The sequence below is a fragment of the Capilliphycus salinus ALCB114379 genome, assembly GCF_047276495.1.
GTDB classification, from domain to species: Bacteria; Cyanobacteriota; Cyanobacteriia; order Cyanobacteriales; family Microcoleaceae; genus Capilliphycus; species Capilliphycus salinus.
On record NZ_CP178543.1, the window covers coordinates 5866140 to 5923810 of the forward strand.

Genomic DNA, 57671 nt, shown 5'->3' on the forward strand with positions numbered 1-57671 from the left:
AAGGAGAACCCGCCCCTACAAAACTGGTGACTGGTGACTGGTAATGAGTGACTGAAAAAGGGTTACAGCCAATACTGTGAACCCCCAAATCATTAATCTCGGCCTATCTAAAAACGATTAAGCCTCGTCGTAAGTCTCGATATCGAGTAAATACAGATAAGGTTCAACTAGCTCTGGACGCTGAAATGCGATCGCTCGTAGCAAATGCCAATCATTGAGACCTTCAAATGGATTATTATAGTCATCAGTCTCCAAACGTGCGGCTAATTCAGCCACATCATCTACAGTCAATGTAGAAATTTGGGGTGAGGATCGAGTCAACGTTTCCATCTGTAGCCACCTCCGGTAAGTCGCATTTGCTTTGAGCCTTTACTTGGGTAAATCTTACATCAGACTCCCTGCTTATAGTGTAAGCTTTTAAGTTGATTTCGACATCACCTCTACAACAAAACTTCGTATTAAACTTAAGACTTCTGGACGAATTTCGTGCGCCATATCAAATTCGTGATATTGTACATTTGCACCCAATTCTTGAAAGCGATCTCTTGCTTGTATAGCCGCACTCAACGGCACCACCCGATCCATACGACCATGTACAATTAACATCGGAGGTAAACCATCCTCTACCGGTTCAGGAGAAAAGTGCAGATAACCACTCAACACAATTAACCCCGCCAAGCCCAATTTTCGCCCCACATCCATTGTCATCGCCCCCCCTTGAGAAAAACCCCCTAAAATAGTCCGACTCGGAGGAATGCCCGTAGAATCTTCCAAAGAAGCTAACCAGTCTTGTAGACTTTGACGACTTTCATCAAGTCCTTTGTATTCAGAAGTTTCCAGACTGTACCACGCCCGTCCTAAAGGAACTTGGGGATGGGGAAAAGGGCCGTCGGGGAAGATAAACTGATATTGGGGTAGCCTCAGCAACGGCGTTAACGAAGCTAAATCTTCAGCGTTGGCGCCCCAACCGTGCAGAAAAACAATTAACCCTTCGGGACTGTCGGTTTCTGCGGAAATGGTAATTGTATTTAAGTCCATGAACCGTTATTATACTCTAGGCGTTCAGGCTCTATTGTTCACGGTTTTACTGAAATTGGCAAAGTAAGCGATCGCAAACTATATTAACCCATCGCGTTGTAACTCCTCAATAATCTGTAAGCCACGCGGATCGCCAACTCGCAATAACGAAGACTTTGCATCCTCTCGCACGCCCATATCCTTGTCTTCTTCCAAAGCTTCAATTAAGCCATCAATAGCGCCAGCATAGACCGCATTAGAAGGCATTTCGCGACACAACTGACCCAACGCCCAAGCACAATTACTGCGAACCGCTGCCACCTCATCGCGAATCAACCCTTGAATCAGCGGCGGCACCGCCCGAACGATCACATCATACCCCACTTTTGCCATTTGACCGAGCGAACTAGCCGCCCACAACCGCACTGCGGGAATATCGGTTTTTAACGCATCCACCAACGGACCCAAAGCCCGCTGATCGCGACAATTTCCCAACGCCCAAACCACACCTTTGCGAACATAACCATTCCAGTCTTGTTGGAGTTGCTCGATCAACGGTTCCACCGCATCGGGACTAGGGTTGCGCCCCAAAGCATAAGCCGCACTAACCCGAATTAACGGACAAGCTTCCCCCAACAAATTAATCAAAGGAATCACCGCCCGCGAATCTTGAATCTCACAAAATGCCCTCGCTGCAATCATCCGGCGCTGCGGTTCCGGTGAAGTCAGCAACGGCAACATTTCCTCCGGATCGGGTTGAGGACTGTCTGATTCCTCCATATGATCCAGGGGACTTTCAAAGGCTTCCGGGCTATGAATTACACTTAACTCATTATCGTCCATATCATTAATTTACCGCACGACGGTAACATCTCAACGGGCGATCGCAAATTCCTTTCAGACTTCCTCATCAAATAGCGACTTCAACATCGAAAGCGACTGAGTTTGATAACCGAGTTTCCGGTAAAGATTCAGCGCCGGTTGATTGTGGGAGAAAACTTGTAAGCTAATTTGTTGATCTCCCCGTTGTTTGGCCCAATTTTCTGCATGAGCCATCAAAGCCGAACCAATTCCCCGACGACGGTGATCCCGATGAACATACACCAGAAAAATATGAGCAATACGCGCACCTTGCACCTGATCGACTGCGTTTCCCATCCACAAACAAGCAATAGGCGAAAGGGTTCGCAAAGGGGAAAAATAAGCTGAAGCTTGGGAAGCACTTTCTTGGCCTGCAACTTCCACCCACCACAAAGGAGTTTGGTTGCTAAAATACTGCTCAATCGTATCAGCTAAATGGTTAAAGTTGCGGTTTGGATATAATTCTTGATAGGTCCGGTGCATGAACTTTAACAGCAGCGCCCGATCCAAACGAGAACCCGCACGCAATCGATAACCCGGTATTAACCAATCAGACACGAATCGAATTGATAGTCGGCAGGTAGATTTGGGCTTGTTCTCCCGTTGAATTCATTTCTCCCACCGGTGCGGGTTCCGCTAAATCACCCGGTAAAAAGATCCGAGCGCTAACTGCAACTAAAGCCAATAAAAAAATCAAAACCACAATCAAAGGCGCAATATATTGACGAAAAATAGCCATAGGATTTTTAACTTCAGCCCGAGATTTCCATTATAATTGTAATCTATCATCAAGAAAGCATAAATCTCAAAAACCCCACCCAAACCCATCCGTTACCAAAAAGCCCCAACCACCCCACCCAAACCCATCCGTTACCCCATCCGTTTCCAAAACCATCAACCTCAAAAACCCCACCCAAACCCATCCGCTACCATACCCCACCCAAACCCATCCGTTACCAAACCGCCCATACAACCCTACAATAGATCCTCGTCATCCAGTCCCGGTCTGGGCATAGGCAAAACACGGGTTTTACTCAACTGACGCAAAGCCACGCCCCCGCCAACCGCCAAAACCAGACAAACCCAAGCGAGGGTTTCTTGCAACAGTAAAAAGCCGCCCACGCTTAACAGCGTCCCCAACAATAATACAATAGCGGCGATCGCTTTTTGTAAATCCAAGCCCAAATCTTGAGCGGGAGGTAAACCGGTTTTCAGGCGTTGTTTTGTCCATCCCGGGCCGCCCGGTCGAACGTGGCGATAAAAGGCTTCTAAAGTTTCCTCAGATTCCGGTGAAGTCAACACCAAAACAATTACCCATAAAACCGTCACCGAAGCCGTAATAAATAAAATTCGCAAGCCAAAATCTTCAATCTTAAAAAACGGCACCAAACTCGTTACCATTCCCACAAAAAAACTCGCGATAATTGCGGTTAATTCGGCTGCGGCATTAATTCGCCACCAAAACCAGCGCAAAATTAAAATTAATCCCGAACCCGTACCAATAGCAATAACCAACCGAAAAACCGTAGCAACATCCGTCGCCAAAAACGCAGCCGCACCCCCCAAAGCAGTTACTAAAACCGAAGATAATCGCCCGATAAAAACCAATTGAGTTTGAGACGCTTCCGGTTGAACAAACCGCAAATAAAGGTCATTGGTAATAAAAGAAGCCCCCCAGTTAATCGAAGTCGAAACCGTACTCATAAACGCCGCCAACAGCGAAGCCACAACCAAGCCCAAAATTCCGGGGGGAAGAAAATCAAGCATTAACTGCGGATAACCCAACTCTTTATCTTCTAAATTCGGATAAAGAACAATCGAAGCCAACGCCACCAAAATCCAGGGCCAAGTTCTAATAACATAGTGCATAATATTAAACGTCCAGGCGGCTTTTTCCGCTTCGGATTCGTTTTTTGCGGCCGCAAAACGCTGCACAAATTCACCGCCCCCGTCACTTCTTCGCCAAGACCACCACTGAATAAAAATATAAGCAAAAAAGGTACTGGCTGTAATTCCAGCCGTCTCGCTAAACGTAATTAATCCATTGCCGCCAAGAGATACCGGAAGTAAAGATAAAATATCTTTCTCTGGAGAAGCCAACGGAACTTTTGCCACTAATTCCCCGATGCCGCCCACACTCCCCAAAGCAAAATAAGCAACAATAATCGCCCCAAACAAAGCCAGAAAAAACTGAAAAAAGTCCGTAGTAACAACACCCCAAAGTCCGGCCAAACCCGCATAAAATAAAACAAAAATACTCACCCCAATTACACTAAAAAGCTTGAGATTATTTTCGGCGGCTTCAATTCCCAAACCCTGCCAAATCTTTAACGCATCTACCACTTTTACCATCGCTAACATAGCGTAACCAATGGCAATACAATTCATGGGAACGGCAAAAATAAACGCTTTTACCCCCCGCAAAATCGCCCCCATTTTGCCACCATAACGTAATTCCGTTAATTCCGCATCCGTGAGAACTTCCGAACGTCTCCACATTCGCGCAAAAACGTAAACCATGATAATATGAGAAATACCGAACGTCCACCATTCCCAATTTCCGGCAATTCCTCGGTTAGCAACCACCCCGGTAATATACAGGGGAGTATCAATAGAAAACGTCGTCGCCGCCATACTAATTCCCGCCAACCACCAAGGAAGCGATCGCCCGGAAACGAAAAAATCAGCAAGGCTTTTTGAACCTTGACGAGATAAATACAACCCCATCGCCATCGTTACGATCAGATACAGCAAAACAATTAACCAGTCAATCAGTTGCATGAGTTTTGAGAAGAAAACGCCGAAACAGTAGAATGAATCTAAGCTTTCCAGTCTACCTCTGAATGTCTCTTTTGTAAAAGCCTGATTGAGATTAGGGGTTGGAAATTGGGAGTTAGGGGTTGGGGAATATCTGTCATTTATAATCTCTAATCTAGAATACTGAAATGTTTGCTAGGGATGATTGATAGGAAAATACTGTAGCGGCGGGTTCTAGACCCTCTCTGACACCCACAACTGAATTTTTAAAAAACCCGCCCCACCCCCGTTCAACTCCGGTGATTGAAAATTTAAAAGGGTAGAAAGAAACCTCTCTACCCCGTAGAATCTCACCCTAATTTTTAATTTTATTTTCAGGAATTATAGCAACTGCTATTTTCAACAACTACGCTTTATTTTGACGCTTGAATTTGCTTCCGGCTAACGCCAAACCGACTAAGGCTAAACTGGTGACAGTTGCCGGTTCAGGAACACTTTCAGGTGTAGTTTGATTCGGTTCAAAGTTCATCGCCATCACCATACCATCGTTGACACATTCAGCTAAAAGACTAATTAAAGCTTCACCATCGGGAAGTAAATTGCGGTCAAAGCTAAATCCAAACGTATGGGCGAGGCTGTAAACAGAACTGTTACTTGTACCGAAATCTAATCCCGCGAGTTCGTCATTACTCAGCATGGTAATTCCGCCCAATAAATTACCAGAAGCAATCACGTTTTGGATGCTATAATTTTTATCTTGAATCTTGGTTTCAGGAACAGTTTCCCAAACTCTTTTATTCACCATGACTGTGTATTCTTCAGTCACCCGTTGACCATTTCTTCTGACTGTTCTCGTCCGAGTTTCAGGAACACGAATTGTTTTCCGAACTTGCTTCATTGTGGTTTCAGCCGTTAAGTAGTGGCGTGCTTCTCCTGCACTTAAATCACCGAAACCCACTTCTCCGCTTTTGGTTCCTGTTGCACCGGGAGTTTTATCTCGGTTATTTCCTTCTACCCAATTTTGATAGCTATTAAAGCTTGACCATCCACTATTTGAACTAACTACACTTTTAGCTTGTACATCTCCATAAACCCCTACACTTCCAACACCAGAGTCATTAGAACCCGCAAAACGAATCCCAAATAATTGATTGGCTGCACTCGCATCTTTGAAAGCTTTTCCACTAAAGTTAAAGAACAAATCTCCATAACCAACATTATCATCAGCAGCCCCTCCTGCATAATTTCCTAAGAGGGGAATATTGGCATTAATCGCAATAGAAACGGTATCTTGGTCGGCTTTAATCGCCATACCAAACATTTCATATTTACTCGGACTCCCAACACCGTTAAGACTGCCGTCAGTACCATCTTTGAAAGAATCTAAGACAATATGCCAATCCGAACCAACTTTGGTAAAATCTGCGGCTTGTGCGGCTTGTGCGACTAAACTTAAACAAACTGATGTGGCGACTACTCCAATTGTTTTTAAGGTTTTCATGGCGTTTAACTCCGTTTTCATGCTGATAGTTTTTTGCTTGGTTGAACACCATTATATTGACTCAATTATGAAGATTTCAATCGTAATCAAAACAAAAAAAATAAAGATTTTGTATATCTGTAGTTTCTCGGAATTGGTGAATTTATTTGTTTTTAGTTTCTCCGTATATTCTCGGATGCAGTGAGTTAAATTGATTGAAGATAACAGGATGCTATTCCCTAAGTACATCCAAAAAGCCCGGTTTATCAGTTAGAAAAACCGGGTTATTAATTCGTCCTTTGCTTCATCCCATTGAAAACCATATAAATATTAGAGGCGGGTTGATTTTAGTTTTTTTGAGGAAAATCCCAATAATTTTAACCCGCCCCGACCCAATTCATTAATTATTTTAAATTTCCTCAAGGTCAATATAATTAATTTTTCCCCGTTCGATTTTCTCAGGAAAATTCACAACTTTATATCGAGTTCCTTTGGGTACTAACACTTCACATTCAGCATACATCGTCGAAAAATCACAAATCGCCACACCGGAACGATTTCCCGTAACTCTCAAGACCACTGAATAACAAGAACCCGAATAATTTTCAGCAATATTGAGGCTATAAGTAAAGCTAGCCATTGCTTCCAAAGTATACCCCGAGGGGTTTTTCATTTTTTCAATAAAGCCTTTAATCGACTTTTCACCAAAAGACAACCCCCGATAAATCTCGCCCTGATAGCCGGACATTTTATTCATAAAAGTGTTGAGAAGATCAATTCTCGCATCTTTTATTCCTTCTTGTTCTGCCCGTCGAATTTTGCGATAATCTCCCGTTGTAAAATCGGCGATCGCATTAAAAATATTTTCAACTACAGGAGTATCAATTCCAGTTAAGCGAGTGATATCTTCTGCGGTCAAAGGTTCCAAGGTTGATGTCAGTGTATTCATGGTCACGTCAAAAAATTCTAAAACCTTAAAAAAGCGAAGCGGGAACTTTTTATCTTAGAGGTATAGGCTTGGCGGTGCTTATAGACTCAAACTGAAATGAATTCCGGGGGGACAGTCCAACCTCAAATGAGATTACAGACTTGCAACTCGGTTTTTGTAGCCCTTACTACAATTTAACCCCTTTGTTCTGAGATGACTAGAGTAAAGTTACAGAAATTCATTCAAGGGGACAGGGGACAGAGAACACAGAACAGGCAATCATGCAATCATGCAACGCCTCTTGTAGGGGCGCGGCTCCGAGTAAATCTATGTTTTCGGTCGAAATAACTTACATAAACCCGCCCCGGAGTCGAGAGAAGTTGTGATGTAAGCCGGGAAATCGGAGGAACGGAGATTTCCAATGTTGACTTGACAATTTAACACAATTATTAAATAATGATAAGCAACAGGTCTGAGGAAGCCTAATGAGACACCAAGCTGTTAGAGCTAGACTGTACCCAACAACTGAACAACAAGCGGTACTGGCTCAACATTTTGGTTGTTCCCGTTGGTGGTGGAATTATGCACTAAATTTGTGCATTGAAACCTACAAAGCAACGGGGAAAGGGTTGAATCGTGCCGCCTTGAACGCTTACTTGCCACAACTCAAACGTGCCGAAGAAACAGGTTGGCTGTCAGAATGCTATTCACAAGTATTGCAAGCCACAACGGTTAACCTGGTGACAGCTTACAAAAACTTTTTTGATGGTCGGGCCAAATACCCGAAATTCAAAGCCAAGAAAAATAGGCAGTCAATCCAATATCCTCAATCGGTCAAGGTTGTTGATGGTTATCTAAAATTCCCCGGTCGATTGGGAACTGTAAAAGCTCGGTTTCACCAACCGATGCCAGTGGTGGGTAAAATTAAGACCGTAACCGTCAGCATGACTCCTTCCGGGAAATATTATGCTTCTGTGCTGATTGAGTTGGAGGGGGATAATCCTGTTCCTAGCACTGATGGAAAAGTAGCCGGGGTAGACTTGGGATTAAAAGATTTTGCGATTGTTCACGATGGCATCAAAACTTCTAAATATCCCAATCCCAAACATTTGGCAAAGCACGAACGCAACCTCAAGAGAAAACAGCAAAAACAACAGCGAAAACAGAAAGGGAGTAAATCAAGGGAAAAAGCCAGAAAACGGGTGGCTAGGGTTCACGAACGGATTGGAAATGCTAGTCTTGACTACCTGCACAAGCTATCAAGAAAGCTTGTTGACGATAACCAAGTCATCGTAGTCGAATCACTCAATACATTGGGCATGGTTCGTAACCCCAAACTAGCCAAAGCAATTTCTGATGTTGAGTGGGGAACGTTTGTCAATTTATTGTCGTACAAACTTGAAAAAGAGGGCAAGGTACTGGTAGAAATAGATAGGTGGTTTCCCAGTTCAAAACTCTGCTCAAACTGTCATTTTCAAATTGGTGAAATGCCGTTAGAGATTAGGTCTTGGACTTGTCCGAACTGCAAGACTCACCACGACAGGGATGAAAACGCAGCACAAAATATTAGAGCAGAAGGCATCAGAATCTTATCGGTCTCGGGAACCGGGACTGCTGCTGATGGAGGGGAAGTCAGACCAAAATCTGGGCGAAAGTCTAGGTTGAGGCATTCCCCCGCGAAGTCAGAAACCCCGCGGTCTATACCGCGGGCGTAGTTCATAATAAACAGTGAGGGTACATATAAAAGGTGAATACAAGCAATGAGACTGTTACATACAATGTTGCGAGTCGGCAACCTAGAAGAATCTAAAAAATTTTACTGTGATATTCTCGGGATGAAGCTCCTGCGTCAAAAAGACTATCCCGGCGGAGAATTTACACTCGCGTTCGTCGGTTACGGGGATGAAGCCGATCATAGCGTTATTGAGTTAACCTATAACTGGGGAACCGATCATTACGATCTCGGCAATGGATACGGCCACATTGCTCTGGGCGTAGACGATATCTACAGCACTTGCGAGCAAATCAAAGCGGCCGGTGGTAAAATCACCCGAGAACCCGGGCCGATGAAACATGGTTCAACCGTGATCGCCTTTGTAGAAGACCCCGATGGTTATAAGATAGAACTGATTCAACTTGGCACTCAAGGAAGCAGCCAAGAAAAAGAAACCGCAACAGCGGCCAGTTAACCCAAAATAAAGATAGAAGTAGGAAAACCGATAAAATTCGCTCTTGAACAATCGGATCAGCCAGTCAATTGGGAATTTTCCTGCTTCTATTGAAACGATTCCCTTTCACACCCCAAACCCCCAATTAAAAATCGCAAGATGCAACCGACTGATGAGAGCAAATTTACAGAAAAAGCCTGGGAAGCGATCGTTAAATCCCAGGAAGTCGCTCGTCGTTTTTACAATCAAAATCTCGAAGTTGAACACCTAATTATTGCTCTACTCGAACAAAATGGACTCGCTACAACGATCCTCCTGCGAGCGGGAATAGACCCCGACAACATAATCCAACAACTCGAAGCCTACACCAAACGTCAACCGCGAGTCGGAAAAATCGATCATCTCTATCTCGGTCGCGGCTTAGACTTACTACTCGACGTCGCCGAACAAAACCGACAAACCTGGGAAGATGAATTTATCTCCATCGAACACATTTTAATCGCCTTTACAGAAGATGAACGCATCGGCCGGCGTCTACTCGGTGGCGGAGGACAACAACAACAACAACCCCCCGGACGCCCCGGACGCCCCGGAATGGAACAGCGCACATCCCCTCGTTCTTCCGGTGTCCCCCCCGTTCGCAAAAAACTAGAAGACGCCATCAAAGCCACTCGGGGAAGCGCCAAAGTGGAAACCCAAAACCCCGAAACCGGTTATGACGCCCTCAAACGCTACGGTCGCGACCTCACCGAACAAGCCAAAGCCGGAAAACTAGACCCCGTTATCGGTCGGGATGAAGAAATTCGCCGAGTCGTTAGCTGTCTGTCCCGTCGCACCAAAAATAACCCCGTATTAATTGGCGAACCCGGCGTCGGAAAAACTGCGATCGCCGAAGGACTCGCCCAACGCATCGTTAACGGAGACGTTCCCGAATCCCTAAAAAACCGTCAATTAATCTCTCTCGATATGGGAAGTTTAATCGCCGGCGCCAAACTGCGAGGGGAATTTGAAGAACGCTTACGCTCAGTGTTGCGAGAAGTCACCCACTCCGACGGTCAAATCGTCCTATTTATCGACGAACTGCACACCGTTGTCGGCGCCGGAGGCGGAGGCGGTACCGGACGCTCGGGCATGGATGCCGGCAATCTACTCAAACCGATGTTAGCACGGGGCGAATTGCGCTGTATCGGAGCAACCACCCTCGACGAATACCGCCAACATATCGAAAAAGACGCCGCCCTAGAACGACGGTTTCAACAAGTATACGTCGATCAGCCTTCCCCCGAAGATACCATTTCCATTCTGCGAGGACTCAAAGACCGCTACGAACGTCATCACGGCGTTAAAATTACCGACTCGGCTTTAGTCGCCGCCGCCATGCTGTCGAGCCGTTATATCAGCGATCGCTTTTTACCCGATAAAGCGATTGATTTGGTCGATGAAGCCGCAGCCCAATTGAAAATGGAGATTACCTCCAAACCGGTAGAATTAGAACAAATCGATCGCCGGGTTATGCAGTTAGAAATGGAGAAACTCTCCATCGAAGGCGAAAGCGATCTCGCCAACGGAGACGGTCTGCATCAAAAAGATTTGGCGGTTAATGTTCGACTCGAACGCATTAAACAAGAAATCGACAATTTGAAACTCAAGCAAGAGAAATTATCCTCTCAGTGGAAGTCGGAAAAAGAGTTACTCGACGGAATTAATACCCTCAAAGAAGAAGAAGAAAAGCTGCGGGTTCAAATCGAACAAGCCGAACGAGATTATGATCTTAATAAAGCCGCACAGTTAAAATATGGTCGGTTAGAAGCCGTTCACCGCGATCGCGAAGCCAAAGAAGCCGAACTGCTCAAATTACAGTCTCAAGGCTCAACCCTGCTGCGAGAACAAGTCACCGAAGCCGACATCGCCGCGATCGTGGCAAAATGGACCGGCATCCCCCTCAATCGCCTGTTAGAATCCGAACGGCAAAAACTCCTACAACTCGAAAGCCACCTCCACCAACGGGTGATCGGACAAAAAGAAGCCGTAGCCGCCGTTTCTGCCGCCATACGCCGTGCTAGAGCGGGAATGAAAGATCCCAACCGTCCGATTGGTTCGTTCCTGTTCATGGGGCCGACAGGGGTCGGAAAAACCGAATTGGCTAGAGCCTTGGCAGAGTTTTTGTTTGACAGCGAAGATTCTCTGATTCGGATCGATATGTCCGAATACATGGAAAAACACGCCGTTTCCCGTTTAATTGGAGCGCCTCCGGGGTATATTGGCTACGATGAAGGCGGTCAACTCTCCGAAGCCGTTCGCCGCCATCCCTATTCGGTGATTCTGTTTGATGAGGTGGAAAAAGCCCATCCCGACGTGTTTAATATCCTCTTACAGGTGTTAGATGACGGCCGCATTACCGACTCCCAGGGACGGAAAATAGACTTCCGCAACACGGTAATTGTAATGACGAGTAATATCGGCGGCGAATATATTCTCGATGTCGCCGGAGATGACTCCCGTTATGAAGAAATGCACCGTCGGGTGATGGGGGCTTTGCGATCGCATTTTCGCCCGGAATTTCTCAACCGAGTCGATGAAACGATTTTATTCCATGCGTTGAATAAGTCAGAATTGCGTCATATTGTCGCCATCCAAGTTAAGCGGCTGATGCGGTTATTAGTCGATCAAAAAATTAGTTTGGTGTTGTCTCAAGAGGCAATGAATTATATTGCCGAAGTCGGTTACGATCCGGTTTACGGCGCCAGACCCTTGAAACGGGCTATTCAACGGGAGTTAGAAAATCCGATCGCCACTTTCTTGTTAGAACAAAAGTTCGTTGCCGGAGATACGATTTATATCGAACGTTCGGAGGAGGGTTTATCTTTTAACAGCCAACCCCCAGTTTCCGAAACCGAAAAGCGATCGTCTCCAGTAACGGCCATTACCAAAATCGTTCAACCGGAAGCCTAAACCCACCTTCAAACGCGATCGCCAAATCAAGGGGCTATTGTCAATTTACACAGTTGATGTGTGGGGAAATCCGAATTCCTTCTTGGGGGTTCACCCATTTCCCAAAAGGGATCGCGATCGCACACAATAGTCCCAGAATAACGTATTTCTAGAGCATTAACCGTATAACCTATGACCGTACTCGAACAGGGAACGATTACCATCCACACCGAGAATATCTTCCCGATCATCAAAAAATCCCTTTATACCGATCACGAAGTATTCTTTCGGGAACTCGTCTCTAACGGCGTTGACGCCATCTCCAAACTGAAAACCATCGCCCGATCTGGCGAATACTCCGGGGAAATGGGCGAACCCGAAATTACGGTAGAAGTTGACAAAGACAACAAAACCCTCTCGATCACCGATAACGGCATTGGCTTAACCGCAGATGAGGTAAAAAAATACATCAACCAAGTTGCCTTCTCCAGCGCCGAAGAATTCATCCAAAAATATCAATCCAACGCCGATAACGCCATTATCGGACATTTCGGCTTGGGCTTTTATTCCTCCTTCATGGTCGCCCGACAAGTCGAAATCGATACATTATCATACCAAGAGGGAGCCGAAGCGGTACACTGGACCTGTGATGGTTCGCCCCAATTTAAACTCGAAGACTCCAACCGCACCCAACGGGGAACCACCGTCACCCTCACCCTGATGGATGATGAACTCGAATACCTCGAAGACAGTCGCATTCGTCAACTGGTGAAAACCTATTGCGATTTTATGCCGGTTTCCATCAGAATGGGCGGCGAAACCGTCAACCGTCAAAAAGCGCCCTGGAGAGAGTCACCCAGCAACCTCACCGACGAAGATTATTTAGATCTCTACCGCTATCTCTATCCCTTCCAAGAAGATCCCCTGCTGTGGGTTCATCTCAACACCGACTATCCCTTTATTGTCAACGGCATTCTCTACTTTCCCAAACTGAAGCCGGATGTTGATGTTACCCAAGGCAATATTAAACTGTTTTGTAACCAAGTCTTTGTTAGCGATCACTGCGAAGAAATCATTCCCAAATTCTTGTTACCGTTGCGGGGAGTAATTGACAGCACCGACATTCCCTTAAATATTTCTCGGAGTGCTTTACAAACCAACCGCACCGTTCGCAAAATTGCCGATTATGTGGCGAAAAAAGTCGGCGATCGCCTAAAAGAACTTTATCGAGACGATCAAAAAGAATACATCCGTTGTTGGCAAGATATCGGAACATTTGTTAAATTTGGTTCTCTCAACGACGAGAAATTTAAAAAGCAAGTCGAAGATATTCTCGTTTTTAGAACCACGTACAAACCCGAAACCACAGACGCACAAAAACCCGAAGAAGCAGAAGATGCTTGGGAATCTTCCGAGGAAAAAACGGGTAGTTTCGACGCCCAAGGAAACTACTACACAACCTTAAAAGAATATCTCGAACGCAACAAAGAACGCCACGAAAATAGCGTTTTTTACTGCACAGAAGAAGCAGCCCAAGCCACCTATATTGAACTGCACAAGAGTCAGGGTTTGGAAGTTTTATTCCTCGATTCTTTCATCGATACCCACTTTATCAGCTTCCTCGAACGCGAACACAGCGATGTGAAATTCCTGCGGGTAGACTCGGAAATTAACGACGAGTTGATTGACAAAGACAGTAATAAAACTGAAATTGTCGATCCGAAAACCAACAAAACTCGCAGCGAACAAATTAAAGAACTGTTCGAGAAGTCGCTGAATAAACCCAGAGTTAATATTCGCACCGAAGCCTTGAAATCAGAAGATACACCGCCGGCGATGGTATTACTTCCTGAAGCGATGCGACGGTTGCAGGATATGACCGCACTATTGCAGCAACAAAAAGCCGAATTTCCTGAAGATCATGTTTTGTTGGTTAATACTTCTCACCCTTTAATTCAAAATCTCGCGAACTTGAGTCAGGGAAGTATTGAAGGGGCGGAATCTCCTTCTGCGGAATTGGCAAATATGATTTGTCATCACGTTTATGATTTGGCTTTAATGGCACAAAAAGGCTTTGATGCGAACGGTATGAAATCTTTTGTTGAACGTTCAAATCATGTGTTAACTCAGTTAACCCAACGGGCGGTTTAATTAAACTCTCCCCCGCCCCCGTGACCCCCAATAATGGCAGGGCCGTTTCAAAGTCGGTAAACATTTGCTATTAACCTCTCCCCCAACCCCACTAACCCCCACCAACCTCCCCGATCCCCCCTTAATCCCCCCTTAAAAAGGGGGGTTGGAGGAGGCCAATCGTTCCCTCTCGATTAATAAATAGTCCCATTAGGGACACCTTTTCCCACTAACCCCCACCAACCTCCCCGATCCCCCCTTAATCCCCCCTTAAAAAGGGCAGGGCTGTTTCATTCTAAAATTTTGCGATCGCGAGGAGCTAAAATTGGAAGCAGTTTCACCCCTTTTTTCTTCAGAACACCTAAAATCTTAGAAAAACATAGCGATCGCCTGACTCAAACGGCTTGTTCCACTCTGATTCTTAAAGGCGGGAATTGAACAATAAAACTGGCGATCGCGCCGGATGTAAAATGATAGCAATCGCCAGTTTTTTCTTAAATTTTATCTATGGATAGTCTAATTAAAGAACTTAAAAAAGTCAAGGACTTTCGCCGCCGCCAGGGCAGAAGGCATCCATTATGGTTGGTGCTATTGATAGTAATTTTGGCAGCGATGCAGGGATACTTAGGGTATAGAGCGATGGGAGATTTTGCCAAAGCCAATCAACAGCTAATTGTTAAAAAATTTAAGATTTCATCCCCAAAAGTTCCATCTTCATCAACCATAAGACGAGTTCTGATGGGAGTAGACTGGTCAAATCTTCAGGACATTTTTAATCAATGGTCTAGTAGTCTATGTGAATCTGATGATTTGAGGGATTGGGTCTGTATTGATGGCAAAAGCTTAGGCAGCACTGTAGACAATTTTGGCAACTCTCATCAAAACTTTGTTTCATTTGTTTCCTTGTACAGTCAAGAATATCAAGTTGTATTGGGATTAAATTGCTTTGAGAACAAACGCTGTTCAGAAATTAAGCAAGTCCAAGAAATCATCGAAGATTTTCCCCTGAAGAATCAAGTATTTACTCTGGATGCTTTGCACTGCCAAAAGCAAACCGTTAAAAAAATTATTGAATCAAAAAATCACTACTTAATCACCGTCAAAAAGAATCAAAAAAAATTGTATCAAGCTCTAGAGTCTGTCGCCCACAATCAAGAGCCTTTGAGTATCAAGATAGAGCAAGATAAAAGTCATGGTCGCCAAATTCAACGCCAAGTAGCTGTCTTCAAGAGTATAGATTCCCTGAAATCTAGTTGGTATGAAATTAAAAGCTTAATCCGAGTTGAAAGATGGGGTAAAAGAGGTAAAAAGGACTATCATCAAGTCGCTTACTACATCAGTAGCGTTTGGGAAAAAGCCGATTATTTTTCTGAAAAAATAAAAGGTCATTGGCAAATTGAAAATCGCTTGCATTGGGTCAAGGATGTGATCTTCAAAGAAGATGATTCTTCTATAGCTCACTTTCAAGCACGAACGAATTTATCGATTCTTCAAACTATTGCAATTAATCTTTTTAGACTTTTAGGCTTTGTGTCAATTACAGAGGGTCAAAGATGGCTTAATAACAGGTGGTCTAGGCTTTGGATTTTGTTAGAATGAAACGGCCCTGCCTTAAAAAGGGGGGTTGGGGGAGGCCATTCGTTCCCTCTCCTTGTAGGAGAGGGCTGCGGTGAGGTGGAAGGGGGAGAGGTAGGAGAGGGTTAGCCAGAGGTCGTTGGGGAGTCAGAGGTGGCGATCGCAGGCGTTGCAGATTTACATTCATCTCAGGAATTTCTAACACCAGACAGAGGCGGAGATTTCGCGGTTCTACAGGTGAAGCAATATAATAAAGGTTTGGACTGTAAGTAAAATGTTAATTTGGAGGTATTATGTCTCGTAGATGTCAGATTACCGGGAAAAAGGCAAATAACGCAATGGCGGTCTCTCACTCCCACCGTCGGACCCACAAGTTACAGCAACCCAATTTACAATGGAAGCGGGTTTGGTGGCCTCAAGGAAAGCGTTGGGTGAGATTGAAACTTTCCACGAAGGCGATTAAAACCCTCGAAACTAAGGGTATTCACGCAATGGCGAAAGAAGCAGGACTCGATCTTAATAAATTCTAGATCTAAAACCGGGGAATTTATTCCCCGTCTAAAAACCCAAGTCCTCTTCAGAGGACTTTATGTATTAGACAGAGATTTGAATCTCTGGTCTAAAACTTTTGTGTTTATCCCCCCTTGCCCCCTTGATCCCCCCCCCGAACGCCACCCCCCTTTTTAAGGGAATCCCCCCCCGCGAACGCCACCCCCCTTTTTAAGGGAATCCCCGCCGCGAACGCCACCCCCCTTTTTAAGGGAATCCCCCCCGCGAACGCCACCCCCCTTTTTAAGGGAATCCCCCCCGCGAACGCCACCCCCCTTTTTAAGGGAATCCCCCCCGCGAACGCCACCCCCCTTTTTAAGGGAATCCCCGCCGCGAACGCCACCCCCCTTTTTAAGGGAATCCCCCCCGCGAACGCCACCCCCCTTTTTAAGGGGGGCTAGGGGGGATCAAGGGGGGATTCCCGATGATAGGGAGATGGAGATCTAAAGCGAACAAACGATCACAATGCGATCGCAGAAGTTAACACCCCTCGATGAATTTAACCGGTGGCGATCGCTTTTTTGTTTGTTTTGGGAAGAATAACAATAAATTCTGTATGCGTGGCAAATTGAACGGGACTGTGATCCATCACACAGCGTTGATGTGACAGGGGGAACGCCCCAATCTCCAAAAGATTTGCTATTTATCTCAATTTGCCAGAAGACCCTCACTTTCAGTGACGGTCGGGAATGGCGCGATCACCTGATATCATAGCAGAAGTAGTTTGGTAAGAAATGTGCTAAAGGCGTATAAATACCGAATATATCCCACCAACAAGCAGAAAGACCAGTTAATTCGGTCAATGGGTTCTGCTCGTTGGTTCTATAACTACGCCCTTAACTTAACTTCTCAAACCTATAAAGAAACGGGTAAAGGTTTGAGTCGCAATGACATCATCAAGCTTTTACCCGGCTTAAAAAAAGAGCATGAGTGGTTAAGCGAACCGCCCTCTCAGTGCTTGCAGCAAGTTGCCCTAGATTTGTCGAGTGCATTTTTAAATTTCTTTGAGAAACGGGCTAAATATCCCAACTTTAAAAAGAAACACAACAAGCAGTCGATTAGGTTTCCTCAAAGGGTTAAATTGCAAGGTGACTATTTGAAATTACCGAAGTTAGGAAAAGTTTACTGTAAAGTCTCTCGACTACCAGAAGGGACAATTAAATCAGTAACAGTTTCACTAACTCCATCGGGTCAATTTTATGCCTCATGCCTGTATGACAATGGCAAAGAAAAACTCACAATCAACGTTGACGGAAAAGCGATTGGAATTGACTGTGGGTTATCGCATTTTGTAATTACTTCTGATGGAAGTAAGCATGGTAATCCTAAGTATTATCGAAAATATGAGACTAAGTTAGCCAAGAAACAAAAGCAACTGAGCCGTAAGGTGAAAGGTTCCAAGAACCGGAACAAAGCTCGAATTAAAATTGCCAAGGTTCACGCTAAAATAACTCGTTGTCGAGAAGATTTTCTACACAAACTAAGTCGTAAATTAGTTGACGAAAACCAAGTCATTGCGGTAGAAAATCTAGCGGTCAAAAACATGGTCAAAAACCATAAACTCGCCAAGTCAATTAGCGATGCAGGTTGGGGACAATTTTGTACCCTGCTCAAATACAAAGCGGAATGGGAAGGAAAAGTCTACATCGAGGTTGATAGATTCTTTCCCAGTTCAAAAACTTGTCATGTTTGCCTGAATCAAGTAGGTAGTCTACCTCTTGAAATTAGAGAGTGGACTTGCTTGAATTGTCAGACTGAACATGACAGGGATATCAACGCCGCGATAAATATCAGAGAAGAAGGTTTACGACTTTTGAGCCAGTGCGGTCTTGACGGTCTCCGTCGAAGAGCAACTGGCGTGGCGGGAGGGCCGGAGCGCGACCGCTTCTGGAGTTCGAGTAAGACCAAGCAAAGGCACTGCTTTTGCAAGGCGTTAAACTGTGAAGGAAGAATCCCTCGCTAAAAGCGATGGGAGTTGTCAAAAGAGGTGTATCCGACTGGATTTTTTCTGGTCGATTCTGTCCCCGGAACCGAAACTTAATCTAATTTTCCCTCCTGGGAAACGGTAACGGGCAAATGTGTAAACGGATAATCACAAATCTAAATTAAAAATTAAAGCGTTAAGCTAGAAATAAGCTAACCGTGTCTTATCCCCTCGTAGTAAAACCTTAAATTCGGGTTGGGGTTTTGTCCTCATCCCACCACCAGCAAACCCAACGTGACTGAGAGTCAGGACACATCTATGTCTAAGCACAAGAAGTCAAATTTGTCAATATTATCTTTATTACAGAATGTGTATCGGTCAATCCGGAAAACCATTCAAAGACTGATGCGATCGCTGTTGAGAACTTGGATAAGGATGAACCGTCGCGATCGCTATGGTCGGGCGGGGTTTGTGTTGCCAACGGTAGTAATGGTGTTGTTGGTGGTGGTGTTGCTGACCATCGCGATTACTTTGCGATCGTTTGATCGGGCGAAAGTTGCTCAGTATCGACGGGTAGATGAGGCGGTATTGCAAGCGGCAACGCCGGCGTTGGATAGAGCCAGAGCGAAGTTAGAAGACTTGCTCGGTGGTGGAGACGAAAGCCGAAAAGTGGGTCTATCGAGTCGAGGTATTCCTAGCGAGTTATCGTTGTATACAGCTTTGGGTGATGATAGCTTATACAATTTTCCCGATGAGGAACGTTTAACAGTTAAGTTTGAAATCCCCGATCCCGATATTGATGACAAGCAGTGTGACTCAACAAATGTCGATGACTGTAATCAAATGAATACCGCTTGGCGTTTCCCGGTTGATACCGATAACAATGGTCAGTATGACAGTTTAACCTATTACGGGATCTTCTTCCGCACTCCTCCAATCGGACCCGATGGGGAAACAAGAGCGAGAGTTCCTTTAGATGCGAGAACACCCCCTGTAGATACCGGTAATCTCTCCGATGTTTGTGCTGCGGCTGAGGGGACTTCTGCATCGTTGCTTGGGGAGAAAGGTTGGGTAAAAACCAGTGGTTTACTGAAAAAAAGCTTTTTTATCTATACGGTAACAGTACCAATAACTGAAGATGATCCTCGTCCCAATATACCAGGTAATTACGAGAATTTTAAAGGGACTCCTGGATTTTCTGCATTAGAATTACAACAAGACTACGGCCGAGAACCAATTGTTAATAACGCCGTAATTTACGAAGATGACCTGGATCTATCACCGGGTACGGAATTTAACTTAAACGGTCGTATCATTACCAACAGTAACTTTATCGTTACGCCTCTTCGCAATGACAGGGATGTTAAGCTCTATTTAGTCAGTTCACCGGCTTCCTGTTTCTATACAGCCGATAATAGCAAAATTCAAGTGGCCGGAAATGTGGTCGTCGGTGCAATTAACCGTGGTGATGCTAGACCGATTGAGGTTCATCTTTTCGACCCCGGTTTAGAAGCCGGACAAGAACCACAGAAAAAAGACCTAACAAAAGAGAATGACTCTGTAAGTAATGACCCTCAGGATGTGTTGTACAACTCTCTAGCTTATGAGAAACGCATTCAGGCTTTGGTGACGGCTGATCCTAGTAAGTTAGCGGATGACTACAGGGAAATGACGCGCAAAGTTCCTTTTAAAGAAGTAGCAATAGATAAGACGGATACTGCAACTGCAACAGTACAAGATTATAACGGAGAGAAAGGGCCGAACCTGGAGGCAATGCTACCCGTGAACGACCAGGGGCTGAGTGCAAATACAACCTTGGGCTTAGAAAAAGATAATTTACCTGCAAAAGAACCTATTGACGACAACAATCAAAAAGAAGAATACATTGGCGATCGCATTTTAGTTGGAAATAACCTACCCTGGCGATATTTCTTTAATGGAAAATGGCAAGAAAGCCGAAACGACGATCCAATGACCATCGAGGGAGGTAAATGGGCAGGAAATGTGGACGGACGCTATCGGAAAAGTCAGGTGGCAGATATCCCCAATACAGGACAGACCGCCCGTGATGGCGACTGGGAAAAAGACGCGGTTCGAGATCCTGAAAAACCCGAAGACGGGGTAGGGGGTGTATTGATCGTAACTGGGGCGGGAGTCTATAACCGACAGAAGTCCTTCTTACCTCCTCCGGTTCCGGCAACGATGAATGTTGATGAAGTGGATGGAGTTTACAAACCTGTTGCTAGTGGTGGCGAGCCTTTTACCGTTGTCTGGCCGGATACAATGCCGATGTCGCCTCCCTATGACCAAAATGGTGATCCAATTCCGGGGTCTAAAATTTACGACAATAGTGGCTTGTATGATGATGATGGTTGGACTCCCGAGGATGATTTTCTGAATTTAGTCCAAACTCCTACTTGGAGAGATACACCAGATTGGATTCCTCCCCTTGATCCCCTAGCAGCAGACGACCCCAACCCTAAAGGCGACTTGCGGATGCGAACAACAATTGTTTATCACTACGCATCAGCAGCAGAAGAAGGGATTAATGACAATCTGAAGGTAGACATTGCCGGTGAACCGACGAGTTTAGGGAGGGAGGCTCTTGTACCCTACGCCTGTGTCAGCAGCTACTACGACCCCTCAAGCAGCTTCACTGCAAAAAATGAAAGCGGTTTACCCTGGAATGCCTCAGCTATAGCTATAAATACAGGTCGCTCAAACAACGGGATAGTTTACAAGCTTTACGAATCCCCACCCTCCTGGGATGATACCGCTCTCGATAAACAAGCTAAACTCATCTATCCAGATGGACGGTTAGTGAATGAAGCCCTGTATCGAGCATCGGAGAAAGGTTACACCAGCAGCGAACTCACCCTCGAAGAACACGCAGCAGTTTATTCTGCTCAATGTTCGTTGGATATTTTAAACGGTACTGCAACTCCAGTTACAAGCGATGATGTTGGCGATCCTCTAACACGCACAACACAACTCTACACCAGTATTCCTGATGGTGCAATTCGCGAAGCGACTCTGTTAGACGCCAGACAAGCCAAAGCGTTCGATCAGAATCTGACAAGAACAGTGGCCGATGAAACCTTTAGCTTGCGAGTTAACCCAGATGGTACTGTTGCAGATGCAGCAGATCCTCCTCCAGAGTTGGAAGAAAAATACAGACAACCTTTAGAAAATCGCTATCCTCTAGAAGTTCGGGTGACTCAGCTTGATCTCAATGCGTTGAGAAATACAACAGTCACTCAAAATTTACCCGAAGACAAAGGGCCGACAGTTAACGGTACTGAATATCTTCTGCCCTTGAGTGGTATTGTTTACGCAACTCGTGATGATGCCTTACCGGATTTTACGAATGAAACGGTTGAGCAAAGTGCCGCAGACTATAAAATCGATCCGACTCGTCGTCCCAACGGCATCATGCTGATCAATGGCGAACGATTAGCTAGAAATGATGCAGACGACGACGGTCAAAACGACAAAACAGACCCCACCCAAGAAGAAGTGGTCAATGAAAAGGGTTTAATTTTAGCCAGTAATGTACCGGTGTACATCTGGGGTAATTTTAACCTTCATACTCACGAAGAATTTGATGATAAATTATTTCCTCAAGACCAGCAACCAAACTGGGATGACTTTTACGATCGCAAAGAGCTTGATCCTCTGTTTGCTTGTCGCAAAGGAGATCCTAGATTACCTGCCTGTAAAGACGCAAACGATACAGATGACTGGCGACAAGCAACGGTTCTTGCTGATGCGGTAACGTTACTGACTCGAAATGATGGCAACCTGAAAGAAGGCTTTCGATTCGGTTTCCGCAACGAAGGAGATTTTGACCTCAGAAATAATGCAGGTAATGTGGTGATTGGCGGGGGTTATAACTTTAATTCCACAAATAACACTCTGACTGATTCAGTTACCGAAAATGCTGTGGGTCTTGACTTGGATGAAGATGGTGTAATCGAAACAGACCCAATCCCAGAAACGCAAATCACCGCTAAAATGGCTCGACTGTTAGCAGGTTTCAATCCTTATAACGATTATGTTGTTAATGGTTTGAGTAGTGGTTTACCTTTTGATACCAATGAAGACGGTACTTTTAATACAGGTAACGAACCCAACGAATTGTACAATGATGAAGATTACCGGGTTAACGATGAAAATCCGGCTAATAGTTCCTACTTCAACAACTTTGTTACCCCGATTCAACGTCGGCGAAACTTTTCAGAATATGTAATGGAAATCTGTCTCAAGTTGCCTGTTTCAGCTTGTCAGCCGGGAGATTGGGTTGTGATAGATAAAGATGATCCTGATCCTAATAATCGCAAGACTGCATCACAGGCTCTTGCTGATGGTGATGGTATTGATGATATTGATGGTTCTGGTACAACAGCTAGACCACCAGCCCCAGATTATCAACGTTTTCCTCGTCGGGTTGCTTTTAAACGAGACGCCAGTTATAACTTAGATTCTACAACTCCAACTCCATTAGGAATCGCTGGAGGAGATATTGTTGATACTACTCCAGACAAAACAGACAATGCTCTATGGTTCCAAACCCGAAAGGGAACTGGAAATACTACCAAAGACTGGGGGTCTAATCATCCGTTGTGGTATTACAAGCCGGGTCCGACATCGACGGACAGAAATACAGCCCGCACTACTTTTACTCCAAATACACAGCAACCCCTATTAGTTCCGGTGTTACAGATTCAGACAGGTCAGGGCAACGAGAGCGATCATACCAAACCTGACATCCCTAACTTTCCATCAACCAAAGACGTTGATGAAGAGTCATACTGGTTGCAAGGATCATCTAGAGCAGGGGGAACATTCAATCTAATTGTCGGTACTGGTGATACCCCACCCAGACCCGGAGAAATTAACGGAGGTCTGAACAACTTACCCCGCACCCTAGAGAACTTTTTCAGCGGACAAAAATCATCATCACGGGAAAGTCTAAACATCGTTGGTTCGTTTGTTCAAACCGGACGGAGTAGATACGCAACCGCTCCCTACCAAGCGATGACCAGCGATGCAGGCCAGAGACATCCGGCGATGTTTGGTAACACAGACAGTAATCGAGGGCGGGTTTACCGAATTAACACCACAGACGGACGGACTCCTTTCTTGGTACCGCCTAACCGAAATTGGGGTTTTGATGTCGGTTTGCTCTCCCAACCCACCGACCGTTACGCCAGCAAGTTCACTCAAGCGAGTCCCGAAATTGATGACTACTTCCGGGAAGTCAGCCGAGATGATCCTTGGGTAAAAGCTTTGTTGTGTTCAAAAGCTGGCGGAAACCCTGCTCTAGCTCGTAATGGTAACAGAGTTAAATTAACCGGAACAGATTGCAGCGATTACGGTGGCTAATACGGTGACTAACAAGCTGAAAACAAGGAGGAAAAAAACATGATTTTACTCAAACCCAAACCTCGAAAATCGAGCGAATCTGGCTACAGCTTGATCGAAAGTTTGATCGCCATCATTGTAGTTTCTATTTTGATGGTGTCTGTAGCCCCGATGATTGCTCTATCGGTTGGAACTCGCGCCCAAGCCAAACGGTTAGAGTTGGCGGCTCAAGCCGGAAAAGCTTATGTTGATTTTCTCAGAGCCAATTCCACAAATGATGTAGTTCCTGGCACTAAGAACCAAACATACGCAGAAAAAAATGCTCCTAGTAATACAGACCCAGATCAAGCCCCAGATCCAGGTGATTTAGTCGAAGATGTAGAGGGTTATGTAGATGATACAAACACCCTATATTGTATCAACTTCGATGAAGAAGCCGGCTGTCAGTCAGATAGTTTATCCGATATGGTTGTTCAGCCGGTACAGTTGAATAGCACTGACGCAAAGGCAGGTTACAATCTCCTAGTTCGAGTTTATCGGGCTGATGCTTTTTCCAGTGACGAAGCCTTAGAAACAGAGGGTCAAAACAAAGCGATCACAAACGCAATTGGCGATCGCAATGCTCCGATGGTTCAGTTTTCAACCTCAATTGCTTCTACTGGACAAAACAAATATGAAGACCTAAACACCAAAATCTGCAACAAAATTGGGGATTGTTAATGTTAATAAAACTTGAATGCAACGCTTTAACTCTCGGGGTAAAATACCATGAATAATTTATTGCGATCGCTCCTGAAAATTCAAAATAAAACCCGAAAAAAGCCGAATCAATCCGTTAGCGGTTTCACGATGATTGAGTTGATGGTCGGAGCGATTTTAGCGTTCTTGATCATCACTCCCCTGATGGGTTTTGTGGTTAGTATTCTCGAAGATGATACCCGAGAAGGACTCAAAGCGATCACCGACCAAGAAGTGAATAGTGCCGTTGATTATATGGCAGAAGATTTGAATCAAGCTCGATATATTTATGATAGAGAGGGTTTGACGGCGATCGCAGATCAACTTCCTGCTGTTGATGATGGTACTCCGATTTTAGTCTTTTGGAAACGAAAGTTAGTTAAAGATGCTGTTCCAATTCGAGCGAAAAACGTAGAAACTCCAAGTCAGTGTGATATAGATGAAGTGCTTGATTGTAATGATACCTATCTGGATGCTTTAGTTGCTTACTATTTAGTAGAACCGACTAGCAACGATACAGAAGGAGTTTGGTGTAATCCTGATAGCAATTCTGATAAATGTCCGGCTCGAATTGTTCGTGTTGAAATTCAGGATGGTTTAAAAAATTCAGATGGTGAATACTACGAAGAAAACGAATTACATGAGGATCGAAAATCTGAACAAAAGAAAACTCAAGGTTTTAACGCTCTAGAAGGAAGCCCCCTAGAATGGACGAAAGCTGACGAAGATTATGAGATGAGGAACCTTCCTCAAGTTTTAGTTAATTATATTGATCGCAGTCAAGTTGACTTACCCGGTGATGATAATGATGAATACTGTGTCAATGCTTTCGGTGGTGAAGTTACCAGTGTGGCAGATCCCAACGTAACAAAAGAAGATGATGTTTTGAAAATAAAAACAGATACTAATAGTTTTGTAGCTTGCGTTGATTCTGAGCGAAATATAGCTCAGATTCTGCTCAGAGGAAATGCTCTGCGTCGTAAGGATGCCAATGCAGAATACAATGCAAACAAAACCTCATTCTTCCCGACAGCAACGGTGAAAGTTCAAGGACAAAGTTCAGCGATTAAAACAGGGAACTAAAACCGAGTTGAATTGTTGAAAATTAACCCCATTAAAAAGCCATGAAAAAACAACTATATAAAACCTTAAAAAAATCGGCTTCCCGTTCAACATTCAACTCGCCTTCAGAGTCGGGTTTTTCATTAATTGAACTGGCGGTTATCGTTGTCATAATTGGGGTTTTCGCCGCTATTGCAGCACCGGCTTGGGATGCGTTAGTTACCCGTCAGCGAGTGAAGTCGGTTAATAGTCAAGTGTTACAGGCGTTGCAAAGCGCCCAAGCCGAAGCCAAACGAAATAAAGCTAATCGAGCAATTCAGTTTGTTAATGAAAATAATATGCCGGTTTATAAACTGTATGTGGCGGAGGAAGATGGAACTTTTGATGAAGATGAGGATTTAATCAGTGAAACTGTTATTAATATGGACGGTCAGATACAACCCGGAAAAATTCAAATAACAACCCAAGCTAACACAGGAGATTCCGAGAGTCTTCAAAATGCGATTATCTTTGATTATCGTGGAGCAGTGATAGAACCTGAAAAAATACCTGATCCTCAGCAAAATACAGATGGTTTCACTGTAACAGTTTCTACTCCTGATGGCGGCTTCAAACAATGTGTAAAAGTTGTGACGTTATTGGGAACAATGGTCACAGCAGAAGGGGATGATGATATAACCGGATGTCCGTAAAATTCAGAACGGATTAAAGATTAAAAAAAGTCATTTTAATTTTATTTGAAATAAAGCTCATTGAAATCATCACAATCATTGCTATTTTTTCGGCTTAAAAACAGTCCCTACTCCCGAGAAACGGTTGAGAAAATGTGTAAAAGTTGTGACAATATTAGCGGGAATGATAAGCTTTGAAAGGGATGATAATTAAATAAAATGCCCGTCAAATTAAGAGTTGATGTAAGATTAGATTAATAAATTTTACATCTAATTAGGGCGGCAACTGCATGAAACTCAACACGCGATCAAAATGCGATCGCCAGATTTCTCATAACTATTTTACCTCTAATTCCTCAAGTTCAAAAGTTAGATATACCGCCGGATATACCATTATTGAAATACTCCTCATTCTTGGAATAATTGGTATATTTAGTGGAATAGCAGTTCCGGCTTGGATAGGGTTTTTCAGCCGTCAAGAATTGCGTACAGGTGCAACCCGAGTCTATTGGGCGATGCGAAGCGCTCAAAGCGAAGCCAAACGTCAGAAAACCTCCGTTCAAGCGAGTTTTCGAGAGAAAGATAACCGAGTTGAATGGGCGGTTCATCTGGCGAGTATTCCCCCCGATGAGTTATCAGAAAAAGCTTGGGAAAGCCTTCCTCAAGGTGTTGAAATTGATCGAGGAGAAAACGAAACAACCCTGCGTAAAATTAACCCAGATACCAATGAAGTAACAACGTCTGAAACCAATTATTATCGGGCATTATTCAATTATAAAGGTTGTCCGGTGTATAATCCCAATAATGACTGTACTAAAACTTCTATACAAGCATTAGGACGTCTGGGACTCAAACATAAAAACTTAAAAAAGCAGAAACGTTGTGTGATTATTTCTACTTTAATCGGAGTTGTTCGGATAGGTCAAGAAAACCCCAAACCGAAAGATGATAGATACTGTTACTGAAATTCCCCGAGAAAACAGCGATCGCAAACTAATTATACAATTAAATTCAAACAATTAAATTCAAACAATTAAATTCAAACAAGTCTTTTTACTCAAGAACCGGGAGTTGAATATTACGACAATAAGCCTTGGAGTTGAACTTAGTTGTATTTAAGCCTTGAGAGGGAGGTATTGATTGGGTTGAATCAATTATGTTAAAGACGTAAAGTATGGTGGTGTTGCGCCATGCTGAACTAACTGTATGAGAAGATTTTTGTCATGTTAAAATATAGAACAACAATAGGATGGTCGCTGATTACTTCGGGTATCGTGACTCTTTTACTTAAATATATCTTACCGGGGCCTCCCGTGGGATGGGCAATTACATTTATTGTTGTTGGTGCCGCTATTTTCTTTATCCGAAAAAGCTAATACCGTTTCTCTTTAATCATGGAACTTTTTTCATCCCCCCGCCTGCGGCTTCCCCCAACCCCCCTTTTTAAGGGGGGCAAGGGGGGATCTAAGGACCTCCCTTTTTAAGGGGATTAAGGGGGGATTAATTAGATGCAACTTCATAAAAAAGTCGAAATAATCACACATAGTATAAACATCTAATAAAAATTAAAACAGGTTAGTGCGTCAAATTACCCCCGGATTTCCTGTTACCATGAAATCTATTATTTGACGCACAAACCCATCTAAAATGATGAACAGTAAGTTCTAGATGCCAAGGTAGAATCGATGACAAAAGGATTCTCATTACCTTGGTATTCTGCGACTAAATGAGAGCGTGTAATTTCTTCATTATCAACGGGATCTTCTAAATTCCACTGACACAATGTTTTTTGTTGAGGGGGAAAGAATTTGGCGTCGGCTGCATCGGCTTTATATCGATAAATTGTGTAAAAATAAAACATCGCCCGTGCAACATCGCCTTTTTTAATTTCTCGGGGTTCAAATGCGCTTTTAGTCGTTTCGCTATACTCGTTAATCAATGCAGTCGGTATAGTTTCTTGCTGTTTATCGAGTCGAAACCAATCTTCTGTTTGAGAATCGTTAATTTCTGCAAAAGGATTATTTCCCCGTCTGCTATTAACATAAATCCGAGAGGGAAAAAGGCTGTGCAAATCACTTTTAGCCGAACCATTCGCGCCTTTACTTTGAGGATAAATATGTTCGGCGTTGATATCTTGTTGATAGGCTAACTGTCGGGGTTCGGAAGCGTTGGGATCGAGTTTGATGGCATAATCTGTATAAATTCCCTTGAGTATTCCATCGTGATTGTCAATTTTGCTGTATAATATATCTCGTCCCAGTCGATAACCTAAAGTTTGTTCGGGAGTATACTCTTGGGCGACGGCTTTGAGGAGTTCGGTTCCTTCTAAGTTGGGTAAAATTACATTAGTTTTGTCAGTTCCTAAGTTATCAGCAAAACTCGGAGAAATACCACTCAGGAGTAATAAACACGTTAAACCGAATGCGATGATTATTTTGTTCAGCAAGTTCATAATAAAGAGTTGATTGGACTGCTTTACTTCTTTACTCCCATAGAATCACAAAATCCGTACAAAAAAACAGTACAAAAAAACAGTAGGTTGGGTTAAGAAAACCCAACAAAAAGTTAAGATAATATTAATGACTGTTAAATTCTAAAGATGTTCTCTTAAAAAAACAAATTAATAACGAGTTGTACAAACCCAGGTTTCTATACGACAATTTCCGGTTCCACAGGCGGCGACGGCTTGGGCTTGGGCTTGTTGTTCGGTATCCGCCCACGCCCAACCGAGTTTTCCTTCGGTATTTTTCGCCACCGCACCGCAGGCATTTTTAAACCAAACTTGTACCTGACAAGTTGAGGTGCCACATTCTTCTAAAGCCCGTTTTTCCGCTTGTTCTCGCGAAGGATAATCAAAAGAATACCCCCAAACTTTCCCATCTGGAGTAATTGCGATCGCCCCATAATTATCTGGAAGTTGCGCGAAAACCGTATTACTGATTAATATTTTAGTTCCCACAAACAATGCAGTCACAATTCCTAAACGTTTCATTTTTCTTGAGTTGGGTTACATCTTTTCTGAATTACATTATTATGCAACATTTGGTTCAATTTGGATAGGGTTGGTGCGTCAAAATGTTGCTGCTGTGATGGCTGAAAAAAATGCGTGGAATTTGACGCACCCTACTGTTGAACCGACTTCACGGGTTGTCAGACTGAACCGCAGAAAATCCCCGACGATAGGGTTTGGGTGAGGCGAGTTGAACTTGAAACTGAACGCTTTCTGTGCGATCGCCCTGTTTAATGGTAAGCGTATATTTTCCCGGTTGCATTTGCCAAAATAAAGAATTATCCGCTTTCGTCGCTAATTTCTCGCCGTTCAACCACCATTCTACAGCTTCTTGACTGTTCCCGCTAATTTTAAATTGCAGTTGGGGAGATTCTTCGGGATTGATTAAAAAATAATCATCGGGTTGGGGCGATAAAATCCTCAGTTGATTGGCGGTTAAATCAAAGCGTTGCTGTCGGGCTAACCATTCGTTATATTCGGAGGATAGTTTTAAATCTTCTGCCGAATTTTCATAATTTGCCACCTCATCTTGATGAAAATATTCTAACACAATTCCCGACCGACAATCCGACGTTGGTTTCTTTCCCGTCGCCGCACAAATGGGCAATTTTACAAACTCAGAAGGTTCGGTAAAATCGAGGGGTTCCTGTTGGGAATGCAGGTGCATGATAATTCGACTCCACAGCGGCGCCGCACCCGCAACCCCCGATATATTTTCCATCGGTTTTCCGTCAAAATTTCCCACCCAAGTAGCGACGGTATAATCAGTTGTAAATCCAACTGTCCAAGTATCACGATGATCGGAAGAAGTTCCTGTTTTCACCGCAACGGGAAAGGGTAAATTTAACACAGAATCAACCCCAAAAGCAGCCGCCCTCGCGTGGGAATCTTTCAACATATCGGTGATAATTTGCCAGGTTTCGGCTGTATGGATTTGTTGATGATTTTCGGGATGATTATTTTCAGGATAATTATTTTTATAATCAATCTCTGTTAAAGTTGTAACTAACCGTTTAAATTCTCCTTGTTTTGCCAAGATTAAATAAGCTTGGGCGAGTTCCCATAACGTTACTTCTCCGCTTCCCAAACTTAATCCCAAGCCGTAATGTTCGGGGGATTGGTTTAAATGTTCAAATCCCAATGCTTTTAAACGGGATAAAAACACGGGAACGGTGACTTTTTCCAACACTCGAACCGCCGGAATATTTAACGAATTTGCCAACGCCAACCGCACCCTCACGGGGCCTAAAAACGTTTCGCTGTAGTCGGTTGGGGTGTAGAGTTTGGCGCCGGGAATGGCGTAATAGGTGGGAACATCTGCGAGGATTGTATTGGGTTGAATTATATTTTGTTCTAAAGCGATTTGATAGAGAAAAGGTTTCAAGGTTGAACCGGGTTGTCGCAGGGCTTGAACGCCGTCATTACTCCCCAAATTTAGCGTATTAAAATAGTTGGGAGAACCGACATAAGCCAAGACTTCTCCGGTTTGATTATCGATAACAATCGCCGCAGCGTGGTTAACATTTTTATCGGATAATGCGGTGACAACTTGCCGAACTTGGGCTTCTACAAACTGCTGTAATTTTAAATCCAGTGTGGTTTTAATGTGGGGTTTTGGGGTAGAATTTTCAGAAGTATTAGATAGCTGTTCCGACACCCAAAATAAAAAGTGAGGGGAAGCCATAACCCCGAGTTGGGGAAGTTGGAATTCTACCTGTTCTCGATAGGCGTGTTCGGCTTGTTTCGCGGTAATATAACCGTCTTCAATCATCCGATCTAATACATAGCGCTGACGCTGTTTTAAAGCTTGTAAATTGTAGTAGGGGTTTAAGTCAGTTGGATCGTTGGGTAAAGCGGCGAGTAAACTGGCTTGAGAGAGGCTTAAATCTGTGGCGGGAATGTTAAAATAAGTGCGAGAAGCCGCTTCAACGCCATAAAGATTTCCGCCCATTGGTAAACGGTTTATATAGGCTTGTAGAATTTCAGTTTTATTCATGCCGGCGAATATCCGCCAAGATAACCAAATTTCCCGACTTTTATTAATTAATGTTGTCGGCGAAGGTTCAACCATTCGGGCGAGTTGCATGGTAATCGTAGACGCGCCGCTAACAATTTGTCGGGCTTGTATTGCTTCTAAAATTGCCCGTACAATTGCTTGACTATCCACCGCACCCCGTTGATAATATCGTTTATCTTCTGCTGCAATAATCGCTTGAATAAAATGGGGCGAAACGTCATCTAACGGCACAACTGCGGTATGATTTTGATCGCGGCTGAGTAAGGTTCCGAGGGGTTGTCCGTAGCGATCGCTAAATTCCACCGCAAGGCTATCTTGAGTGATGTCTTCGGCGCGAATGGGGGCGAGATAGGGAAGCGATCGCAACGTTACCCCCGTGAGAATAACTGCTAAAATTGCGGTGATTTTTTTATTGCGAAACCGGAGAATATTTTTCATCTTTTGACCCCTTTATCTATTTAGTTTCGACAGTGCGATCGCCTGTTAATCCGGAAAAAGGTTGATGGCGGGGAAAGTTTCGAGGTTGGGTGCGACGAGTTGGCAGTTGCGACAAACTCACTTATTTCGGCAAAATTCAGATGTTTGTTTTGGGGCTAGGGGAAACAACTCTAATAGGAAACTGTGGAAAAATTGGAATGCAATTGATAGAGATCCTGCTTTCATGGTATTTGTATAATTACGCCTAAAAAAGTACATTACCCTCAAGCACCTACTCTCGATATGAAATTCAAAACGATTCTGTTCGCTCTTTTCTTAAGCGCCTGTTGTCTCGCGATCGCGTTGAACCTGTCAACAATGATAACGGCACAAAACACCCCTCAAGATTCAAATAATATCACCTGGACGGCTGAAAATTCAAATCCAAACTTGTTGGGTTGGATGAAAGGATCTCCGCCCGCACCCGATAAAATAATTCGTTTTGATAACGGAACTTACTTTCAATTTCCGCAAATGCGCTGGACTGTTTGCCATTTTGAACAGTTGATGCCCACCAAGTCAGTAAGTCGCCAACTATTCGCTGCGGTTCCCTTTGAAAAAAACGAGTTATCCGGTATCGATGAAGTCACGTTTATTCCCTGGGGCGAAACCGAACCGATGACTTGGAAACAGTCATTTAATGCCAATTTTACCGACGGAATTATTGTTCTTCATCGCGGTAAAATAGTCTATGAAAACTATTCCGGCTGTCTCACCCCGACGAACCGCCACGCGGCGATGTCTCTAACTAAATCTTTCGTGGGATTGTTGGGGGAAATGCTCGTAGTTGAGAACAAATTGGACGAAAATAAACTCATTAAAGATTACATTCCCGAACTCGGAAAAAGCGCCTTTGGGGATGCAACCGTTCGCCAAGTTCTCGACATGACAACGGGGTTAGATTACAGCGAAGATTATGCCGATCCCAACGCCGAAGTTTGGCAACACGCGGCGGCCGGAAATCCCCTACCCAAGCCGAAAGATTACACCGGACCGAGAACTTATTTTGAATACCTAGAAACCGTTCAAAAAAAGGGAGAACACGGCGAAGCTTTTGGGTATAAAACCATCAACACCGACGTTCTCGGGTGGTTAATTAGTCGGGTGACGGGAGAACCGCTCACCGAGGTTTTATCGGAAAAAATTTGGAGTAAAATCGGTGCGGAAATGGACGCTTTCTTTACGGTAGATTCCATCGGCACACCGTTCGCCGGCGGGGGTTTAAATGTTGGTTTGCACGACCTCGCCCGGTTCGGACAAATGATTCTAAATGGCGGCACTTTTAACAGCCAAAGGGTTGTTCCGGAAGCGGCGATTAGCACTATTCGCAAAGGTGGAGATTTGCAGGCTTTTGCTAAGAGCGGATACACCTCGCTAAAGGGTTGGAGTTATCGAAGTATGTGGTGGATTACTAATAATAAAAACGGGGCTTTTATGGCTAGGGGCGTTCACGGTCAATCGCTATATATTGACCCCGAAGCTGACATGGTAATTGCCCGTTTTGCCTCCAATCCCGTTGCGGGTAATGCGGCGAACGATCCCACAACTTTACCCGCTTATCAGGCTGTGGCGGATTATCTGATTGAGATGGATAAATAAAAGAAAGTTGGAGGATAAAACTAATTTTTTTTGATTCATTCAGTAGGATTACGGTCTTGAACATTTAGACAATCCTCAAATTGTTTTTCAAAGTTCCGTAGTCCTACGGATGCTTTTTAGGGGGTTTCTGTTTTAGATTTAGATAGATAAAATAGCAAGTTCGTTGTTGCGCTTCAGCGCACCGAATCTGGCGCTAAAATAGCAAGTTCGTTGTTGCGCTTTAGCGCACCGAATCTAGCGCTAAAGCGCAACAACAAGCTGATTAACCTCAATTTTAATTAACAAAAAACCCAAAAAGATGAACTACTCCTTTCAACAAAATTACGCTCAAAACACCAATTTAGACATCATGTATCCCGCCACCGGAACCCTAGCGGGAGTCGGTTTATCCGCGACAATTGGTAACATGGGTTTAGTCGGATCATTTGGGGGCGTTGCGGTTGGTGCGTTTCCCGTTGCGGTTGCCGGTTCGGTGGTGGGTTTTGCGGTTTACGGTGCAACAGAAGCGCTCAAAAATACCGATTCCGATGTCATTTTTCCCATCGCCACAGGTGCAATAATTGGCGCCGGAATGTTCGGTATTGTTGGCGGAATGGGGTTGGGAGTTGCGGGAACTGCGGTGAGTATTGGCGGTGCAACAATGGGGGTTGCAGGTGCCGTTGTCGGGTTGGGGGTTTACGGTGCTTTTAAAATGGTTGAAAAAGTTGATAAAATGATGCCAGCAGAAACGGCGATGCAAGCTTTTTCCCGCATGGAAGAACGGATAAACGATGCTTATTTGGATTCGTTTTTTTATACGGAAGCCTTGCTGGAAGTTGCGGAGTTAATTAATCCCGATTTGGCTTGGGAACGGAAATTTAGAGAGTTAGAAATCGAAGAAGAATTACAACAACTGAAAGCGCAGGTTAAACCGTTACCCCAAATTGAAAAAATCAATATTCAAATAACAGTAACGGGTTGGTATGACTGGCATCCTCATCTGGATATTGCACCGAATAGTATAAAACGGGAGTTGGCGAAATACCTTTGTATTCAAATGAAACATTCCGAAATTCAGTTAATGATTTGGAGTATTAAAGAAATCGCCGTTCAACCCTCAGCTAGAAATTATTTGGGGAAACAATACAAATCCCCGAGTATTTCTAAGATTGTTGAGTTTGAGTTAAAAATTGCCTTAACGTTATCGGTTCCCGCCGATATTCTTGCATCGGAAAACTTCAACGATATCGTTAAAAAAAATCTGGAAATCGGCGAACTTTCTAGCTTGGTTAAGGTGGATAAATTTGCTTTAGTTCAAGTCTAATGTTATCAAAATTATCGAGAAATTATCGCTTCGACTTCTTCTAACGCCTGAAAACTGCCAACTTGCCAAGACCGTTCCACCGCAGTAGAAACAATTTCAGAAATGGCAATATTTGGAAAGTTGGGGCTGGTTTCCGATAAAATATATTTGCCGTTTTCAAACAGATAAATGCTTAACTTTTCCCGATTAAATATCCACAGTTCGGGAACTTCTAGGGCTTCGTAAGCCGCCAAAGTTGTTTGGGAAGCGACATCAACTTCTATTGCTAAATCTGGGGGCGGATCGTTTGGTTCGAGTCGCCGACGGTTAATCATTTGTTGATAGTTTTGGATGTAAAAACTGGCGTCGGGTTCAACTCCGGCTATTCTTTCTTTTTTAAACGTCGTTGAACGAAAAGATTCGTATCGTTTACCGAAGGATTTTAACAGCATTTTGATAATATCAGAAATAATTTCTGTAGGTTTTTCGTGTTCGGGTAAAGGAACCATAATTTCTAAAGTGTTGTGACTATAAACAATTCTCGAAGATCGCTTTTCTCCCAATTCTTGTAAAATCGCTTCAAATTCCTGCCAATTCACGTTAGGAATTGTTACCACACTTCCCGGGGAAAAGTGCATTTGACTGATGGGTTTAACAATAGGAGTTGTTACCGTCATTTTTAAAACCTATTTAATCATCCTATTTTATTTTAACTCAAACCCCTAAAATAATCACCTAATATTAAAACAACCCACTGAGCAATTTATTGATATAATATAAACCAAGCTAAAGATTCAAAAGCAAGACGAATTTTATTAGGAGATTATCCCCATGAATTCGACAAGCAGTTTACAAGAAATCGCAACCTCTTTACCGATTTTCAGTGAACCCGAACAAAAGGAAATATTTTTGTTTGTTTTGGGAGCTTTAACAGCGAAGATTATTAGCTTGAGGAAAGCCGCAGAAATGATGAATCTTGATGAGGAGGGCTTGTTACAAACTTTAGATTTGTTAGGAATTGAGTTTTCCTATTTGACTCAAGAAGATATTGAACAAGAAAGCATTTGGTAGAAATCGTGAAAATTGTGATCAACTCATCTCCAATTATTTTTCTCGTCAAGTTACAATTACTCGACTTATTTTTAACCCGTGATGATGAGTTTTATATTCCCTCGGGAGTTGTTGAGGAAATTGAGGTGAAAAGTGATCAAGTCAGACAGGGAATTTTACCTTTTATAGAAGCGGGAAAGCTGCGGGTTGTTTCGACTCGTTTATTCACCTTGGTTAACCGTTTAAATCTCAATTTGGGACGGGGAGAATCCGAGGCGATTTCATTAGCAACTGAACTACAAGCCGATTTAATTATTTTAGATGATCGCGCGGCTCGAAGAAAGGCTGTAAATTTGGGGTTAAATGTAAAAGGAACTTTAGCTTTGATTAAAAAGCTGAGTCAAGAAGGTAAAATTACAATAGATAACGTTGATGAACTTTACGACAGATTACAGCGAATCAACTTCAGAGTTTCTCGCCCAATCTTTGATGCAGTTTTTAAGAATTTTGAACCCTAATTTTCTCTAATTATTATCCTTTATTTTAACTCAAATTTAAAAAATAATAATCGGGGAATTGCCAAACCGACGGGAATTGCTAACGTCATTAATACCGCTTTACTCGCGGCAACAACGGTATTGATTAATAATAATAATTCGGTTTCAGTTCCCAACGCTAAAATTTGAGTTAAACCGCTAATTGAGCGAAAAATAAACACGCCCGGAATCATTCCCACAACCGCCCCAAATGCGATCGCAGCAGAAGGCGCTTGATAGCGACGGGAGAAATAAACGGTCATTAAACCCACTAAAGTTGAAGCAATTAAATTCCCCCAAATGATTCCAAAACCAAAATTTAAACAGATTTCTCGGGTACCGTGACCGACCATTCCACACAGCACGCAAGCGGCTAACATTTTTCGAGGAACGTTGAAAGAAAGCGCAAAACCCATTGCAACTAACCCCGCAAAAAACATATCTTCAGCTAAGGGTAAATGAAAGCTTTTACTACTGGCTGAAATTAACGTTTCTGTCGCACTTGCAGCCAGCAATAACCCGAATGCAATGGCACCCAAAACAACAAAACTTAAGCCCAAGCGGGCGATACCAATGGTAATATGATTTTCCAATAAATCTAATACCGCATTAATTAAATGAACGCCCGGAACTAACATCAAAGACGGTACAATTAAACATAATTCTGGTGTCGAACTCCAACCCAACCGCACCGCCACACCGCCAATACATCCGCCCACAAATGCCGCTAAAAATGAGATTAAAAAAGGATTGAGTTTGCGTTTTCCCAACTGTTGACGCAAGACAACGCCCACCGCAGTGGCAATACCAACAATAAAAAATGTTTGCCAGTCCGCCCCAAAAAGTTTCGCCAAACTTCCCGAAGTTATCCCCAACATTAAAATCAACAACCAAGCGTGATAATGGGGTAAACCCGCATCTATTTTTTCCAATTCTTCAACGGCTTCTGTGGGTGTGATTTTCTCTTGTTTAATGGCATCAATAACTTGATAGACGCGAGTAATGACAGCCATGTTAATGTTCATCGCCGGAACACTGCGACTAAAACGAGAAATAAAACGATTTTCGACTTGGGCGGTTAACGTTAAAACTTTGTAGTCTACAAACAGACGAACGGGCCAACCAAATACATCCGCGAGTTGATAAACGGCTTGATGAACCCGACCCGTAGCCGCACTATTTTGTAATAACAACCGACCCGCTAATAGAATTAAGTGAAATTTTTGTTCTATTGCAGTTTTTTCGGGATATTTAAGAGAGTTGGTATCAATAGTCATCGAAAAAATATCAGAAACTTCAACGATTAAAAGCTGTTAAAAATTGGCAATTTATGCTAGAATTAAGTTTAGGCTAAATAATCTAACCAACTGCCAATAATATCCGGTGAACCGTACCATTTTCCGGGCGATCGCGGAGAATGCCAAACCCCATCTAAAGTAAGATTTTCAGCCCCTTCTAAATGCGCCGCTTCTACGGGTGTAATGCCATCTCCCCAAGTTTCTCCTTGACCAATGGTAAGCTGATAACTGTTGTAAGGGAGCCAAGTTTTAAAGGTTCGTTGACCATAAACCGCTTTACCCGCAATACAAACATAACGCACCTGAGAATAAAAAGCGCCCGGATAATTATCCTTAACAAAATCTAAATTTTTTCTCGTCCAACGTTCTTGACTAATGTGAGGTGTTCCCAGTGTAATTAAAGTATTAACAACCGGGTACATATTCCACAAACCGATAACTGTTTCCGTGACATCACCATGCACAATATAGGGTTTTTCACCGATATAAATTCTGGCGATCCATCCTCCTGCGGAATGTCCGACGAGATTAATTTGAGGAACCGAATATTTATCTAAAACCTGTTCAACCGTTGCATTAATTTTCTGCAAAATTGGCACCATCGAACGTCCGCCAATGGTCGGAAACCAATCTCGTTTTCGCAGGGGAACGACAACCGTTGGAATTCCTTGTTGGTTGAGATATTGTGCTAAAAGATAGTAATCTTCAGCACCCGCAAAAAAACCCGGTAAAATAACAGTTGGTAATGGCATTCTGATTTTTGAGAGATAAGATATAACGGTTTGACAGCTATTGAGATTTTAGCGATATTTTCAAAAAGTGTAAACTTATCGAGAAAAAAACCCCAGACTAACAAACTGGGGAATTCGTAGATGATCAATTGTATCAAGTGATTCACTTTTTCAACTGTCAGCCTTTGAGAAAACGCCGACCCAACGTTAGCAGTGATACCGCAAATAAACCTGTAAAATAAGACGGTTCGGGAATCTTTTCAGCAGTTGTAACCGTAACATTATCATCGAGTTCATCGCCAAGCGTATTTATATAGTTTAAAGCATCTTGATCGTTGATAACATAAGCTCGTAAAAAAGCCGCACTCCAGCGAGCAATTGTTTCCGTTGCAACTTCCTGTTCTAGAGTTGGCTCGTTAACCGCTCGAACCGGATTATTTTCATTGGTAATTCCGTAATGATTCGCCCCTTCTAGTTCAATAAACAGCTTCGGTGAATTGATAATTTTGTTGTAAGTATCGACTGTTGTACCGGGTCGAATTACTCCATCTTTTGTCCCCAAAATTAATCCGATGGGAGCCTGATTATCAATCGGCGGAACACCGGAAAAACCCAAATCTCTGAGGTTAAAAGCCGCCCCATAAAAAATCCCGGCTTTTAGCGCTTCTGGGAAACGATAACTCTCCGTACAAATCCCAACAAAACACTCGTCTTGAAGCGCAGCAATTCCGACTAAACCCCCGAAAGAATGCCCCAATAAACCCAAAGAATTCGTATCAAGTAAACCCGCTACTGGTGATGTAGGATTATTGTTTTCTAAAGTCATAAAATCCAACACCGCAGGAACTTGTCCCTGTTCTGATGCCAGACCGGTTAATTCCACACCTCCAGGCCCTTGTAACGTCCTCAAATTGTTAGGAACAACGACAGTAAATCCATAACGAGCCACGATACTGGCATAATTACTATAGTCGGCTTTATCGACTAAAGCGCCCTGTAATAATAAGACAATTGGAGTTGATACGGTGGCATCGGAAACAACGGGATAGTAAATATCAGTTGGATCGCTGTCAATGACAGTAGAATATTGGCGAACTTCTGAATATAGGGGTTCTCCGGTAAAGGTTGTTGCTTGAACGGAACTGTTCGCCGATGATAGGAATAGTAAAGCAGATCCGATAACAGAAACGGGGTTAAAAAGGGTGATTTTTTGTTTATTCATCTGAGTTTAACCAAAAGTTATGCAATCAAGTTTTCGGGTATCTTGATCGGGTCTGACAATAATTCTTTTTATATAAGCATTTGGGGTCTTCAGTCAAGCGATCGCTTTTCTTATTTTACGGGTGATAGATTTTAAAAATGATTAGCTCAATTTTAAGAGGGTGTCAAGTGCGGCTTTAAGGTTAGTTTTGAATGTAGAGAAGGAACAGGGAGATGAATGTATGGCTTACAGCGATTTTAGTTTGAGTCGAGTCAAGAAAGAATTTAATCTTACTTTCACCGAAGCAACCGATATTTTTGCATCGGTACCGGAGTTAAAGCCGAGTGTTTTTTTAGAGGAAACCCTTCAAGAAAATTTACCTGTAGCTTTGGCGAGTAATACAGAAAAATCTCGGTCTGAGATGATTATTACTCCGATTTTAATTGATTTACGCAAACAATTTCAGCGAAAAATAAGTTTATTTTCTGGGATTAACTTTAATGTAGATTCGGATAAAGGACTGAATGGTAATTGTGACTATATTATCAGTCTTTCCGAGGAAATCTTAATTCTAACTAGCCCAATTATAACATTAGTTGAAGCGAAAAAAGAAGACTTAAACGCCGGATTAGGTCAATGTATTGCGGAAATGTTAGCCGCTCAAATGTTCAACGAACGAGAACAAAATCAAATCTCAACGATTCAGGGTGTCGTAACATCGGGAACCAACTGGAAATTTTTAACACTTGAAAACCGCAATGTTTCGATTGATTTAACCGAGTATTACTTAAATGATCTATCTAAAATACTGGGAATCTTAGCCGAAAATGTGAGGCGGAATCAGACCCAATCCCTCAACAATAATCAATGAAAACCAGAAAAAATCCAATTCCAACCCCAAATTCAACCATTCTATTCAACTATTCTTCGGAGTCTCCCTCGAAGGTAATTCGATCCGATTTATAACTCGGTGGTTCCACATGAATTACCGTTCTAACCGGACTAAAATGTTTTTCCAGTTGAGCTTCAACTTGTTCGGTAATATTGTGAGCAGTGTTCACGTCATCCGCTTCAACAATCATGTGCATTTCGATAAAAACCTGACGACCCACAACCCCCCGAGAAGCAATAGCGTGACAATTAACAACACCCGGAATTCTCATCGCTAAAGCGCGAATTTTTTCCGGTGGAATTGCCATTCTATCCGCCAACCAAGGCAAATTTTCTTTGAGAATTTCCCAAGCGCTATGAAACACTAAAATCGCCACCGGAAACGCCATCACCACATCTAAAGCTTCCAGTTGAGGAAAGTTCCATTTTCGACCTAACCACACTCCAATTAATCCGGCAATTACCATTAAAGTTGTCCAAATATCGCTCATGGTATGCTTGGCATCCGCCACCAGTAAAGCACTTCCCAAACGTTGACCCATGTAACGTTCGTAGTAGGCAACAAAAATGTTAATTCCCAATACTATTAATAAAATCCACAATTCCACAGAAGAAATATTGACCGTATTTCCCCCGCCAAAAATACGTTCAATTGCACCCGTGAGAATTTCAAAAGATGCAATAGACAAAAAAGCTGTCACCGCCAAAGCACCCAAAGCGTCAAATTTTTGATGTCCATAGGGATATTCGCGATCGGGTTCGGGAGAAGCAAATTGATTGGCAACTAAGCCAATAATATTATTCGCTCCGTCTGTAACACTATGTAACGCATCAGCCAGTAAACTTAAAGAGCCAGTCAGCAACCCCAACGTTGCTTTAATTGCCATAACGACCACATTCAACACTAGGGTGAGAATGAGAACTTTGCGGACTTTTGGACGATTGTCAGTAGCCACAACGTCTCCTTTGATTCAACAATTCAGGATTTATCTCTAGTTTATACAACTAATAGCAATTAAAAATAGTTCTAAGGAAAGAGTTTTGTGTATTTATAAGAAATATTCTCAATAATTTTGAAGATAAATTTATTGATATTTTGTAAGGTTTAAATTCAAAAAACTGCAATCAACGCTCTAGAAAGGGATTATTTCCAACAAATAATATTCTTGGCTCTATTTGTCTCAGTCCTCTACTTGCAAATATTATCTGTAACTTGATCTGTAACTCTGTTTTCGTCCTCAGCCTGTCGGAGATTTTGCCAAAACAGGACGAAACTAATCCGCTCAACCTTCGTCTAGCCTATCGTGTCTGTTGTATCCGCAGTCCTCAATTATCCTTTTTTGCAAATTAGTCCGGAAATTCACCTACAACCCCTGCATCAAACACATAGAGACCAACGAGTGTGACGAAACAGGGGAGGGTGGTTCCTCCCCCTTTCTGATCTCAAAAAGGGTAAATCATTCACAAATGCAGGACTTTGCTCGACAGGCTTACCAGGGTGATGATTGAAAGGATTTTCATCGCAAAAGGCGCTGTTGCAATCATGTAACAAGAAAATACTTGTTGTAATTAGGCTTTAGCTTTTTATTGCGCTGAATGCGTAGTCCTATACACCGCTGTTCATCGATTTTAAACGAGCTAGAAATGTTAAATATTTTTGATAACGTCCTGAATTTTTTTAAAGGGAACTGGCCTGTATTTGAACCTTTGGTTAAAGTTCTCTTTCCCGCTTACACACCCTTAATGGATGTCGCCGAACCCGTCGCCAACTTACTGATTAAAACTCTATTTTCTGAAGAAAGAACTGCATCGAATTCCCGACAAATTCTTCAAACCGAACCCGAACCCCTGGAAATTCAAAGCAGTTCAGATTTTCTCAACGATTACCAAACTCGGATGAACCGTTCTACCGATTCATCAAAATTATTTCTACTAACCAATGAACCGGATGTTTTAGCGCCTGCGGGTTCGGGAATTGTTCCCCCGCCAACGGGTGAAGTTAAACCGGAGTGGACCGCAGAAAATCCGGGGGGAATTTTAGCTTTAGATGGTGATGATTTCCTGATGGCGTCGGCTTCGATGGATGTAATTAATGGAAATCTGGGTAATGATACCATCGCCGGTTTAAGCGGTGATGATGTTATCCGAGGTGGAAAGGGAAATGACGTGATTGGTGGCGATTTAGGTAACGATTTAATTAACGGAAATCGAGACGCCGATCAAATTTGGGGTGGCGAAGGTGATGATATTATCCGAGGCGGAAAAGAGAGCGATAGTTTATATGGGGGTCCCGGAAACGATCTGTTAATTGGAGATTTGGGGATTGATATTTTAACCGGAGATGAGGGGGCGGATCGATTTGTTCTCGCCGGAATTAATACCGAAGCTGATGTGATTACCGATTTTGATAACTCCGAAGGGGATCAAATTTTAATTGTCGCTAATTTTGGCGGGGAAAATATTACCGTGACTGCCTTTGATTCTAGCAATATTACCTCGAATCTTCCCGCTAATATTGAGAATATTAAAGGGACTCTCATTCAAGAAACAGCAACCGGAAATGTTCTCGGAATTGTGACTGATATCACTGACACCGAACAGGTTAAAAATGCAATCACTTTTGTCAATCCTGAAGACCCTATGTTAATGCTTGGTTAAACTCCGGATCTGATCGCCTCCATGCTGTAAAGCTGACTCAAACGCTCCCAAAAACTGCATAACTCTTGTCGCGTGAGACATATATAAAAGTAGAGTCGTAAAACACTCAACCTGATTATCTTTAAATCGATTTGAGGCTGTAGTTTTTGGAGTAAGCGTTCTGCCCTGGAGGTGATCCTAAATGCAAGTCAGATGGAAAAGGCTCATTGCTAAAACCTTGATTTGGCTAATGGCTGAACTCTTACTTAACTTTCTTGGACTTGACGACTTAGCTGACTATAGCGAGTTTCTTTTCGAGAGAAACGTAATTATTCTCAAAGCTTAATTAAATTCGGTAGACATCAATTAAGCAATCAATGTCTACCTTTGAGTTTAAAATTACATTTACAATGAGTTGGTCAGACTCATTTAACTTCGAGCATTGATGACAACTTTAAAACCCAAAAATAGGTTAATTGATTAAGTCGTCCTTTGTTGGTGGCTGATGGCATTTGATTATTAATATTAAATCACTTCGCTGAAAATGACAACCCTAGAATTAAAATTCAACTTTTGTTTTTCAAAACCAAGTGTTCTTTTTGTATAAATCATTGCCAGAATACTAAAAGAAGAGACCGGAACACATTTCCAAATCTCTTCTTGTCTATCTACTCCACATTATTGAGAGAAATGAGAGCTTTGCGACTTAAACCCTTTGATGTCTCTAGTATGGCAAAGCTTGACCTCAAAAAAAATACATAAAGTTAGTCCTTTTGTTCAAAGTCTAATCCGGTTTTTTTTACACAATCTTTAAAAAGATTCTCCAAACTTTTACAGAAAACTCTTGACATCAAAATTGTAAGAAAACCCCTTTACAAAATCTTGATAAAAACTTGCTAAGATTTTATAAAAGTCCCTAGAATGTAAAGTTTGTCTCAACTTTTTCACAATTGGGTCAATCTGTCAATCGAGAAAGTTATTCAATTTGGGCAACAGGTACGTTGATATGATGACATCCTCGGCTATTGAGGAAACTCTCTGGATCTGACCTCCTGACAATACTGTTGTATCGCTTGAGTCACCGTTTCTTCTAAATTGGCATAGGTTTTGACAAAAGGCGGTTGCCAAGCCGATAACCCCAACAGATCCGGCGTCACCAACACCTGACCATCACAATGTACCCCCGCCCCAATCCCAATCGTAGGAATGGTTAACTTTTGAGTAATTTCCATTGCCAACTTTGCCGGAATATGCTCCAATACAACAGCAAACGCCCCCGCATCCTCCAAAGCCATCGCTTCCGTTAAAATGCGATCGGCCGCCTCTGCGGTTTTCCCCTGTTTGCGAAACCCGCCCAACTGATGGACCGACTGGGGCGTTAACCCGACATGACCCATCACCGGAATACCCGCCCGGACCAAATAACGCACCGTTTGCGCCATTTCAGGATATCCGCCCTCCAACTTCACCGCCTGCGCCCCGGTTTCCTTCATCACCCGTCCCGCCGATCGCATTGCCTGTTGGGGACTTTCTTGGTAAGTTAAAAACGGCAAATCAACCACCATCAAGGCATTCTTCACCCCACGCCGTACCGCTTTGGCGTGATGCAACATCTCCTCTAACGTTAACGGTAAAGTCGTTTCATAGCCCAACGCCACCATCGCCAGAGAATCTCCGACTAAAATCACATCGACGCCGGCTTGATCGAGTATTCGCGCCATCGCATAATCATAAGCAGTCAACACGGCGATCGCGCGGCCTTGTTGTTTCCATTGAATTAATTGTTGAATGGTAATACTCATAGAATTTAGGAGTTTAGGAGTTGCTGTGTTCAGGTTTGGGCGGGTTCTAAATGAATCTATATTTTCCAGCAATAACTGAGATCAACCCGCCCCGGAGTTGCTGTGTTCACCAGTGATGTAGGGGCGGGTTCCGAATTGATTTATCATTCCCCGCAGACAACCGATATAAACCCGCCCCGGAGTTGCTGTGTTGAGAAAACAGCCAATGGTGAACCCAGTGAAGAACCCAACATTTGACTTCAAGTTAACTCTGGGGGGGCGGGTTTATAACAGTTTTGCAGGCGCCCCTACAATACTGTTAACTCTGGGGGGCGGGTTTATAACAGTTTTGCATGGGAAGATATAGATTTGGACAGAACCCGCCCCTACAACACTGCCAACTCTGGGGGGCGGGTTTATAACAGTTTTGCATGGGAAGATATAGATTTGGACAGAACCCGCCCCTACAACACTGTTAACTCTGGGGGGCGGGTTTATAACAGTTTTGCATGGGAAGATATAGATTTGGACAGAACCCGCCCCTACAACACTGTTAACTCTGGGGGGCGGGTTTATAACAGTTTTGCATGGGAAGATATAGATTTGGACAGAACCCGCCCCTACATCACTGGTGACTGGTGAGGCAGCGCGGTCTTGGGGTCCCCCCAAGTGAAGCGACTGCCGTTCGCGCAGCGTCTCCGAAGGAGATACCCGAAGGGTGACTGGTAATGAGTGACTGTAAAAACTGTTTACCGCCATCCCAACCAACGCAAAATCGGTACTATAAAATAATGACTCACACCCAAACATAAACCCGTTGCACAACCCAAAAGCCCCATAAACCCCAAACCAAACCAAAATTCTTGCCACTGCGGTTGAGTCCCCACCGATGGAAATTGCAACATCGCCACCGGAAAACTTTGATCCAGACTCAGCGTCCCAAAAATCCATGTTGTCCCCGCAGCGACCACAAGCGTATAAACCCAACGGTGACTGCGTAACCCCAACCCCAACGTTAGCAGCGCCGCAGACAAACCAATAGACCAATATCCCAGAGTCCCAAACATCCTCAGAAGGTGCCAACTCAGCCCGCCGACGATATAACCCAAACTCCCCATCACCGCCGCCCGTTTATAACGACGGTTCATGTCACATCCACCCGCATCCGTTAAACCCAGTCCCGTCCCCAAACCGGCCAAACCCAACACCAAAATTTGGGTTCCCAGTCGCATCGCCGCCCCCGGAAAGAACAAAGGAAAATTACTCGCTAACGCCTCAGCAACAGCTTGACCCACCGGAGTCCAATAAGCCAACACCAACCCAAACACCGCCCCCGCAATACCGCCCACACCCGCCAGTCCCATTCCCCACAGCGTCGCCATACTCACTTGCATCAGTTGGGCGCTGAGATATCCTCCGCCTTTAACAAGATTCCATAAAGCGCGATCGGTTTCCAACAAAGCCGTTTTCACCACATCTAAACACATCTGCGACAACGACATCATCCGGCGAGGATACCGTTTCTGACGGGCAATTTTAAACAGATAAGTCAGAATTTCTGTAGCGGTTTGGGGGCGACGACTGACTTCGGACTGCACCATTTGATCCAGCAAATTGGCAAACCAGGGACTCACAACCGCCCGATGCTGCCATCGTAACTCGGCGGTAATCGGATCTTCAAGATCGGCAGGATATACACCCGTTAACAAATGAATACAGGTTCGACCCAACGCATAAAAATCCGCAGGTGGCCCAACCGCCGCCCCAACAATTTGTTCGGGGGGACTGTAACCGGGAGAAACCAAACGAGTTGTGCTTCTAGCAATAGCTTCGCCATTACTCGAAAACACCCGTCCCACCTGTTTCGCCCCGCCAAAATCAATCATTACTAACTGATGGGTTTGTATCGGAGTCACCGCCAACGGAAACGCCGGAGTTGAACGCAACATCAAATTAGACGGTTTGAGATCCCGATGAATAATATTATGGGCGTGTAATTCTCGTAAAATCTCTAAAGCCTGTTGTAACCAGTCAATTACCCATTCTTCCGGACAGCCTCGGGGATGTTGATCTAAAATCTCCTGCAACGTTAACCCGTGAATTTTTTCCATCACCAAACACGGAAGCGGCGATAGGTTCGATTGACGTTTTTTCAGGAAAAAATAGCTATCGGGCGATACTTTCGGCACCCCCGGATGACGCATCTGGGCTAAGACACTCGCCTCTTGTTCAAACAGTTCTAACGCCTTCCCAGACGGTTCTAACAGGACTTTTAGGACTTTTTCTGTTTTCGTCTTTAAGTCCCAAACCACGTAAAGCGTTGAAAATCCTCCGGTTCCCAAACAACGTAAAGGAACATAACGATTATTCAGTTGTAAAGGGGCGCCGCAACGTTGACAATATCTGTTTCCCCAAGGTTGACCGTCCGGTTTAGAACACTTGGGGTTAATACAGTGCAACGTCGATGAAACAGGATGATCCACAGTGGCTTTTTCGGTGAATGGTTTTTCAGTTATCAGTCAGTTATCAGTTTACAGTGACCAGCGCGAAGTGCGGTCTTGGGGTCTCCCCAAGTAGAGCAACGACGCCACGAGAGTGTTTTCAGTTATCAGTTTGCAGTTCCAACACCTGAGACCTGTAACCTATTTACTCTTAAAAAGGATACCTTGGATACAGACGATCCATCGGAAGTAATTGTTCAGCTTACCGCAGACGGCCGCCCGTTGTTGTTTCTTCAAAGTTGTTTCTTCTCCATCGGCGAACAAAATCCCCAAAATCACATGAGCTTGCACCATATTTTACTAGACCTCGTTTTACTTTTAGCGATTACAACCCTTTCCGTTATTTTATTCAAACGGGTTAAACTCGGTTCTGTCGTCGGTTTGTTAATGGCGGGGGTGGTTCTTGGCCCTTCGGGTTTGGCCATTACAGACGATCCCGAAGCACTCCGAGACATTACTGAACTTGGAGTCGTGTTTTTACTTTTTATCATCGGGTTGGAAATGCACCCGGAAAAGTTGTGGTCTTTGCGTCGGGTTGTTTTTGGTTTGGGTTCCCTTCAACTGAGTTTAACTGCGATCGCCATTACCCTTTATACTCGGTTTCTCGGCTATCAGTGGAATGCGGCTTTAATTCTTGGACTTGGTTTGGCGATGTCTTCGACGGCGTTTGTCATGCAGTTACTCGAAGAACGCAACGAAACTTCGACTGAATACGGTCAAACTACTTTTGGCGTTTTACTTCTACAAGATATCGCGATTGTTCCGATTTTGGCTTTGGTTCCTCTGTTATCAAATCAACCGGCTCAAACTGATAATATTCCGTTTTGGCAACAGGGTGCAACGGTTTTAGGGGGATTGTTTGCGGTTTATGTTTTGGGATCTTATATCGTACCGTTTGTTCTTAAAATTGTTGTCGGTCAACGCAACCGAGAAGCGATCGCCGGAATTGTGGGTTTAACCGTTATTGGGTCGGCTTGGATCATGGATACGGCGGGTTTATCGATGTCTTTGGGTGCTTTTTTTATCGGAATGTTGTTGTCGGGTTCCCATTATCGCCATTATTTAGAATCGGAAATTGAACCGTTTAAAAATCTTCTGTTGAGTTTATTTTTTATTTCGGTTGGGATGTCGATTAATCTCGACGCTTTATTTAATGAAGGTTTTCAGATGGTTGGTCATGCTTTGGCGTTGATGTTGGTGAAAGCGATTATTCTGTTTGGTTTGTGTTTGGTGTTTCGCTTCGGTCGCTTAACAGCACTGCGTGTGGCGACTTTTTTACCTCAAAATGGTGAGTTTGGTTTTGTGTTGTTTAGTGCGGCTGTCGCGACCGGGTTGATTAGTGATGAGGCGTTTTCTTGGTTGGTGGTGATTATTGTGATTTCAATGGTTACAACGCCCGTTTTAGTCAGGTTTGGCGATACAATGACTCAACGTTTATATCAATCTATCCTAGATAGCGAAGATCAGGTTAAAGCCCTACATAAACGCAGGCTTCGCAGTCGAAAAGCCGTTTTAGTGATTGGTTATGGTCGAGTCGGACAGGTGGTTTGTACGATTCTTGAACGCATGAATATTCCTTATCTTGCTTTAGAAAAAAATCTCGATCAAGTTGCAGCCGGACGAAAAGCGGGTCGCGCGGTTTATTTTGGGGATGTGGATAATTCTCGCATTTTATCGGCGGTTCGAGTCCATCGGGCGCGTGCGGTTGTGATTACCGTTGGAGAATCTCAAATTACCGAAAAGTTAGTCGCTTTATTGCAAAGTTCTTATCCAAATTTGCCTTTGGTTGTTCGCACTCGCCACTTACAACAACGAGAAAAAATGTTAGCTGTTGGCGTCAGTCATGTGGTGCCGGAAGTGGTAGAAGCGGCGTTAATGATGGGAGAAAAAACACTGGAAATTTTGGGAATTTCTGAACTCGAATCAACTTCTCTTTTAAGTTTACTCCGTCAAGATGAATATGCCGCCCTCCATCTCTGTGAACCTTAATTCTCAAATTCCCCCTTATCCCTTTCCCCTTCCCCCTTTCCCCTTCCCCCTAATCAACGTCATAATCTTTAACAAACTTAACATTTAAAGATACAGTTTAGTGATAAAGACAACAAAAAATCGGGTAGATGTATCAAAAAGTCGTTGAATATAAAGAAATATAAAGAAATATTATGTAAATCTTAAAAATATTCAAGGTAAACGGGGACAGTTTCTTGATAATATCTTAAATATCTTGGCACAAAGACCAAAAAATAAGCGATTCCGTCAAGGGAGATATCAAGGAGTTATGGCTTACTCTCAGACCCGCACTCAGTCGAAAGCTGGCTACCAAGCTGGTGTAAAAGACTATAAACTGACCTATTACACCCCCGACTACACGCCGAAAGATACAGATATTTTGGCTGCATTTCGTTTCAGCCCTCAGCCTGGAGTTCCTCCCGAAGAAGCGGGAGCGGCTGTTGCGGCTGAGTCCTCCACCGGAACCTGGACAACAGTGTGGACGGACCTATTGACTGACCTCGACCGCTACAAAGGCCGTTGTTATCATATTGAATCCGTTCCCGGAGAAGACAACCAATACTTCTGTTTTGTTGCTTATCCTCTGGATCTGTTTGAGGAAGGCTCCGTTACCAATATGTTAACCTCCATCGTAGGTAACGTATTTGGATTTAAAGCCCTGCGTGCGCTGCGTTTAGAAGACCTCCGCATTCCCATCGCTTACCTGAAGACCTTCCAAGGTCCTCCTCACGGAATTACCGTAGAACGCGACAAACTCAACAAATACGGTCGTCCCCTCCTCGGTTGCACCATTAAACCCAAACTCGGTTTATCTGCGAAGAACTACGGACGTGCAGTATATGAATGTCTGCGCGGTGGCTTAGACTTCACCAAAGACGACGAAAACATCAACTCTCAGCCCTTCATGCGCTGGCGCGATCGCTTCCTGTTCGTTCAAGAAGCAATTGAAAAAGCCCAAGCGGAAACCGGAGAAATTAAAGGTCACTACCTCAACGTAACCGCTCCGACCTGCGAAGAAATGCTCCAGCGGGCCGAGTTCGCCAAAGAACTGGGTACACCCATTATCATGCACGACTACCTGACCGGTGGTTTCACAGCGAATACCACCCTGGCGAAATGGTGTCGTAATAACGGTTTATTACTCCACATTCACCGGGCAATGCACGCGGTAATTGACCGTCAACGCAATCACGGTATTCACTTCCGCGTCCTGGCCAAGTGCTTGCGGATGTCCGGTGGCGATCACCTCCACTCCGGTACCGTTGTGGGTAAACTCGAAGGTGAAAAAGGCATCACAATGGGTTTTGTTGACCTGATGCGCGAAGATCACATCGAACAAGATCGCGAACGCGGTATTTTCTTCACCCAAGACTGGGCTTCCATGCCCGGAGTAATGCCGGTAGCCTCCGGCGGTATCCACGTTTGGCATATGCCGGCGTTGGTTGAAATCTTCGGCGACGACTCCTGCTTACAGTTCGGTGGTGGTACATTAGGACACCCCTGGGGTAACGCTCCCGGTGCAACAGCGAACCGGGTTGCACTCGAAGCTTGTATCCAAGCGCGTAACGAAGGCCGGAACCTGTTCCGCGAAGGTGGCGACGTCATCCGCGAAGCTGCCAAGTGGAGTCCCGAATTGGCCGTTGCTTGCGAACTGTGGAAAGAAATCAAGTTCGAGTTTGAAGCAATGGATACGCTCTAAATCCATTTCCAGAGTCCTGGGGATGAATTTTAAGCGATAAGTAGATAAACTTAGAATTCAAAACTCAGAACTCTTGGAGGTTGGTGTCAGACATGGATATCAAAAAAGTTGCAAAAGACACGACCAAGGTACTATCGAGCTACCTAACCTACCAAGCTGTAAGGCTGGTTTCCTCTCAGCTTCGAGAGACAAACCCCGGTCTAGCAATTTGGTTGAGTGGATTCTCGTCTAACGGAAAAATTCAAGATGGAGAAGCGTATCTCAAAGAGATGCTTCAGGAAAACCAGGAAATGGCTTTCCGAATTATGACCGTGCGAGAACATCTGGCTCAGGAGGTAGTGGATTATTTACCGGAAATGGTGCGTGAATCAATTCAGCAAAGCAATATGGAACATCGCCGTGAATATCTCGAACGGATGACCCAAGTTTCTTTGTCTGACGCCAGTCCTCATCCCGAATTTCAAATGGATTCCGAACCGAATCCCGACGAATAGAAGCTGGTTCAATCTCGTCTATTGTTGTATACCCCTTAACGTTTTAGGAAATCGCAATGCAAACTTTACCGAAAGAGCGTCGCTACGAAACTCTGTCCTATCTGCCTCCGCTGACTGATGCTCAGATTGACAAGCAAATTCAATATATGCTGTCTCAGGGTTTTATTCCGGCTGTTGAATTCAACGAAAGCGCAGAACCCGAAATTCACTACTGGACAATGTGGAAACTGCCTCTGTTCAACGCCACAACCGTTCGCGATGTGATGGCCGAAATTCAAGCTTGCCGTCAAGAGTATCCCAAGTGTTATATCCGGGTTGCAGGTTTTGACAACGTGAAGCAATGCCAAGTGTTAAGCTTCATTATTCACAGACCTGACCAGTCCAGTTATCGGTACTAAACGCTCGTCGCCAAGTTTAACGGATTAATTTTGACAGGTAGGGACTCATCCCTGCCTTTTTTGCGTTGGCCGGTAAGTTCCAGGCCCGCTCTAACATCAAATAAATTTTATATGAGTACCCTTGACATTAGACCCAAAGTATAGGTATTCTTGTTTATGAAACAACTTTTTCACAATTCAAGTAGCCAATCAGTCAAGGTTATTTGAGTCGAGGGTGTATTTTGAAAACTGAAGATAGACAGGGAAATATAATTATATCATTCCAGGGGCAATCAAAAACCAGACTTTCCTGTTGATTTAGCCAAAAAAGCAAGGGTCATCCCATCAAGATAAGCAGAATCTCTGATTACAGAGAAATGCTTGTAATTGTCGTATGCTTAACAGAATAAACTATAAAACTGAAAACCAATTCAGTTCGTAAACCCTGGGAAAACATTTGCTTTTCCCAATAGTCTGAGGTGTGTTGATGGTAAATTTTTGGACAACAAAACAATATTTAATTGAGGCAAGTTTTATCAAAGAAAGCTTGATTAAATTAGAGTTTAAATTCAAAGATTGGATACAATTTCCACAGAGATTTTTTTTCGCTATAATCTTGTGAAAAGATTGAGGTTTAATTTTCACGAATAAGCCGCTAAAATTTTGCACGGCAATTGAACAATACCCTAACTTTTTTGTGATTGGAACTTAAGTTAATTCGGGGAGTCATCAAATAGAAGTTTGCTAAAACCCCAAGTGAAATTACGGTAAAAAAATGGTAATTTATACAGTTACCTAAATTTTTCCGTAAAATTATCATCTCTTAAAAACGCATTCAAAATTAATCTACCTCAACTCATAACTCAGAGATTACAATCAAATAAAGCGCTATTGCAGCAAATCTTAACAACTCAAAAAAACTGAATCCATCAGGGAAACCTCTACAATTTCAAGATGTACTCTTCCTTCTAATCACTCCGAAAAAACTAATGAACGACTCTGCTATTATTCCCGTACAATCTTTTGTTGTCGAGGCTGATATGACCTCATCGGAATCAGAACCCAGTTTAGAAGAACAAACGCCAAACACAGCATTAGCAAAAGAATTAGCCGTTTTGCGTTCTCATATGGAGTATCGCGTTAACCAACTTCAAAACTTAGTTGAAAAAGAAGGTACCGCCAGCGAACGCGCCCAACTACTGGATCGAATTACCGTAAAAATGCGGGACGCTCTCAGCATCGATGAATTGCTCAAAACCGTTGTGCAGGACGTTCGTTTAGCTTTAAAAACTGACCGGGTTTTTATCTGTAAATTAACTTCTGATTGTCAGGGAAAAGTGATCGTAGAATCGCTAGAAAGCGAGTGTTCATCCCTTTTAAACGCAGAAATTATTGACCCTCGATTAGCTCGCTATGCCGAACAATCTCGCCGCCCAAAAGTACAAGCGATCGCCAATATTAATCAAGCCGGACTCGATGAAAAGATAATTCACCAACTCAAAACCTTACAAGTCAAAGCCAGCCTCATCGTTCCGATTTATGCTCGCAACACTAACCGAAATCCAGATAAAAAACTCAAAAAACAACAGCTTTATGGCTTCTTAATCGCCCATCAATGTCGTCAACCTCGATCCTGGCATTCCTCAGAAATAGAATTTTTCCGAGCCATTTCCCGACAATTCAGTTACGCTCTCGATGAACTCCTATTACTCCAACACCAACAAGCCATTATTCAACAAGCCCGACGCTTAAACTCAATTAACGATCGCCTCCGACAGTTTACCACCGTCAAAGAAATTTTAATGACTGCCGTTGAAGAAACCCGAGAGGCTTTAAAATGCGATCGGGTTTTAGTCTACCAATTTGGGCCGCAATGGGACGGGAAAATTATCGCCGAGTCCGTTGACAGTCAATGGCCTGCGGCAATTGGGGCCGAAATTGACGATCCTTGTTTTGCCAAACGCTATGTACAACCTTACCAACGGGGACGAGTCAAAGCCACCAACGACATTTATCAAGCCGGTTTAACCCAATGTCATCTCCGTCAACTCGAACCTTTTGCAGTAAAAGCCAATTTAGTCGCCCCTATTTTAGTCGAAAATCAACTCAAAGGACTGTTAGTCGCTCACCAATGTTCGGGACCCAGAATTTGGACAGAATTAGACATCGATCTCATTCGTAGCGTCGCCATACACCTCGGCTATGCCCTCGATCAAGCTTCAGCCCTCGAACAACAGCAAGCCACCGCTCAAAAAGCCAAAATTTTAAATAACATCACCCACCAACTTCGCAATACCAAAACCCTAGAACGAGTCTTCGATCTGATCGTCGAACAAGTTCGTCAGCTATTCAAAACCGATCAAGTCTTAATTTATAAATACCACGAAAATGGCTCGGGAGCAGTCATCGCCGAATCCGTTATTAATAACCTACCCAATCGGTTAGGATTCAAAATTGAAGATGGAGCTTTAACAAAAGAGGATCTAACTATCCTTCGCCGAAAACGAGTTTATCTCATCGACAATCTTCGCACCTGCGAACTCAATACTCAACTCTCCAACTTCCATCCTTACCGACAACTTCTCAACGCTTCACAAGCCAAAACTCACCTGATCGCCCCCCTGATTAGCTCCACACAATTACACGGCTTATTAATTATTAATCACGCCGCTAAATTGCGAATTTGGCAAGAGTCCGAGTTAGACTTTATCAAACAGTTAACCGCTCAAGTCAGTTTGGCTCTCGATCAGCTTATTCTACTCGAAAAACAGCAAGCCGCAGCCCAACAAGAACGTCAACTCAATCACATTCATGCTATCTTGCAAGAATCACTCGATCCGACAGAAATTTTCAATATAGTCGTCGGAGAAACTCGGACTGTACTCAATGTAGATCGGGTGACAATTTATCAGTTTGAGAGCGAATGGCAGGGTACAATGGTCGCGGAATCTGTCGATACTCAATTTCCCAGTGCGATGGGAAGCCAACTCTACGATCCCAGTTCAACTCACGACATTGAACCCTATCTTCAAGGTAAAATTACAGCGATCGCGGACATCCAACAAGCCTCATTACAGCCCTTTCATCTGCGTCAACTCAAAGACTTAAACGTTCAAGCCAAATTAGTTGCTCCGATCATTGCCAAACAAAAACTACATGGTTTGTTAATTGTTCATCAGTGTAGCCACTCCCGAGAATGGCAACCCTATGAAATCAATTTTCTACGACAATTAGCAGTTTCGGTTGGACACGCTCTCAACCAAATTTTCCTCCAACAACAGCAACAAGCAACCCAACAGGCGAAACAACTTAATGAAATTTGCTCTCATATTCGCGCCTCTCTCGATCCCGAACAAATTTGTCAGACTGCGGTTGAGGAGTTGCTGGAATTGATGCAAGCCGATCGGATTATTATGTATCAAAGAAGGGAACAGGTTTACAGTCACCAGTCACTCATTACCAGTCACCAGTTTTTCCCCGACTCCCAACTCCCAACTCCCAACTCCCAACTCCCAACTTCCGACTCTCGAACTTCTTCGGGTTCCCTCAAGACTGATGTGATTGCGGAGGCGGTACGAACGGGTTATTTTAAAATAGGTGATTCTGTCTCCAAAGTTGAGTATCCCGATGATGTTTTTCTGCCAAAACTGTTGATGGAAAATGAAGTTTTTATGGCTAATATTGCCGAAAGCGAACTCAGTAATGAGCAGAAACAACAACTTGAGCAATGGCAGGTGCAAGCGGTTTTAATTATTCCGGTTTTGGTGAATCAAAGCTTTTATTTTATCGAAATTCATCACTGTAGTCAGGTTCATCAATGGCATGAGGAAATAGAACTGTTTAAACAGGTGGGTTTACAAGTTCGTTATGCCCTCGAACAAGCTCAACTGTTACAACAAGTTCAAGAAAGTCGCGCCCTCGCTGAAGAAATGATGAACCAGCAACAGCGACAAAAAGAACGGCTAGAAGATCAAATTCAAACCTTTTTAGCTCAAATTGAAAACTCTTTTCAAGGGGATTTAACGGTGCGAGCGCAGGTGAGTGAAGGGGTAATGGGAACAGTTGCCGACTTTTTTAATGCCACCCTTGAAAGTTTACAGCAATTAGTGGCTCAAGTTCATCAAAGTGCGAACCTTGTAACCGCAACTGCGGCACAACGGGAACAAGAAGTTGAAACATTATCCCTCGAAGCCAAACGACAAAAAGAAGCACTTGTCGAGGCTTTGGCACAAATTCAGACCTTAACAGATTCTATTCATACTGTTGCCAGTTCCGCTCAAGCGGCGCAGACGCAAGTTCAAACCGTCGCCGAAATTTTGCAAACCGGCGATCGAGCCATGAACCGAACTGTCAAAGGGATTTTGACCTTAGAAAAAACCATTCGAGGAACGGCGCGAAAAGTGAAAAATTTGGGAGAATCTTCTCAAAAAATTTCCCGCATTGTAAAATTGATTGATGAGTTTGCCAGTCAGACTCATGTGTTGGCGTTAAATGCTTCAGTAGAAGCCAGTCGGATGAGCCATACAGAAGGCGGGTTTGCAACGGTGGCAACCGAAGTGCGAACTTTGGCCGAACAGTCGGGGAATGCGACAGCAGAAATTGAAGAAATGATCGCCGAAATTCAAGCAGAAATAACCGAAGTTATACAAGGGATGAAAGTCGGATTGAAACGAGTTTTTCAAGAAACCCAATTGGTTCAACAAACTCGCCAAACTCTGACAGAAATTGTCGAAGCCAGCAACCAAACCCATGAATTTGTTAATCAAATTGCAACTTCGGCCAGCGATCAGGCCCAAACTTCAACTCAGCTTTTTGAAACCATGCAACAAGTCGCGGCGATCGCTGAGGCGACGTCTCAACAGTCGGTACAGGTGCGGGAGTGCTTTTCTCAACTGATGGAAGTGGCGAAACAGTTGCAGCAGGGAGTTACCCAATTTAAAGTGACAGAGTAAGGTGTCCGGTGCAATTAGAGCTTGTATCTTGAAAACATGACAAAATAAGGTTAGGGGGTTGGTTTTGACCAACCCCAGTAATACTCGGTTAAGAGTCGTTGACAAGAGTTCAACGGCTAAGTTATCATGTTTGCTTGGAAAGGGTGCGCTGCTAAAAGCATCAGCAGAAAAGGGTTAACTCACCTCAGTGAATTCAGCGTGGGTGTATTGCTAAAGATTCACAGATTTCAAAAAAAGCCCTGTATTTATAGAGTATGAAAAGATGACAACGGACTGGCAGTCTTATACTGAATCGTGATGCGATGCAGTAGAGGTGGTAAAGTGGCTTGGATCACCTCGGAGAGAACAGCCAGATATTCCTTGTTAATTCGGTTTCAGTAGAGAGCGCAAATGTTCTAAACTGGGTGATCTTTCAATTCACTGTCATCAGGAAAATTGAAAAATTGCGCTCTGTGTTAACCATTCAAAATTTAAATTCAATGAACAACGGAAAATTCCTCTGTTTTCGGGCATTGATAACAGAGTAGTCTGCTGCAATCCAAGAAAACAAAAGAGGTTGATCGCAAGAGAATCCATCGTTGTCAAGAGTAAAATTAAACCGACTGGGAGCTAATATTACATGGCGAACGAGGAACATCTCGCCCAACTCAAACAGGGGGTTGAGATGTGGAATCAATGGAGAGAAAATAATCCAGAAGTTAAACCCGATTTACGAGGTGTTGATCTCAGCGGTGCCGATCTCAGTGGAGCAAACCTCTGGATGGCGGATCTCTGGAGTGCCGATCTGTGGGGAGCAGACTTGCGAGGAACCGACTTGAGCGATACCAACCTCTGGAGGGCGGATCTGCGGGGGGCGAACTTGCAAAACGCCGACCTGAGCGGGGCTTATTTGTGGAGAGCGGATCTGCGAGGTGCGGATCTGACCGGGGTGAACCTGATGGGAGCCAACCTTCAAGAAGCCGACTTGTGGGGA

42 protein-coding genes (1 of these 42 only partly in view) are annotated in these 57671 nt (G+C 43.7%); 24 read left to right on the top strand and 18 right to left on the bottom strand.

Annotated elements, in window-relative coordinates; genetic code table 11:
- Positions 1-117 precede the first annotated feature (117 nt).
- From ACL6C3_RS23785 to ACL6C3_RS23820, 8 genes are all read right to left on the bottom strand, one after another.
- The gene (locus tag ACL6C3_RS23785) at positions 118-330 is read right to left on the bottom strand and encodes a DUF2555 domain-containing protein (RefSeq protein ID WP_413161690.1); all 213 of its coding nucleotides are present in this window, start codon (positions 328-330) and stop codon (positions 118-120) included.
- Positions 331-417: 87 nt separating this feature from the next.
- Entirely contained in the window at positions 418-1038 is a 621-nt protein-coding gene (locus ACL6C3_RS23790; RefSeq protein ID WP_413161692.1) for an alpha/beta hydrolase, read from the bottom strand.
- A 78-nt stretch (positions 1039-1116) separates the two neighbouring features.
- A complete protein-coding gene (locus tag ACL6C3_RS23795; RefSeq protein WP_413161694.1) occupies positions 1117-1860 on the bottom strand; it encodes a HEAT repeat domain-containing protein in 744 nt (247 codons plus the stop codon).
- Positions 1861-1914: 54 nt separating this feature from the next.
- Positions 1915-2436: a GNAT family N-acetyltransferase gene (locus ACL6C3_RS23800; protein ID WP_413161695.1), complete on the bottom strand. Its 522-nt coding sequence runs from the start codon at positions 2434-2436 to the stop codon at positions 1915-1917.
- Positions 2429-2617 carry a hypothetical protein gene (locus ACL6C3_RS23805; protein WP_413161698.1) on the bottom strand — a complete coding sequence of 63 codons (189 nt, stop codon included), beginning with the start codon at positions 2615-2617 and terminating at the stop codon, positions 2429-2431. The genes ACL6C3_RS23800 and ACL6C3_RS23805 overlap by 8 nt, the downstream gene beginning before the upstream one ends.
- A 236-nt stretch (positions 2618-2853) precedes the next feature.
- Complete coding sequence (locus ACL6C3_RS23810; RefSeq protein ID WP_413161700.1) at positions 2854-4659, bottom strand: sodium:solute symporter family protein; 1806 nt, start codon at positions 4657-4659, stop codon at positions 2854-2856.
- A 382-nt stretch (positions 4660-5041) separates the two neighbouring features.
- Positions 5042-6136, bottom strand: coding sequence for a PEP-CTERM sorting domain-containing protein (locus ACL6C3_RS23815; protein WP_413161702.1), 1095 nt, complete (start codon positions 6134-6136; stop codon positions 5042-5044).
- Between the two features lie 388 nt (positions 6137-6524).
- Positions 6525-7064, bottom strand: a complete 540-nt coding sequence (locus tag ACL6C3_RS23820) for an ADP-ribosyltransferase (protein WP_413161705.1) — start codon at positions 7062-7064, stop codon at positions 6525-6527.
- Between the two features lie 464 nt (positions 7065-7528).
- Here ACL6C3_RS23820 and ACL6C3_RS23825 point away from each other — a divergent pair, with 464 nt between their 5' ends.
- From ACL6C3_RS23825 to ACL6C3_RS23880, 12 genes are all read left to right on the top strand, one after another.
- On the top strand, positions 7529-8758 hold the full coding sequence (locus tag ACL6C3_RS23825; RefSeq protein WP_413161708.1) for an RNA-guided endonuclease InsQ/TnpB family protein: 1230 nt from the start codon (positions 7529-7531) through the stop codon (positions 8756-8758).
- Between the two features lie 45 nt (positions 8759-8803).
- Complete coding sequence (gene gloA, locus ACL6C3_RS23830) at positions 8804-9232, top strand: lactoylglutathione lyase (protein WP_413161709.1); 429 nt, start codon at positions 8804-8806, stop codon at positions 9230-9232.
- Positions 9233-9370: 138 nt separating this feature from the next.
- A complete protein-coding gene (locus tag ACL6C3_RS23835) occupies positions 9371-12163 on the top strand; it encodes an ATP-dependent Clp protease ATP-binding subunit (protein WP_413161711.1) in 2793 nt (930 codons plus the stop codon).
- A gap of 171 nt (positions 12164-12334) precedes the next feature.
- Positions 12335-14293, top strand: a complete 1959-nt coding sequence (htpG, locus tag ACL6C3_RS23840; RefSeq protein WP_413161713.1) for a molecular chaperone HtpG — start codon at positions 12335-12337, stop codon at positions 14291-14293.
- A gap of 486 nt (positions 14294-14779) precedes the next feature.
- Positions 14780-15871, top strand: a complete 1092-nt coding sequence (locus ACL6C3_RS23845; protein WP_413160293.1) for an ISAs1 family transposase — start codon at positions 14780-14782, stop codon at positions 15869-15871.
- A gap of 269 nt (positions 15872-16140) precedes the next feature.
- A complete protein-coding gene (gene rpmB / locus ACL6C3_RS23850) occupies positions 16141-16377 on the top strand; it encodes a 50S ribosomal protein L28 (protein ID WP_413161715.1) in 237 nt (78 codons plus the stop codon).
- A gap of 755 nt (positions 16378-17132) precedes the next feature.
- Positions 17133-18359 (top strand): RNA-guided endonuclease InsQ/TnpB family protein, encoded by a 1227-nt coding sequence (locus ACL6C3_RS23855; RefSeq protein ID WP_413168407.1) that lies wholly within the window; start codon positions 17133-17135, stop codon positions 18357-18359.
- A gap of 330 nt (positions 18360-18689) precedes the next feature.
- Positions 18690-23705: a hormogonium polysaccharide biosynthesis protein HpsA gene (gene hpsA / locus ACL6C3_RS23860; protein ID WP_413161717.1), complete on the top strand. Its 5016-nt coding sequence runs from the start codon at positions 18690-18692 to the stop codon at positions 23703-23705.
- Between the two features lie 39 nt (positions 23706-23744).
- Positions 23745-24404, top strand: a complete 660-nt coding sequence (gene hpsB, locus ACL6C3_RS23865) for a hormogonium polysaccharide secretion pseudopilin HpsB (protein ID WP_413161718.1) — start codon at positions 23745-23747, stop codon at positions 24402-24404.
- Between the two features lie 48 nt (positions 24405-24452).
- Entirely contained in the window at positions 24453-25505 is a 1053-nt protein-coding gene (hpsC, locus tag ACL6C3_RS23870) for a hormogonium polysaccharide secretion pseudopilin HpsC (RefSeq protein WP_413161720.1), read from the top strand.
- Between the two features lie 41 nt (positions 25506-25546).
- Entirely contained in the window at positions 25547-26176 is a 630-nt protein-coding gene (locus ACL6C3_RS23875; protein ID WP_413161722.1) for a Tfp pilus assembly protein FimT/FimU, read from the top strand.
- 269 nt (positions 26177-26445) lie between these two features.
- Entirely contained in the window at positions 26446-27120 is a 675-nt protein-coding gene (locus ACL6C3_RS23880; RefSeq protein ID WP_413161725.1) for a Tfp pilus assembly protein FimT/FimU, read from the top strand.
- Between the two features lie 677 nt (positions 27121-27797).
- On the opposite strand, the gene ACL6C3_RS23885 is transcribed toward ACL6C3_RS23880, so the two are convergent.
- From ACL6C3_RS23885 to pbpC, 3 genes are all read right to left on the bottom strand, one after another.
- Positions 27798-28607: an endonuclease I family protein gene (locus ACL6C3_RS23885; protein WP_413161726.1), complete on the bottom strand. Its 810-nt coding sequence runs from the start codon at positions 28605-28607 to the stop codon at positions 27798-27800.
- A gap of 168 nt (positions 28608-28775) precedes the next feature.
- Complete coding sequence (locus ACL6C3_RS23890; RefSeq protein WP_413161728.1) at positions 28776-29147, bottom strand: DUF4189 domain-containing protein; 372 nt, start codon at positions 29145-29147, stop codon at positions 28776-28778.
- Positions 29148-29295: 148 nt separating this feature from the next.
- Positions 29296-31620 carry a penicillin-binding protein 1C gene (gene pbpC / locus ACL6C3_RS23895; RefSeq protein ID WP_413161729.1) on the bottom strand — a complete coding sequence of 775 codons (2325 nt, stop codon included), beginning with the start codon at positions 31618-31620 and terminating at the stop codon, positions 29296-29298.
- Between the two features lie 357 nt (positions 31621-31977).
- Between pbpC and ACL6C3_RS23900 the strand changes: the two genes are divergently transcribed.
- Positions 31978-33258 (top strand): serine hydrolase domain-containing protein, encoded by a 1281-nt coding sequence (locus ACL6C3_RS23900; protein WP_413161731.1) that lies wholly within the window; start codon positions 31978-31980, stop codon positions 33256-33258.
- Between the two features lie 298 nt (positions 33259-33556).
- Positions 33557-34561, top strand: coding sequence for a hypothetical protein (locus ACL6C3_RS23905; RefSeq protein WP_413161733.1), 1005 nt, complete (start codon positions 33557-33559; stop codon positions 34559-34561).
- A gap of 11 nt (positions 34562-34572) precedes the next feature.
- Here the strand turns inward: ACL6C3_RS23905 and ACL6C3_RS23910 are convergent, their stop codons facing one another.
- Positions 34573-35217, bottom strand: a complete 645-nt coding sequence (locus ACL6C3_RS23910; RefSeq protein WP_413161735.1) for a Uma2 family endonuclease — start codon at positions 35215-35217, stop codon at positions 34573-34575.
- Between the two features lie 154 nt (positions 35218-35371).
- Between ACL6C3_RS23910 and ACL6C3_RS23915 the strand changes: the two genes are divergently transcribed.
- Both ACL6C3_RS23915 and ACL6C3_RS23920 read left to right on the top strand, forming a co-directional pair.
- Positions 35372-35611: a hypothetical protein gene (locus ACL6C3_RS23915; protein WP_413161737.1), complete on the top strand. Its 240-nt coding sequence runs from the start codon at positions 35372-35374 to the stop codon at positions 35609-35611.
- Between the two features lie 5 nt (positions 35612-35616).
- Positions 35617-36108 carry a DUF3368 domain-containing protein gene (locus ACL6C3_RS23920; RefSeq protein WP_413161739.1) on the top strand — a complete coding sequence of 164 codons (492 nt, stop codon included), beginning with the start codon at positions 35617-35619 and terminating at the stop codon, positions 36106-36108.
- Between the two features lie 20 nt (positions 36109-36128).
- Here the strand turns inward: ACL6C3_RS23920 and ACL6C3_RS23925 are convergent, their stop codons facing one another.
- The 3 genes from ACL6C3_RS23925 to ACL6C3_RS23935 form a co-directional block, all read right to left on the bottom strand.
- Positions 36129-37403 carry a threonine/serine ThrE exporter family protein gene (locus ACL6C3_RS23925; RefSeq protein WP_413161741.1) on the bottom strand — a complete coding sequence of 425 codons (1275 nt, stop codon included), beginning with the start codon at positions 37401-37403 and terminating at the stop codon, positions 36129-36131.
- Between the two features lie 68 nt (positions 37404-37471).
- Positions 37472-38176, bottom strand: coding sequence for an esterase/lipase family protein (locus tag ACL6C3_RS23930; protein WP_413161743.1), 705 nt, complete (start codon positions 38174-38176; stop codon positions 37472-37474).
- Between the two features lie 157 nt (positions 38177-38333).
- Positions 38334-39377, bottom strand: a complete 1044-nt coding sequence (locus ACL6C3_RS23935) for an alpha/beta hydrolase family protein (RefSeq protein ID WP_413161746.1) — start codon at positions 39375-39377, stop codon at positions 38334-38336.
- A gap of 220 nt (positions 39378-39597) precedes the next feature.
- Here ACL6C3_RS23935 and ACL6C3_RS23940 point away from each other — a divergent pair, with 220 nt between their 5' ends.
- Positions 39598-40227, top strand: a complete 630-nt coding sequence (locus ACL6C3_RS23940; protein ID WP_413161749.1) for a hypothetical protein — start codon at positions 39598-39600, stop codon at positions 40225-40227.
- A 49-nt stretch (positions 40228-40276) separates the two neighbouring features.
- Here ACL6C3_RS23940 and ACL6C3_RS23945 read toward each other — a convergent pair whose 3' ends face one another.
- Positions 40277-41203, bottom strand: a complete 927-nt coding sequence (locus ACL6C3_RS23945) for a cation diffusion facilitator family transporter (protein WP_413161751.1) — start codon at positions 41201-41203, stop codon at positions 40277-40279.
- 640 nt (positions 41204-41843) lie between these two features.
- On the opposite strand from ACL6C3_RS23945, the gene ACL6C3_RS23950 reads away from it, so the two are divergent.
- On the top strand, positions 41844-42905 hold the full coding sequence (locus tag ACL6C3_RS23950; RefSeq protein WP_413161753.1) for a calcium-binding protein: 1062 nt from the start codon (positions 41844-41846) through the stop codon (positions 42903-42905).
- A gap of 1001 nt (positions 42906-43906) precedes the next feature.
- Here ACL6C3_RS23950 and panB read toward each other — a convergent pair.
- Together panB and ACL6C3_RS23960 are read right to left on the bottom strand one after the other, a co-directional pair.
- The gene (panB, locus tag ACL6C3_RS23955) at positions 43907-44686 is read right to left on the bottom strand and encodes a 3-methyl-2-oxobutanoate hydroxymethyltransferase (protein WP_413161755.1); all 780 of its coding nucleotides are present in this window, start codon (positions 44684-44686) and stop codon (positions 43907-43909) included.
- Positions 44687-45414: 728 nt separating this feature from the next.
- Complete coding sequence (locus ACL6C3_RS23960; RefSeq protein ID WP_413161757.1) at positions 45415-47148, bottom strand: serine/threonine protein kinase; 1734 nt, start codon at positions 47146-47148, stop codon at positions 45415-45417.
- 183 nt (positions 47149-47331) lie between these two features.
- Here ACL6C3_RS23960 and ACL6C3_RS23965 point away from each other — a divergent pair, with 183 nt between their 5' ends.
- The 6 genes from ACL6C3_RS23965 to ACL6C3_RS23990 all read left to right on the top strand — a co-directional run.
- Entirely contained in the window at positions 47332-49155 is a 1824-nt protein-coding gene (locus ACL6C3_RS23965; protein WP_413161759.1) for a monovalent cation:proton antiporter-2 (CPA2) family protein, read from the top strand.
- Positions 49156-49444: 289 nt separating this feature from the next.
- The gene (locus ACL6C3_RS23970) at positions 49445-50875 is read left to right on the top strand and encodes a form I ribulose bisphosphate carboxylase large subunit (RefSeq protein WP_413161760.1); all 1431 of its coding nucleotides are present in this window, start codon (positions 49445-49447) and stop codon (positions 50873-50875) included.
- A gap of 92 nt (positions 50876-50967) precedes the next feature.
- The gene (gene rcbX / locus ACL6C3_RS23975; RefSeq protein ID WP_413161761.1) at positions 50968-51369 is read left to right on the top strand and encodes a RuBisCO chaperone RbcX; all 402 of its coding nucleotides are present in this window, start codon (positions 50968-50970) and stop codon (positions 51367-51369) included.
- Positions 51370-51425: 56 nt separating this feature from the next.
- Positions 51426-51767 (top strand): ribulose bisphosphate carboxylase small subunit, encoded by a 342-nt coding sequence (locus tag ACL6C3_RS23980; RefSeq protein WP_413161763.1) that lies wholly within the window; start codon positions 51426-51428, stop codon positions 51765-51767.
- A gap of 968 nt (positions 51768-52735) precedes the next feature.
- Complete coding sequence (locus ACL6C3_RS23985) at positions 52736-56698, top strand: GAF domain-containing protein (RefSeq protein WP_413161764.1); 3963 nt, start codon at positions 52736-52738, stop codon at positions 56696-56698.
- A gap of 619 nt (positions 56699-57317) precedes the next feature.
- A protein-coding gene (locus ACL6C3_RS23990; RefSeq protein ID WP_413161767.1) for a pentapeptide repeat-containing protein crosses the window boundary here: on the top strand, positions 57318-57671 show its 5' portion. 999 nt of this gene lie beyond the right edge of the window; 354 of the gene's 1353 nt are visible here — the first part of the coding sequence; it begins with the start codon at positions 57318-57320; its stop codon lies off the right edge, out of view.

Excerpts from the sequence above, each read along its gene's own strand:
- ACL6C3_RS23785 (WP_413161690.1), bottom strand. The coding sequence starts at position 330 with ATGGAAACGTTGACTCGATCCTCACCCCAAATTTCTACATTGACTGTA.
- ACL6C3_RS23790 (WP_413161692.1), bottom strand. The coding sequence starts at position 1,038 with ATGGACTTAAATACAATTACCATTTCCGCAGAAACCGACAGTCCCGAA.
- ACL6C3_RS23795 (WP_413161694.1), bottom strand. The coding sequence starts at position 1,860 with ATGGACGATAATGAGTTAAGTGTAATTCATAGCCCGGAAGCCTTTGAA.
- ACL6C3_RS23805 (WP_413161698.1), bottom strand. The coding sequence starts at position 2,617 with ATGGCTATTTTTCGTCAATATATTGCGCCTTTGATTGTGGTTTTGATT.
- ACL6C3_RS23810 (WP_413161700.1), bottom strand. The coding sequence starts at position 4,659 with ATGCAACTGATTGACTGGTTAATTGTTTTGCTGTATCTGATCGTAACG.
- ACL6C3_RS23815 (WP_413161702.1), bottom strand. The coding sequence starts at position 6,136 with ATGAAAACCTTAAAAACAATTGGAGTAGTCGCCACATCAGTTTGTTTA.
- ACL6C3_RS23820 (WP_413161705.1), bottom strand. The coding sequence starts at position 7,064 with ATGAATACACTGACATCAACCTTGGAACCTTTGACCGCAGAAGATATC.
- ACL6C3_RS23825 (WP_413161708.1), top strand. The coding sequence starts at position 7,529 with ATGAGACACCAAGCTGTTAGAGCTAGACTGTACCCAACAACTGAACAA.
- gloA (WP_413161709.1), top strand. The coding sequence starts at position 8,804 with ATGAGACTGTTACATACAATGTTGCGAGTCGGCAACCTAGAAGAATCT.
- ACL6C3_RS23835 (WP_413161711.1), top strand. The coding sequence starts at position 9,371 with ATGCAACCGACTGATGAGAGCAAATTTACAGAAAAAGCCTGGGAAGCG.
- htpG (WP_413161713.1), top strand. The coding sequence starts at position 12,335 with ATGACCGTACTCGAACAGGGAACGATTACCATCCACACCGAGAATATC.
- ACL6C3_RS23845 (WP_413160293.1), top strand. The coding sequence starts at position 14,780 with ATGGATAGTCTAATTAAAGAACTTAAAAAAGTCAAGGACTTTCGCCGC.
- rpmB (WP_413161715.1), top strand. The coding sequence starts at position 16,141 with ATGTCTCGTAGATGTCAGATTACCGGGAAAAAGGCAAATAACGCAATG.
- hpsB (WP_413161718.1), top strand. The coding sequence starts at position 23,745 with ATGATTTTACTCAAACCCAAACCTCGAAAATCGAGCGAATCTGGCTAC.
- hpsC (WP_413161720.1), top strand. The coding sequence starts at position 24,453 with ATGAATAATTTATTGCGATCGCTCCTGAAAATTCAAAATAAAACCCGA.
- ACL6C3_RS23875 (WP_413161722.1), top strand. The coding sequence starts at position 25,547 with ATGAAAAAACAACTATATAAAACCTTAAAAAAATCGGCTTCCCGTTCA.
- ACL6C3_RS23880 (WP_413161725.1), top strand. The coding sequence starts at position 26,446 with ATGAAACTCAACACGCGATCAAAATGCGATCGCCAGATTTCTCATAAC.
- ACL6C3_RS23885 (WP_413161726.1), bottom strand. The coding sequence starts at position 28,607 with ATGAACTTGCTGAACAAAATAATCATCGCATTCGGTTTAACGTGTTTA.
- ACL6C3_RS23890 (WP_413161728.1), bottom strand. The coding sequence starts at position 29,147 with ATGAAACGTTTAGGAATTGTGACTGCATTGTTTGTGGGAACTAAAATA.
- pbpC (WP_413161729.1), bottom strand. The coding sequence starts at position 31,620 with ATGAAAAATATTCTCCGGTTTCGCAATAAAAAAATCACCGCAATTTTA.
- ACL6C3_RS23900 (WP_413161731.1), top strand. The coding sequence starts at position 31,978 with ATGATAACGGCACAAAACACCCCTCAAGATTCAAATAATATCACCTGG.
- ACL6C3_RS23905 (WP_413161733.1), top strand. The coding sequence starts at position 33,557 with ATGAACTACTCCTTTCAACAAAATTACGCTCAAAACACCAATTTAGAC.
- ACL6C3_RS23910 (WP_413161735.1), bottom strand. The coding sequence starts at position 35,217 with ATGACGGTAACAACTCCTATTGTTAAACCCATCAGTCAAATGCACTTT.
- ACL6C3_RS23915 (WP_413161737.1), top strand. The coding sequence starts at position 35,372 with ATGAATTCGACAAGCAGTTTACAAGAAATCGCAACCTCTTTACCGATT.
- ACL6C3_RS23925 (WP_413161741.1), bottom strand. The coding sequence starts at position 37,403 with ATGACTATTGATACCAACTCTCTTAAATATCCCGAAAAAACTGCAATA.
- ACL6C3_RS23930 (WP_413161743.1), bottom strand. The coding sequence starts at position 38,176 with ATGCCATTACCAACTGTTATTTTACCGGGTTTTTTTGCGGGTGCTGAA.
- ACL6C3_RS23935 (WP_413161746.1), bottom strand. The coding sequence starts at position 39,377 with ATGAATAAACAAAAAATCACCCTTTTTAACCCCGTTTCTGTTATCGGA.
- ACL6C3_RS23940 (WP_413161749.1), top strand. The coding sequence starts at position 39,598 with ATGGCTTACAGCGATTTTAGTTTGAGTCGAGTCAAGAAAGAATTTAAT.
- ACL6C3_RS23950 (WP_413161753.1), top strand. The coding sequence starts at position 41,844 with ATGCGTAGTCCTATACACCGCTGTTCATCGATTTTAAACGAGCTAGAA.
- panB (WP_413161755.1), bottom strand. The coding sequence starts at position 44,686 with ATGAGTATTACCATTCAACAATTAATTCAATGGAAACAACAAGGCCGC.
- ACL6C3_RS23970 (WP_413161760.1), top strand. The coding sequence starts at position 49,445 with ATGGCTTACTCTCAGACCCGCACTCAGTCGAAAGCTGGCTACCAAGCT.
- rcbX (WP_413161761.1), top strand. The coding sequence starts at position 50,968 with ATGGATATCAAAAAAGTTGCAAAAGACACGACCAAGGTACTATCGAGC.
- ACL6C3_RS23980 (WP_413161763.1), top strand. The coding sequence starts at position 51,426 with ATGCAAACTTTACCGAAAGAGCGTCGCTACGAAACTCTGTCCTATCTG.
- ACL6C3_RS23985 (WP_413161764.1), top strand. The coding sequence starts at position 52,736 with ATGAACGACTCTGCTATTATTCCCGTACAATCTTTTGTTGTCGAGGCT.